Origin of the sequence: Trujillonella humicola (genome assembly GCF_046233715.1) — a bacterium.
Classification (GTDB): Bacteria; Actinomycetota; Actinomycetes; order Mycobacteriales; family Geodermatophilaceae; genus Trujillonella; species Trujillonella humicola.
The window spans coordinates 27,125-73,846 of record NZ_JBJNRJ010000020.1 but is presented as its reverse complement, the minus strand read 5'-3'; the positions used below and the strand labels follow the sequence as shown (position 1 = coordinate 73,846).

General features: G+C 75.9%; 48 protein-coding genes, 1 pseudogene and 1 riboswitch. Of the genes and pseudogenes, 27 read left to right on the top strand and 22 right to left on the bottom strand.

The genetic code is table 11. The annotated features are described in order from the left end of the window. The first annotated feature begins 103 nt into the window (after positions 1–103). From ACK586_RS12570 to ACK586_RS12555, 5 genes are read left to right on the top strand one after another with little or no spacing between them, the layout of a single operon-like run. Positions 104–406, top strand: a complete 303-nt coding sequence (locus ACK586_RS12570) for a hypothetical protein (RefSeq protein ID WP_409330823.1) — start codon at positions 104–106, stop codon at positions 404–406. Continuing rightward, a complete protein-coding gene (locus tag ACK586_RS12565; RefSeq protein ID WP_409330826.1) occupies positions 373–906 on the top strand; it encodes an HNH endonuclease in 534 nt (177 codons plus the stop codon). Before ACK586_RS12570 ends, ACK586_RS12565 begins: the two co-directional genes overlap by 34 nt. Continuing rightward, positions 903–1,412 (top strand): DUF7669 domain-containing protein, encoded by a 510-nt coding sequence (locus tag ACK586_RS25605; RefSeq protein ID WP_425330378.1) that lies wholly within the window; start codon positions 903–905, stop codon positions 1,410–1,412. Before ACK586_RS12565 ends, ACK586_RS25605 begins: the two co-directional genes overlap by 4 nt. Positions 1,413–1,454: 42 nt before the next feature. After that, the gene (locus tag ACK586_RS12560; protein ID WP_409330822.1) at positions 1,455–1,727 is read left to right on the top strand and encodes a type II toxin-antitoxin system Phd/YefM family antitoxin; all 273 of its coding nucleotides are present in this window, start codon (positions 1,455–1,457) and stop codon (positions 1,725–1,727) included. Then, on the top strand, positions 1,724–2,008 hold the full coding sequence (locus tag ACK586_RS12555; RefSeq protein ID WP_409330821.1) for a type II toxin-antitoxin system RelE family toxin: 285 nt from the start codon (positions 1,724–1,726) through the stop codon (positions 2,006–2,008). Before ACK586_RS12560 ends, ACK586_RS12555 begins: the two co-directional genes overlap by 4 nt. 279 nt (positions 2,009–2,287) lie before the next feature. Here ACK586_RS12555 and ACK586_RS12550 read toward each other — a convergent pair whose 3' ends face one another. Beyond that, the gene (locus ACK586_RS12550; protein ID WP_409330820.1) at positions 2,288–3,052 is read right to left on the bottom strand and encodes an alpha/beta fold hydrolase; all 765 of its coding nucleotides are present in this window, start codon (positions 3,050–3,052) and stop codon (positions 2,288–2,290) included. Positions 3,053–3,211: 159 nt separating this feature from the next. Here ACK586_RS12550 and ACK586_RS12545 point away from each other — a divergent pair, with 159 nt between their 5' ends. Together ACK586_RS12545 and ACK586_RS12540 are read left to right on the top strand one after the other, a co-directional pair. Next, positions 3,212–4,996: a CocE/NonD family hydrolase gene (locus ACK586_RS12545; protein ID WP_409330819.1), complete on the top strand. Its 1,785-nt coding sequence runs from the start codon at positions 3,212–3,214 to the stop codon at positions 4,994–4,996. After that, positions 4,981–5,154 carry a hypothetical protein gene (locus ACK586_RS12540; RefSeq protein ID WP_409330818.1) on the top strand — a complete coding sequence of 58 codons (174 nt, stop codon included), beginning with the start codon at positions 4,981–4,983 and terminating at the stop codon, positions 5,152–5,154. The genes ACK586_RS12545 and ACK586_RS12540 overlap by 16 nt, the downstream gene beginning before the upstream one ends. A 33-nt stretch (positions 5,155–5,187) precedes the next feature. On the opposite strand, the gene ACK586_RS12535 is transcribed toward ACK586_RS12540, so the two are convergent. Together ACK586_RS12535 and ACK586_RS12530 are read right to left on the bottom strand one after the other, a co-directional pair. After that, positions 5,188–6,447, bottom strand: coding sequence for a wax ester/triacylglycerol synthase domain-containing protein (locus ACK586_RS12535; RefSeq protein ID WP_409330817.1), 1,260 nt, complete (start codon positions 6,445–6,447; stop codon positions 5,188–5,190). 58 nt (positions 6,448–6,505) lie between these two features. Continuing rightward, positions 6,506–7,900, bottom strand: coding sequence for an ADP-ribosylglycohydrolase family protein (locus tag ACK586_RS12530; RefSeq protein ID WP_409330816.1), 1,395 nt, complete (start codon positions 7,898–7,900; stop codon positions 6,506–6,508). Between the two features lie 142 nt (positions 7,901–8,042). Between ACK586_RS12530 and ACK586_RS12525 the strand changes: the two genes are divergently transcribed. After that, complete coding sequence (locus ACK586_RS12525; protein WP_409330815.1) at positions 8,043–8,207, top strand: hypothetical protein; 165 nt, start codon at positions 8,043–8,045, stop codon at positions 8,205–8,207. Positions 8,208–8,220: 13 nt separating this feature from the next. Here the strand turns inward: ACK586_RS12525 and ACK586_RS12520 are convergent, their stop codons facing one another. After that, complete coding sequence (locus ACK586_RS12520) at positions 8,221–9,123, bottom strand: carbohydrate kinase family protein (protein WP_409330814.1); 903 nt, start codon at positions 9,121–9,123, stop codon at positions 8,221–8,223. 170 nt (positions 9,124–9,293) lie between these two features. Between ACK586_RS12520 and ACK586_RS12515 the strand changes: the two genes are divergently transcribed. Both ACK586_RS12515 and ACK586_RS12510 read left to right on the top strand, forming a co-directional pair. Continuing rightward, the gene (locus ACK586_RS12515; protein ID WP_409330813.1) at positions 9,294–9,800 is read left to right on the top strand and encodes a hypothetical protein; all 507 of its coding nucleotides are present in this window, start codon (positions 9,294–9,296) and stop codon (positions 9,798–9,800) included. 201 nt (positions 9,801–10,001) lie between these two features. Beyond that, positions 10,002–10,157 (top strand): hypothetical protein, encoded by a 156-nt coding sequence (locus tag ACK586_RS12510; RefSeq protein WP_409330812.1) that lies wholly within the window; start codon positions 10,002–10,004, stop codon positions 10,155–10,157. A 28-nt stretch (positions 10,158–10,185) separates the two neighbouring features. Here ACK586_RS12510 and ACK586_RS12505 read toward each other — a convergent pair whose 3' ends face one another. The 4 genes from ACK586_RS12505 to ACK586_RS12490 form a co-directional block, all read right to left on the bottom strand. After that, positions 10,186–11,091: a diacylglycerol/lipid kinase family protein gene (locus ACK586_RS12505; RefSeq protein WP_409330811.1), complete on the bottom strand. Its 906-nt coding sequence runs from the start codon at positions 11,089–11,091 to the stop codon at positions 10,186–10,188. 23 nt (positions 11,092–11,114) lie between these two features. Beyond that, positions 11,115–11,519, bottom strand: coding sequence for a hypothetical protein (locus ACK586_RS12500; RefSeq protein WP_409330810.1), 405 nt, complete (start codon positions 11,517–11,519; stop codon positions 11,115–11,117). A 136-nt stretch (positions 11,520–11,655) separates the two neighbouring features. Next, entirely contained in the window at positions 11,656–13,200 is a 1,545-nt protein-coding gene (locus ACK586_RS12495) for an MFS transporter (protein WP_409330809.1), read from the bottom strand. A 136-nt stretch (positions 13,201–13,336) separates the two neighbouring features. Beyond that, positions 13,337–13,963 carry a TetR family transcriptional regulator gene (locus ACK586_RS12490; RefSeq protein ID WP_409330808.1) on the bottom strand — a complete coding sequence of 209 codons (627 nt, stop codon included), beginning with the start codon at positions 13,961–13,963 and terminating at the stop codon, positions 13,337–13,339. 287 nt (positions 13,964–14,250) lie between these two features. On the opposite strand from ACK586_RS12490, the gene ACK586_RS12485 reads away from it, so the two are divergent. Both ACK586_RS12485 and ACK586_RS12480 read left to right on the top strand, forming a co-directional pair. Continuing rightward, positions 14,251–14,949, top strand: coding sequence for a ComEA family DNA-binding protein (locus ACK586_RS12485; protein WP_409330807.1), 699 nt, complete (start codon positions 14,251–14,253; stop codon positions 14,947–14,949). Between the two features lie 170 nt (positions 14,950–15,119). Beyond that, entirely contained in the window at positions 15,120–15,485 is a 366-nt protein-coding gene (locus tag ACK586_RS12480; RefSeq protein ID WP_409330806.1) for a hypothetical protein, read from the top strand. 58 nt (positions 15,486–15,543) lie between these two features. Here the strand turns inward: ACK586_RS12480 and ACK586_RS12475 are convergent, their stop codons facing one another. Then, positions 15,544–16,092 (bottom strand): NlpC/P60 family protein, encoded by a 549-nt coding sequence (locus ACK586_RS12475; protein ID WP_409330805.1) that lies wholly within the window; start codon positions 16,090–16,092, stop codon positions 15,544–15,546. Positions 16,093–16,109: 17 nt separating this feature from the next. Further along, positions 16,110–16,253: riboswitch (cyclic di-AMP (ydaO/yuaA leader) on the bottom strand. Between the two features lie 384 nt (positions 16,254–16,637). On the opposite strand from ACK586_RS12475, the gene ACK586_RS12470 reads away from it, so the two are divergent. After that, complete coding sequence (locus ACK586_RS12470) at positions 16,638–16,808, top strand: hypothetical protein (protein ID WP_409330804.1); 171 nt, start codon at positions 16,638–16,640, stop codon at positions 16,806–16,808. 228 nt (positions 16,809–17,036) lie between these two features. Next, positions 17,037–17,651, top strand: coding sequence for a DUF4352 domain-containing protein (locus tag ACK586_RS12465; protein ID WP_409330803.1), 615 nt, complete (start codon positions 17,037–17,039; stop codon positions 17,649–17,651). Positions 17,652–17,703: 52 nt separating this feature from the next. On the opposite strand, the gene ACK586_RS12460 is transcribed toward ACK586_RS12465, so the two are convergent. From ACK586_RS12460 to ACK586_RS12450, 3 genes are all read right to left on the bottom strand, one after another. Next, positions 17,704–19,281, bottom strand: a complete 1,578-nt coding sequence (locus ACK586_RS12460; RefSeq protein ID WP_409330802.1) for a PHA/PHB synthase family protein — start codon at positions 19,279–19,281, stop codon at positions 17,704–17,706. Positions 19,282–19,490: 209 nt separating this feature from the next. Further along, entirely contained in the window at positions 19,491–20,387 is an 897-nt protein-coding gene (locus tag ACK586_RS12455) for an SMP-30/gluconolactonase/LRE family protein (RefSeq protein WP_409330801.1), read from the bottom strand. 10 nt (positions 20,388–20,397) lie between these two features. Then, entirely contained in the window at positions 20,398–20,862 is a 465-nt protein-coding gene (locus ACK586_RS12450) for a hypothetical protein (RefSeq protein ID WP_409330800.1), read from the bottom strand. 649 nt (positions 20,863–21,511) lie between these two features. Between ACK586_RS12450 and ACK586_RS12445 the strand changes: the two are divergent. Together ACK586_RS12445 and ACK586_RS12440 are read left to right on the top strand one after the other, a co-directional pair. Then, positions 21,512–22,516: pseudogene (locus tag ACK586_RS12445) on the top strand (alpha-amylase family glycosyl hydrolase); the annotation flags it as partial. Between the two features lie 32 nt (positions 22,517–22,548). Next, positions 22,549–23,145, top strand: coding sequence for an alpha-amylase family glycosyl hydrolase (locus ACK586_RS12440; RefSeq protein WP_409330799.1), 597 nt, complete (start codon positions 22,549–22,551; stop codon positions 23,143–23,145). A 53-nt stretch (positions 23,146–23,198) separates the two neighbouring features. On the opposite strand, the gene ACK586_RS12435 is transcribed toward ACK586_RS12440, so the two are convergent. Genes ACK586_RS12435 through ACK586_RS12420 form a run of 4 tightly spaced genes read right to left on the bottom strand, consistent with a single transcriptional unit; the run spans position 23,199 to position 25,753 of the window. Next, positions 23,199–23,528, bottom strand: a complete 330-nt coding sequence (locus tag ACK586_RS12435; protein ID WP_409330798.1) for an NAD-binding protein — start codon at positions 23,526–23,528, stop codon at positions 23,199–23,201. Beyond that, positions 23,492–23,986, bottom strand: coding sequence for an NAD(P)-binding domain-containing protein (locus ACK586_RS12430; RefSeq protein WP_409330797.1), 495 nt, complete (start codon positions 23,984–23,986; stop codon positions 23,492–23,494). The genes ACK586_RS12435 and ACK586_RS12430 overlap by 37 nt, the downstream gene beginning before the upstream one ends. Beyond that, complete coding sequence (locus ACK586_RS12425) at positions 23,986–24,843, bottom strand: MaoC family dehydratase (RefSeq protein WP_409330796.1); 858 nt, start codon at positions 24,841–24,843, stop codon at positions 23,986–23,988. Before ACK586_RS12425 ends, ACK586_RS12430 begins: the two co-directional genes overlap by 1 nt. 1 nt (position 24,844) lies before the next feature. Beyond that, entirely contained in the window at positions 24,845–25,753 is a 909-nt protein-coding gene (locus ACK586_RS12420) for an SDR family NAD(P)-dependent oxidoreductase (protein WP_409330795.1), read from the bottom strand. 393 nt (positions 25,754–26,146) lie between these two features. Between ACK586_RS12420 and ACK586_RS12415 the strand changes: the two genes are divergently transcribed. Next, entirely contained in the window at positions 26,147–26,329 is a 183-nt protein-coding gene (locus tag ACK586_RS12415; RefSeq protein WP_409330825.1) for an acyl-CoA dehydrogenase family protein, read from the top strand. Between the two features lie 107 nt (positions 26,330–26,436). Then, complete coding sequence (locus tag ACK586_RS12410) at positions 26,437–26,643, top strand: hypothetical protein (RefSeq protein WP_409330794.1); 207 nt, start codon at positions 26,437–26,439, stop codon at positions 26,641–26,643. 15 nt (positions 26,644–26,658) lie between these two features. On the opposite strand, the gene ACK586_RS12405 is transcribed toward ACK586_RS12410, so the two are convergent. Then, a complete protein-coding gene (locus ACK586_RS12405; protein ID WP_409330793.1) occupies positions 26,659–27,087 on the bottom strand; it encodes an ATP-binding protein in 429 nt (142 codons plus the stop codon). Between the two features lie 147 nt (positions 27,088–27,234). On the opposite strand from ACK586_RS12405, the gene ACK586_RS12400 reads away from it, so the two are divergent. The 5 genes from ACK586_RS12400 to ACK586_RS12380 all read left to right on the top strand — a co-directional run bounded on the left by ACK586_RS12400 (position 27,235) and on the right by ACK586_RS12380 (position 32,763). Further along, a complete protein-coding gene (locus ACK586_RS12400; RefSeq protein WP_409330792.1) occupies positions 27,235–27,717 on the top strand; it encodes a dimethylamine monooxygenase subunit DmmA family protein in 483 nt (160 codons plus the stop codon). Further along, positions 27,714–28,685 carry a PDR/VanB family oxidoreductase gene (locus tag ACK586_RS12395; RefSeq protein ID WP_409330791.1) on the top strand — a complete coding sequence of 324 codons (972 nt, stop codon included), beginning with the start codon at positions 27,714–27,716 and terminating at the stop codon, positions 28,683–28,685. Before ACK586_RS12400 ends, ACK586_RS12395 begins: the two co-directional genes overlap by 4 nt. Continuing rightward, entirely contained in the window at positions 28,682–29,707 is a 1,026-nt protein-coding gene (locus ACK586_RS12390; RefSeq protein WP_409330790.1) for a heme-dependent oxidative N-demethylase family protein, read from the top strand. Before ACK586_RS12395 ends, ACK586_RS12390 begins: the two co-directional genes overlap by 4 nt. Positions 29,708–29,886: 179 nt before the next feature. Continuing rightward, positions 29,887–31,287 (top strand): cytochrome P450, encoded by a 1,401-nt coding sequence (locus tag ACK586_RS12385; RefSeq protein ID WP_409330789.1) that lies wholly within the window; start codon positions 29,887–29,889, stop codon positions 31,285–31,287. 75 nt (positions 31,288–31,362) lie between these two features. Next, positions 31,363–32,763, top strand: a complete 1,401-nt coding sequence (locus tag ACK586_RS12380) for a cytochrome P450 (RefSeq protein WP_409330788.1) — start codon at positions 31,363–31,365, stop codon at positions 32,761–32,763. Here ACK586_RS12380 and ACK586_RS12375 read toward each other — a convergent pair. Beyond that, entirely contained in the window at positions 32,753–32,926 is a 174-nt protein-coding gene (locus ACK586_RS12375) for a hypothetical protein (RefSeq protein WP_409330787.1), read from the bottom strand. The two genes, ACK586_RS12380 and ACK586_RS12375, sit on opposite strands and share 11 nt — an antisense overlap. After that, positions 32,923–33,264, bottom strand: a complete 342-nt coding sequence (locus tag ACK586_RS12370) for a hypothetical protein (protein WP_409330786.1) — start codon at positions 33,262–33,264, stop codon at positions 32,923–32,925. Before ACK586_RS12370 ends, ACK586_RS12375 begins: the two co-directional genes overlap by 4 nt. Positions 33,265–33,531: 267 nt before the next feature. Between ACK586_RS12370 and ACK586_RS12365 the strand changes: the two genes are divergently transcribed. Continuing rightward, positions 33,532–33,882, top strand: a complete 351-nt coding sequence (locus ACK586_RS12365; protein WP_409330785.1) for an STAS domain-containing protein — start codon at positions 33,532–33,534, stop codon at positions 33,880–33,882. Positions 33,883–33,891: 9 nt separating this feature from the next. Further along, entirely contained in the window at positions 33,892–36,120 is a 2,229-nt protein-coding gene (locus ACK586_RS12360; protein WP_409330784.1) for a SpoIIE family protein phosphatase, read from the top strand. 42 nt (positions 36,121–36,162) lie between these two features. On the opposite strand, the gene ilvA is transcribed toward ACK586_RS12360, so the two are convergent. The 3 genes from ilvA to ACK586_RS12345 form a co-directional block, all read right to left on the bottom strand. Then, on the bottom strand, positions 36,163–37,407 hold the full coding sequence (ilvA, locus tag ACK586_RS12355; RefSeq protein WP_409330783.1) for a threonine ammonia-lyase IlvA: 1,245 nt from the start codon (positions 37,405–37,407) through the stop codon (positions 36,163–36,165). Positions 37,408–37,451: 44 nt separating this feature from the next. Then, on the bottom strand, positions 37,452–38,207 hold the full coding sequence (locus ACK586_RS12350) for a hypothetical protein (RefSeq protein ID WP_409330782.1): 756 nt from the start codon (positions 38,205–38,207) through the stop codon (positions 37,452–37,454). Positions 38,208–38,277: 70 nt separating this feature from the next. After that, a complete protein-coding gene (locus ACK586_RS12345) occupies positions 38,278–44,487 on the bottom strand; it encodes a DUF3320 domain-containing protein (RefSeq protein ID WP_409330781.1) in 6,210 nt (2,069 codons plus the stop codon). A gap of 982 nt (positions 44,488–45,469) precedes the next feature. Here ACK586_RS12345 and ACK586_RS12340 point away from each other — a divergent pair. Then, complete coding sequence (locus tag ACK586_RS12340) at positions 45,470–45,943, top strand: NUDIX hydrolase (RefSeq protein WP_409330780.1); 474 nt, start codon at positions 45,470–45,472, stop codon at positions 45,941–45,943. Between the two features lie 170 nt (positions 45,944–46,113). Further along, on the top strand, positions 46,114–46,623 hold the full coding sequence (locus ACK586_RS12335; protein ID WP_409330779.1) for a DUF4234 domain-containing protein: 510 nt from the start codon (positions 46,114–46,116) through the stop codon (positions 46,621–46,623). The last annotated feature ends 99 nt before the right edge of the window (positions 46,624–46,722 follow it).

Below are 46,722 nucleotides of genomic sequence, written 5' to 3'. Positions count from 1 at the left end.
CCGGATGGGCAGTGTGAGAACTTCCATCCTCGGGAGGCCTCGACGTCTATCCCGGGACCGACGCGCCAGCCCGATCTACACCCTCAACTGCGAAGAGCCTCTAATGGCAACGATCCTCCTCACATGGAACCCCGCCGGCTGGATCACCGACGCCTACGACGAATGGGTGGAGCGAACGCAGGCCGGCGAGCTCGTCGACGAGCCGTGGAGCGTCGCGCAGCGCCGTCACGGCATTGACCGAGGGGATCGTGCCTTCCTGCTCAGACAAGGAGACGCAGGCCGTGGCCTGGTAGGTATCGGCGCCATCCAGTGCCCGCCCTACGAGGGCGAGCACTGGTCTGGAGACGACAGGACCGCTGGTACGTGGACATCATGTGGTCTGAATTCCTGCCGCTTGACCGGATGATCACGGTTGCTGAACTCGAGGCGGCAGCGCCGCAGTTCGGCTGGCGGACTGTGTATTCGTCAGGTCGAACAGTCCCCGCTGAAGTCGCCGCTCGGCTTGAGGCGTTGTGGCATGAACGGACACTGGCGGGTGAGGTTCCTGCTCCTGAAGCGGTCCTCGAGAACGTCGTGCTGTTCGAAGGATCTCGCCAGGATGTCAAGACCACGCGCTATGAGCGCAATCCCGTGGCCCGTCGCCGGTGCCTTGACCACTACGGCTACACCTGCGGGGTGTGCGGTTTTGACTTCGAGCAGGTATATGGCGACATCGGCCATGAGTACGCGCACGTGCATCACATCGAGCCGCTCCATGTCCGCGGCGCCGAATACCAGGTTGACCCAATCCGGGACTTGCGGCCGGTCTGCGCCAATTGTCACGTCATGCTGCACCGCAGTGCGGACCCGATCCTGACGCCAGATGAGCTGCGTGACCAGCTCGCAGCCCGATCCAGCCGCGTATGACCGACACGATCGGGGACCTCGTCCGGCAGGCGTCCGAGGCGCTGCCCGAGCCCTTCAGCCGTGCCGCGTTGCTGAACTGGGTCCGGCGGGCCCGGCCCGACGTCGAGGAGTCGTCGGTCGGCACCCATATCCAGTACGCCACCGCCAATGCCGACAACGCGAGCAACCCGTTCCGTGGGGGGGCACGTTGCTGGAGCGAATCGGGCGCGGGGAGTACCGCCGCTACGGCGGCTCGGAGTGGATGTCGGCCGTTCCGTCGACGCCGCCGGCAAGGCTGTCGGCCCTTTCGCCGGCGCAGCCCTCTCCTGCTCGTCAGGGTCGGTGGCGGACGTCGTCCTCGTCGGCTGCTTGAGCTCCAAGGCGTCGACGGCAAGTACCGCCGCAAAGCCGTTCACCGGCGCCGCCTTGACCAAGGCCCGCGAGCTCGCCCGGCAGGGGACCGCCCCTTGTCTCTCTGGCCGATCAGCCACGGGAATACCGGACAGCGTGGGCGCACGCCGGGGTGACGATGCCGTCCTTCCGGCTAGAAGTTGGGCTAGACTGCAGCCATGACGACGGTGCCGCTCAGCGAGGCGAAGGACAAGCTCTCCGCCCTCGTCGAGGCGGCGGAGACCACGCACGAGATCGTGACCATCACCAGGCACGGCCGTGAGGCTGCGGTGCTCATGGCCAAGGCGGACCTCGATTCGCTGCACGAGACGATCTTCTGGCTCTCGCAGCCCGGCGCTCGGGACGACATCGCGCGGGCGCGGCAGGAGATGTCGGAGGGGCAGGCCGCATCTGCGGCCCAGTTGCGCGCGGAGCACGGCCTGCCCGAGTGACTGCCTCCTACGAGGTCCGCATCGCGTCGGTCGCGCGCAGGCAGCTGAGCCGGCTGCCCCCGCGAGCGGCCGTCGCCGTGGTCGAGTTCATCACGGCGGTTCTACCGGAGAACCCCCAGCGGATGAGCAAGCCGCTGGTGGGTGAGTTCGCGGGGCTGCGCAGCGCTCGCCGCGGTGACTACCGGGTGCTCGTCGAGATTGACGAGCACGCGCGCACAGTGCTCGTCGTCCGCATCGCCCACCGTGCCGAGGCCTATCGCCCTCCGCCGCCCGGCACCTGAACGCAACGCCACTCGATCCGGTGAACCGACCGGACACCGGTCCGGGTTCCTATCGGTGGTCGTTACCGCGCTACGCCTCCACCGTCAAGGGACGGCGGGGACACGGGGAGTGGCATGAGCGGTGCGGTGGGGTGGTGCCGCACCTGCCGGCGCCCCCACGGCCCGGAGATGTTCGACGACGTCGGCGCGGGTCGCTGTGCCGAGTGCGCGAGGCTGTACGCGGACCGCGACGGGTGAGCGGGGACGCCGCGGCCGAACAGCGGAAGGGCAGGCCCACGCTCAGCCGCGGCGCGGGAAGAACGGCCGCAGCGTCAGCGGCGGGCGGAACGGCGCCCAGGCGTCCTCCGGCCGGCCCAGCCGGTCGGCGAGCAGGTAGAGCACCGCCGGGTTGCAGGCCAGGCCCAGGTGGCTGCCGCGGACCTCGACGTTCTGCCGCCGGTCCCGCAGCTCGTACTGGCAGGCCGACCAGTGCACGATGCCGTCGGCCCGGGTGTAGACCGAGGTCACCGGCACCCGCAGCGACCCCTTCTCCGCCCACGGCCGGGGCGCCGGTGCGGTCCAGCGCGAGCCGCCCGGCCCCGCGTCGAGGAGTCCGGAGGCCGAACGGACCCACCGGGGCCAGCGCACCACCGGGGTGCCGAGGGTGATCAGCTGCCGGACGCTGCCCGGCGCCGACCTGGCCAGCTCCTGCGCGTACAGGCCGCCGAGGCTCCAGCCGACCAGGCTGACCCGCTGCCCGGACTCCCGGCGCAGCCGGTGGAGCTGCTCGCGCAGCCGCTCCACGACCCGCCCCGTGGGGCCGCGGTTGATCCCCAGCGCCCAGCCGGACACGTTGTGGTCCAGGGTCCGCAGCGCCGTCCGCAGCAGCAGCGTCGCGGGATCGCCGGTCATCAGCCCGGGCAGCACCATCGCCGGGTGGCCGTCCCCGCGCAGCGCGGTGGCCAGCACGGGAGACGCGGCCACCAGGGCCGCCAGGTCCAGGCCCGCCCGGGCCGGCTCGGTGACGAGCAGGGCGCGCGAGGGGACCTGCGGGGCGGACGGCACCCGGCCAGCATCCCCGCTCGCCCGCCGGCGCGACACCGGCGCCCGCGCCGACGACCCCGGCGGAGCCGCGGGCCGTGAGCGGGGACGCGCTCGACGCGGAACGTCAGGACCGCGGCCTAAGGTCGCCGGCATCGCCGTCCCGACCGCGAAGGAGGGTCCGTGCCCCCGCCCGACGTCCCCGCCCTCCCGCCCGGCCGGCCGCCCTCGCGCGCCGCCCGGCTCGCCGGCGCCGCGCTGACCCGCCGCTGGCGGCTCCCGGCGCCGACCGGGCCCGTGCGGGTGCTGCGCGACGTCGAGGTGCCGATGCGCGACGGCGCCGTCCTCAGGGCCGACGTCTACCTGCCGGCCGCCGACGGCCCGCACCCCGCCCTGCTGCTGCGCAGCCCCTACGGCCGCGGGCCGGCCTCCGGGGTCGGGATGGCGCTGCCGCACGCCGCCCGCGGCTACGCGGTGGTGCTGCAGAGCGTGCGCGGCACCTACGGCTCCGGCGGCGAGTTCACCCCGGTGGTCAACGAGGAGCACGACGGGCAGGACACCGTCGCCTGGCTGCGCGACCAGCCCTGGTTCGACGGCCGGCTGGGGATGCTCGGCCAGAGCTACCTGGCCTACACGCAGTGGGCGCTGGCGCTGGACCCGCCACCGGAGCTCAAGGCGATGGTGCTGATCGTCGGCCCGCACGACCTGGCTGCCGGCGGCCTGGTCGACGGCGCGTTCCAGCTGCTCAACCTCGCCACCTGGACCGAGCTGATCGCCCACCAGGAGCGCTTCGGCACCGTCCGCGGCGCCGTCCGGCTGATGACGGCGGAGCGGCGGCTGGCCCCGCACCTGCACCGGCTGCCGCTGCAGGGCCTGGCCGAGCGCTTCGGCGGCACCCCGGCCCCGTGGTTCGACGAGTGGCTGGCCCACCCCGACCTCGCCGACCCCTACTGGGACCGCTACCGCGCCACCCCGGCCGTGCACACCTCGACCGTGCCCGCGCTGCTCATCGGCGGCTGGCAGGACTGGTTCCTGGAGCAGACGCTGTACCAGTACGCCGCGCTGCGCGACCGCGGCGTCGACGTCGCGCTGACCGTCGGCCCCTGGGCCCACCTCGGCCTCGACCTCGCCGCCACCACGACCGAGGGCCTGGCCTGGCTGGCCGGCCACCTCCCGGTCCGGGGCGCGCCGCCGGCACCGGAGCGGCCCGACCGGGTGCGCGTCTACGTCACCGGCGGCGGCGGGTGGCGCGGCATGCCCGACTGGCCGCCGGCCGGCCGGGTCGACCGCAGCTGGTACCTCGCGCCGGCCGGGCGGCTGACCGACGCCGTCCCCGTCCAGCGCAGCGTGCCCACCACCTTCCGGTACGACCCGATGGACCCCACCCCGTCGGTCGGCGGCCGGGTGCTCGCCCGCATCGCCGGGCGCCGCGACAACCGCCGGCTGGAGAGCCGAGCCGACGTCCGCACCTTCACCACCGCACCGCTGCCCGCGCCGGTCGAGCTGCTCGGCGGCGCCACCGTCCGGCTGCACCTGACCTCGGACAACCCGTACTGCGACGTGTTCCTGCGGCTGTGCGACGTCGACCCGCGCGGCCGGTCGGTCAACGTCACCGACCGGCTGGTGCGGCTCGACCCGGCGCCCGGTGAAGAGCCGGTGGCGGGGGAGCGGGTGGTCGAGGCGACCCTGCCCGACACCGCGCACCGCTTCGCCGCCGGTTCCCGGCTGCGGCTGCAGGTCTCCGGCGGCGCCCATCCGCGCTACGCCCGCAACCTCGGCACCGGCGAGCTCCCGGGCGAGGCCACCCACGGGGTCGCCGTCACCCACCGCATCGCCCACGACAGCGCGGCGCCGTCCTGCATCACCCTGCCCATCGGCTCCGGCCGACCGGCTCCGGCCCGGGCGCCCGACGATCCGTACGCTGGAGCCACCGACCAGGGGGAGGACCCATCGTGGCGAGGCACCTGAACGACGAGACGGCCGAGTTCAAGATGCCCCGGCCGGGGCGGCACGCGGCCGAGGACGACGACGAGACGCAGGAGCCCGAGGCCACCCAGCGCTTCGACCCGGGCTTCCGCGAGCGGCCCAAGCCCGCCCCGCCGGCCCCGCAGGACCGCACCGAGTAACCGGTCGGCGCGGCGGCCGCTCCCCGGCCGGGATCACGCGAGCCCCGCGGCGACGAGGTCACCCGCCTCGGCCTCGACCGACGCGGCGAGCAGGTCCAGGTCGCCGACCGCGGCCGGGTCGGCGACGAAGCCGAAGCACAGCCGGTCGGCGAGGGAGACCACGGCCACCCGCAGCGCGTGGTGCGGCGCCACCTCGACCAGGGGGTGGATCGCCGCCACCTGCGCGCCGAGCACGCTGACCTCGGCGGCCGGCCCGCGGACGTTGGAGACGTTCAGCGCGAAGGTGCGCCCGCTGCGCTGCAGCCGCGCCGACCAGGCCGCCAGCCGCGGCGAGGTCCGGGCCAGCCGGTTCTTCAGCCCGGCCAGGTCCTCGGCGTCGTGGTGCTGCTTGCGCTGCGCCGTCTGCGTGCGGACGGCCGCCAGCCGGGCGACCGGGTCCGGCTCGCCGAGCGGCAGCCCCACGCGGAAGAACGAGTCGTGGTTGCCCGCGGCATCCCCGTCGGTGTGCAGGCTCACCGGCACCTTGACACGCAGGTCGTGGACGGGGCCGTGCCGGGCGAGCAGCCAGCGCCGCAGCCCGCCGGCCACCACGGCGAGGACGGCGTCGTTCACGGTCGCCCCCGCCAGCGCCCGCGCGGCCTCGCGCACCCCGGCCAGCGGAACCACCGCCCACGCCGCCGTCCGCGCGTCGCCGATCCGCCGGTCGAACGGCGAGCGGCGCAGCCCGGGCGCGAGCTCGTCGCGCACCAGCCGGGCCAGCTGCCGCCGGAGGGCGTCGTCCGCCCGTTCGGCGGGCCGCCCCGGCGGGTGGTGGGGCGGGTCGACGCCGTCGCCGGCCGGGCGCGGGTCCCACAGCACCTGCTGGGCCAGGCGCAGCGCCGTCGTCCCGTCGGCGAGCGCGTGGTGGATCCGCCAGACCAGCGCCGCGCCGCCGTCGGCCAGCGGCCCGACGAGGTCCATCCGCCACAGCGGCCGGCGGCGGTCGAGGGGCTGGACGAACAGGCGCTCGACCGCAGCGCGCAGCTCCTCGCCGGTGAGCGGCGCCCGGGCCGGCGCGCCGACGACGTGCGCGTCCAGGTCGACCGCCGCCGGTTCCCACGCCGGGGCGTCGGCCGGGCCGGCCAGCCGCCAGGTCAGCCGCGGGGCCTCGGGCAGCCGAAGGCCGACGGCGGCACGCCGCTCCGCCGGCGTGGGCGCGGAGCCGGCGAGGCGGACGACCTTGCAGGTGTGCCCGACCAGCCCGGGCCGCTCCAGCGCCAGGATGGCCCGGTCCTCCGCCGTCAGCGGTTCCACGGTGCCCAGCGTCGCGGCGGGCGGCTTCTCGCGGCAAGGCCCGGGCGCGTCGCGCCCGTCAGCGCGCGGCCAGGCGCTCCAGCGCGGCGGTGAAGCTGGCGTTCCACAGGCCGAGGTGCGGCCAGCGCTCGGCGACGTGCGCGGTGGCCTGCTGCACCGACATGCCCTGTTCGCGGACGAGGTAGCCGCGCAGCACGAGCCCGGTGCGGGAGGCGCCGCCGTGGCAGTGCACGAGGATGCGGTGGCCCTCGTCGAGCAGGGCCTGCATGTCGTCGAGGACGTCGGCGAGCATGACGTCGAGGTCGGCGTTGTGCTCGTTGTCGGCGATGTAGGCCAGCCGGTGGACCGGGTGCGGGAAGGGTTCGCCGAGCCGGCACAGGGAGATGACGGCGAAGTCGGGATCGCTGTGGCGGGCGCCGTCGAGGTTGCCGGCCCAGATGCCGGGCAGGACCTCGGTGGGGCCGATGCGGGGGATGACGCCGGGGTCGTAGTTCTGCTGCACGCCGGAGTCGAGTGCGGCGGCGAGCTGCTGCAGGTCGGCCAGCCGCCACACCGTGTCGCCGGAGCCGGGGATGCGGCCGTGCACGGCCGATGCCCAGCGGCTGGGGATGGCGCCCATCCCGTGCACGGCGCCGGCCAGCCCGCCGGCGACGCAGGCGACGGTGTCGGTGTCGCCACCGAGGTCGATGACCAGGCGCAGCACCTGGGCGAAGTCGCGGCCGGTGCGCAGCGCCCACACGGCCTGGCCGAGGGTGGGCCAGACCGCGCCGTTGCGTTCGGTGGCCTGGTCCGGTGTCCAGTCCGGCGCGAGCACGGTGGCCCAGCGGTCGCGGTGCTCGGGCGAGACCAGGTCGAGGGCGGCGGGGACGGCGGCCAGCGGGTCGCCGCCGTCGAGTGCCACGCGGATCAGTTCGTGGAAGACGGCGCAGCCCTCACCGGCCGACGGGTCGCCGTGGGTGAGTGCGGAGATGCGGCGGGCGGCGTCCACGGTCGCGGCCGTGCCCGCGCGCGCGAACCGGATGGCCGCGGGCGTCGTGCGCATCAGCGAGCCGTTGCCGGCCGCATGCCCGGAGCGGGCGAAGTGCTCGGCGGCGGCGGCGTCCCACGGTCGGCCGGAGCCGAGGACGGCGCGGGTCTGGTTGCCGACGTCCGGCGGGTCGGCTGCGGCCCAGCCGCGGAAGCGGGCGAAGACGTCGGCCTCGTCCAGGCCCTCGCGCTCGACCAGCGACTGGGCGACGAGCAGCGCCATCTGGGTGTCGTCGGTGAACTCGCCCGGCGCCCAGCCCAGCGACCCGCCGCCGCACATCTCCGTCTTCGCACCCCGGGCCGGCTGCGGGAAGCGGGCGCTGAACGCCCCGGCCGGGCCGAACTCGAACGGCGCGCCCAGCGCGTCGCCGACGGCCGAGCCGACGAGCGCCCCGGCGACCCGGTGCGAGCGGTGGATGGAAGCCATGGAGCAGTCATACAGCCCTCGGGTGACCGACCTGGCGCACGTCGACCTCGGCGTGTGACGTGCTGCACTGACCGAGGGGTCGCTCCGGGCGCTCGGCGTTACGTACCCTGCGTATGCGACCGACTACGGAAGGACGGCGTTCGTGGCCAAGCACCTGCTCGACGAGACGGCGGAGTTCGCGCTGCCCCGCGCCGGGCGGCATGCCCACCCCGACGACGCGAACCTCGAGCCCACCCAGCGCTTCGACGCCGGGTTCCGCCCCTCGCAGCCCAAGCCGGACCCGCGCCCGGACGCCCGCACCCGCTGAGGCCCGGGCCGGTTCACGCCGGCGGCTGGGCGCCGACCACGCCGGCGACCAGCGCGGCCGCCGCGTGTCCGTCCTCCACCGCCTCCAGTACCGGCACCCCGGCCCGCCAGCCGGCGAGTACCCCGGCGGCGACGGCGTCCCCGCAGCCGGTGGTGTCCCGGAGCGCGGGCACCGGCGGCACCGGCACCTCCCACCGGCCCGTCCGGGTGACCACCCGCGTCGGTCGGGCGCCCGCGTGCACCAGCACGAGTTCCGGCGCCCACGCCGGTAGCGAGTCGTCCAGCTCCAGCACCCGGGCCTCGTCCGCGTTGCAGAACAGCAGGTCCGCCTGCAGCGCGGCCAGCAGCTCGACGTACTCCTCGACGCCGTGCTTGGCGATCCGGGTCGCCGCGGCGACGTCGGCGCTGACCGGGACCCCGGCCTCCCGCGCCAGCGCGGCCGCCGTCGCCAGCGCCCGCGGCGAGCGCAGCAGGTCGTAGCCGTCCAGGTGGAGGACGGCGGCGTCGGCCACCCACGCCCGGGCCACGTCGCCCACCTCCAGCCCGCCCTCGCCGCGGTCGGTGAGCATCGTCCGCTCGGCGTCGGGGTGCACCAGGACCGTCGTCAGCGGCGCCCGGCCCCGTCGCACCACCGCCGGCTCGACACCCCGCGCCGCCAGCTCGGCCAGCAGGCCGTCGGCCACCGGGTCCGCCCCGGCCCAGCCCGCCAGTCGCGCCGGCACCCCCACCCGCGCCAGCCCCGCCGCCACGTTGGCCGCCGCCCCGCCGGCCGACGTCGTCCGCACCACCCGCTGCTGCCCGCCCACCACCAGCGGCCCGGACAACTCCAGCACCTGGTCGGCGACCAGCTTGCCCAGCGCCACCACCGGGCCCGCGCCGGCCGGGCGCGGCCATTCGGGACCGCCGGAGTGCGTCACCGGCTCAGCCTGCCGGGTGAGAACCCGAGGTGACCAGCGCCCGGTCTCCGACTCCGTTCGGGTGAGGGGGTTTCCCAGCGAGATGACGGAGGGTAACGATGGTCGGGTCGGTCGAGGCGCGGAGCGGCACGGGGGCGCTCGTGCGGCGGAGACCGCGGGTCGGGGGAGAGATGTTCCGGAGACGGTGGGGTCGCGACGGGCGCACGGCTGACGCCGGGCGTTCGGAGCGCCCCACCGGGCCGGCCCAACCGCCGGTCGACACCTGCCGGCACGGCGTCCGCGCCGGCGAGGACGGCCCGGTCGGCCGGGCGCCGGTGCTGCGCGCGTTGTCGGTCAGCCACGACCTCGTGCGCCCGGGCTCGAGCGTCGTCGTCGGCTGGTGCTTCGAGGACGCCGACGAGGTCGTCGTGGACGGACGGCGCGGCCACCCCGCCTGCGGCGAGGCGCTGGTGCGCATCGACCGCCGCCGGCCGGTCGAGGTGATCGGCCGCAACGGGCACGCTTGCACGCCGGTGGCGACGTCCACCGTGGTGACCACGGCGGCGGTGCCGCTCGACCTGCCGCCGGTTCCCGACCCGCTCCGGGGATCGCCGGACGTGGACCTCGCCGCGACCGTCGGCGTCCCGACCGCGGCGCGGCTGCACACGCGGTCGGCCGCCCGGCGCCGGCTCCGGTAGGCGCTTCCCCACCATCTCGACGGAGTAGGGCCGTCGTCGCCCGCCCGCGTCGCACCACCGCCGGTTCGACGCCTCGCCGCGAGGCCGGCCAGGAGTCCATCGGCCACGGCCCCATCCGCGCGAGTCCTGACGCCGGTGAACGGTCGGCCTGGGAGCAGTAATCGCTTGCCGGTCCGGCGAGACCCCGCAACCCTGGGACCCATGCCGGACGACGTGCGGAACGAGCCGAACGGCGGGGTGCCGGAGGCGGCGGACGCCACCGACTTCTGGGCGCGGGTGCAGCGCCGTGTCGAGGCCAGCGGTGTCGACCTGCCGCCGGAGGAGATCATCCGGCTGCGGGACCTCGACCGCCGCTGACCAGGCGGCAGTCGGCGTCCGGCAGCACTCAGTCCCGGACGGTCACCGACCACGCGTGCCCGTGCACCGTCCACGTCCGCGCGGGTACGTCCTCGGTGATCTCCCCGTCGGCGTCGACGTCCACCGGCGGGCCGGAGTAGGAGACCGTGCGGCCGCGGGTCACCGTCACGTCGGCGCGCGCGAGGTGGTCGCCGCGCAGCAGCGCCAGCCCGAACGCCGTCCGCGCGACCGGCCCGGTCGCGGTCACCACGACGACGTCGGCCAGCCCGTCGTCCGGCGCGGCATCGGGCGCCAGCGGCCGGCCGCCGGCGATCGTCGGCCCGTTGCAGACGGCGACCATCAGCACGCCCGTCGTCCCGTCGGCGGCCCACTCGCCGGAGGTCACCACCCGCCCGTCCACCTCCACCCGCAGCCCGGCACCCGGCGTCGACACCCCGGCGGCCACCGCGCCCAGCGGGAAGGACGCCGTTCCCAGCGCGGGCTTGACGTGCATCGCCAGCGTCCCGGCCCGCGCACCCACCCCGGCGTGCACGGCGTTGACCACGATGCCGCCGGCGTCGTCGCGCACCAGGTCCAGCGGGCGCACCCGGCCGCGGCACACCACCCGCGCGCCCTCCACCGGGTCGCGCGGCAGGCCCAGCGAGCCGGCCAGGTCGTTGCCGGTCCCGCGGGCGATGATCCCCAGCGGCAGCGCGGGGTCCAGGGCTCCGGCCCGGTCGAGCGCCCGCACCGCAGCGTGCACCGAGCCGTCGCCGCCGATCGCCACCAGCCGCCGCCCGGGGTGCGCCCGGATGCCGGTCACCAGCTCGTCGGCGTCGGAGGTCTCGACGACCTCGACGTCGGCCCCGGCCCGCAGCTCGGCCAGCGCAGCGGCCACCGCGTCGTCGTCCGCCGTCCCGGCGGAGGCGTTCACGGTCACCAGCAGCCCGGTCACCAGCGGACCGTAGCCCGGACGCCTCAGGTCGAGGTGTCTCCGAACTCGGCGTACATCCGATCAGGGACCGGCACCGTCCAGTAGCGCCGCTCCCGGGCGTGCTCGAGCAGCTCCTGCAGCCGCTGCCCGCCGATCCGGATCACCCGGAACGCCGCGGGGTCGCCCTGGGCGACGTTCTCGACCAGGTACAGCCACGAGAGCTCGGGGTCGTCCCGGGCGGCCACGAACTGGCTGCACTCCAGCAGCAGCTCGGCGCCGCACGAGGTGCCCCCGCACGCCTTGACCGCGATCACCCGGTCGCCGCTCACCACCCCATCGGCGCCCTCCACCACGGCGGCCCGCCGGCCCTCCGCGCGTTCCAGCTCGACCACGTGCTCGATGGCCGCGTCCTCGATCTTCCTCGGCCCGCGGATCTCGGTCGTCGTCATCGACGACCCCCCCCTCCGGTCGACGTCCCCGGTGAGACCAGCGTGCACCCGCGCGCCGCGATCCGGAAGCGCCGGATGCCGAACGGCGCCGGTGGTCGCGAGACCACCGGCGCCGCTAGGCCGGGGAGGGGACCGGTCAGGCCGCGATCGCGCCCTCGGCCGGCAGGTCCTCCTTCTTGGCGTTGATCAGCGCGAACGCCACGACGAGGGCGACGGCCAGGATGCCGGCGGCCGCCAGGAACGCCGTGTGGTAACCGCTGACCATCGCCTCGGCCTCGGCCGTGGCGGCGAAGGCCGGATCGGTGGCCAGCCGGGCCCCCTTGTCCGCGAACCACCCGGTCACCGACGAGGAGAAGATCGTCGTCAGGATCGCCAGGCCCAGCGACCCGCCGACCTGCTGGGCGGTGTTGAGCACGGCCGAGGCGATGCCGGAGTCGCGCGGCTCGACGCCGACCAGCGCGGTGCTGGCCGTCGGGACGAACACCGCCGCCAGGCCCAGGCTCAGCAGCAGCATCGCCGGCAGCACCTGGGTGGCGTAGGAGCTGTCGGCGCCCGCCTCGATCCGCGTCAGCGAGAACATGCCGACGACGGCCATGACCAGACCGACGAGCATCAGCGGCCGCGGCCCGACCCTGGGCAGCAGCTGCGACACGACGCCCGCGCCCAGGATGATGCCGCCGCTGAAGGGCAGGAACGCCCAGCCGGCCTCGAGCGGGGTGTAGCCCAGCGTCTCCTGGAAGTACAGCGTCAGGAACAGGAACATCGCGAACAGTCCGGCGCCGACCAGCAGGAACAGCAGGTAGGAGCCACCGCGGACCCGGTCCAGGATCACCCGCGTGGGCAGCAGCGGGTGGCTGGTGCGGGTCTCCCAGACGGCGAAGGCGGTCAGCAGGACGGCGGCGACGACGAGCAGCGTGATCGTCAGCGGGTCGCCCCAGCCGACGCCCTCCTCGGCGGCCTTGGTGAACCCGTACACGAGGCTGACCAGACCGACCGCCGACAGCAGCACGCCGGGGATGTCGAAGTGCCGGTCGCCCTCGGCGCGGCTCTCCTTGACCAGCGGGACGGCGGCCACGGCCGCGGCCAGCGCGATCGGCACGTTCACGCCCAGCGTCCAGCGCCAGGAGGCGTACTCGGTGAGGACGCCGCCCAGGATGAGGCCGATGGCCGCGCCACCGCCGGAGATCGCGCCGAAGACGCCGAACGCCTTCGCCCGCTCCTTCGGGTCGGTGAACGTGATGGTCAGCAGCGACAGCGCCGCCGGCGCCATCAGCGCGGCGAAGGCGCCCTGGCCGGCCCGCGCGACGTAGAGCAGCGCCTCGTTGGGCGCGATCCCGCCCAGCCCGGAGGCGACGGCGAAGCCGATCAGGGCGATGATGAACGCCCGCTTGCGGCCCATAAAGTCGGCGATCCGGCCGCCGAGGAGCAGCAGCCCGCCAAAGGCCAGCGTGTAGGCGGTGACCACCCACTGCAGGTTCGCCTGGGAGATGCCGAGGTCCGCGGCGGCGTCGGGCAGCGCGATGTTCACGATCGACGCGTCGAGGATGATCATGAGCTGGGCGACCGCGATGACCGCGAGCGCGAGCCAGCGCTTGGGGTCCGGGCCCTGGGCGGGAGGAGCCGGGGGCCGTTCGTCGGGCTCGACGCCCACGGGCGGGACGATGAGGCCTTCTTGGGACATGGGTGGAGCCGTCCTTCCTGCGCAGGGCGCAGTGCTACCGGGAGTGGTGCGGTGGGCGGGACGGCCGGGGATGCGTCGTCCCGTGCGGTGGTGCGCCCGGCGGGTCAGTGCCGGGCCGTGAAGCCGTGCGGTGGTGCTAGCTCCGGGCGAGTCCTGCGCCGGCCCAGCGCAGGCAGTCCTCCAGGAGCTCGAGGAAGCGGTCGTAGGGCTGATCGGGCTGCCACGCGTCGGCCGCCGTGGTGAACGCGGCCATCGCGGTGTTCAGGACCAGTGCGGTCCGCACGTCGTCGGCCTCCGGACGGCGCCGGGCGAGCCACTCGCGCAGCTCGGGCTCGAAGCCGTCACAGGTACCGCGCGCCGACCGGCACAACCCCGGCGACTGCTCGAGCAGCCGCTTCTGCAGGGGCAGCCGCTCGGCCAGGAGTCGCGCCAGGCCCAGCGCGATGTCGGTCAGCGCGTCCCAGAGTGGCGTGTCGGTACGACAGTTCTCCAGCAGATTCCGCCACTGGCGTACCTCGTCGGGGTCGAGGTCGAAGACGACGGCTTCCTTGCTGGGGAAGTAGCTGAAGAACGTCGTCCGGGACACCCCGGCCTCGGCGGCGATGTCCTCGACGCTCACCGCGTCGTAGCCGCGCTCGTCGATCAGTCGCAGCGCGGTCGCGCGGATGGTGCGCCAGGCCGCGAGCTTCTTGCGCTCCCGCAGGCCCATGACGGCGGAGATGGGGCAGTGCTGCGCGTCCGCCGCACCCGTCGATCTCCGCATGGGCGGCAAGGTAGACCTGAACCTGAACTGGGTACAAGTTCTTACTGCGTCCGGCTTTCTGCGTTTCACGTCACGTTCACGAAGCGCCGGCACCGCAGTCGGCACCGCGGCCGGCATCGCAGCCGCGAGCCTGCCCTCGGCGGGCCGCCGGCGTGCGCATACTGGCGCCGCCGGGTCCGCGACGTCCGCCACGGCCGGCGTCCGCCCCGGCCGGCGCGGAACCGGCGAGCGCGCACCCGGTCGTCGCGCTCCGCGCATCCCGTCCGACCGACCAGGGAGTGGCTTCCGTGACCCAGTCAGGCGGTCCCGCGCCGTCGACGTCCGAGCGCTTCCTGCGCGGGGGCTGGTACTACGTGGTCGCGGTGGGCACGGTGGGTCTGTTCGCCGCGGCGCCGTTCTGGCACGCCTGGCACCGGCTGCGCCGCCCGCCGGTCCTCCGCTCCGCCGTCCTCTACACCGCCCTGGGGGCCGCGCTCGTCGCCCTGACGTCGCTGATCCCGCGGGACGCGAGCGGGGAGCCGGTCGGCAGCGGCGCCGCGGCGGTGAACGGCGTCCTCGCCGTCTCGGCCGTGGCCGTCGTCGTCGCGGCCTGCCTGCAGCTGCGCCCGCTGCGCCGGGAGGTGTACGGCCGCCCCGGCGAGCTGCCCTCGCACTCCGACCGCGTGCTGGCGGGGGCGCTGGCGGCGCGCGCCCGGCGGGAGGAGGCGCGCGAGCTCGCCGGCCGCGATCCGGCGCTGGCCCGGGACCTGGGCATCGGCCGGCCCGATCTCGGCCGCGGGTACGACGACGGCGGGCTGGTCGACGTCAACACCGCTCCGGCCGCGGTCATCGAGCAGGTGTGCACGATCGACCGCTCGCACGCCGCGGCGATCGTCGCCGCCCGAGAGCGGCGCGGGTCGTTCTACAACGTCGGGGAGCTCCTGGTGGACGTCGACCTGCCGCCGCACGTCGCCGCGCACCTGCAGGAACGCGGCATCGCGCTCTGAGGCGGCATCGCACCGGTGTCGCGTCGCTCAGCGTGAGCTCCGGCCCGCACGGCCACCCGGCCGGGGGAGGGCGGTCACCCGTCGTCGTGGTGCCCGGGGTCCCCGGTGCGTGGTCCGGTCGATGGAGGGGAGGAGAGGGCCGCAACGCCGCGCCGCCCGGGGGAGGAACCGTGACCAGCGTCGACCCGCAACCCAGCCCCGCTCCGACGGTCGGGACGACCTGCACGCGCAGGACCGCCGGCCACACGCCGCACCGCGCCACGATCCTGCTGTGCCACACCGGGGCGCTGTCGGAGTGGCGGTCGGTGTTCGTGCTCGGCGTCCACGACGGGGTGGTCACCCTCGCCGACGGCGACGAGGTCGTCGGCTTCGCCAACCACGCTCCCGGGGAGCTGGCCCGCGCGGTGGCCGAGGCCGGCCCTGAGGCCCACCTGAACACCCGCTTCGGCTACCTGTTCCTCGCCTCGTGGCCGCGGGATCCGGAGGCCGTGTTCTCCCTGGCTCCCACGGACCGGCCGCATTCCCCCTGCGGCTGAGCGGCTGAGCGCCTCGGAGCCCCGGTCGCAGCGCGGCGACCGGGGTGCCGAGGGATCCTCACCAGGCGGGGCGGGCCGATCCGACGTAACCGGGCACCGAGCCGGCCCACACCACGGAGACGGGCTTCCCGTACGTGGAGGAGTGGACCATCATCCCGTTGCCGACGTACATGCCGACGTGGCCGACGGGGCTGTAGAAGAACAGCAGGTCACCGGGCTGCATGTCCCACAGGCTGATCGGCAGGCCGATCTGGGACTGCATCCGCGACGAGTGCGGCAGGTTGATGCCCGCGGCCGCGTACGAGTACTTGACCAGGCCCGAGCAGTCGAAGCTCGACGGCCCGCCACCACCCCACCGGTAGGGCTTGCCGACCTGGGCCAGCGCCGTGTCGACGGCGACCTGGGCCGCCGGGGTCGGGGCGAAGGACGGGACGGCCGTCGGAACGGCCGCCGGCACCGCGGCAGGCACTGCGGCGGGGACGGAGGCGGGCACCGAGGCGGCGGCCGCAGTGGGGGTGAGGGCGAAGCCCGCACCGGCGACCAGGGCGATCGCGGCCCCCTTGACGGAACGGGGCAGACGGCGCGAGGACGTGCGAGTAGTCGTCATGGACGACGGGTTCTCCTTGGGTCTCCGTGTTCCGCCTACCGGGTTAGCTGACGGGTTCGGACGCAGGAATCGCCCGGCCTGTCCCGGGACGTCGTCGTCCCGGCACAGCGCTTCACCCCACTGGTTCGGTGGGTCCCCGGTCCGGGCGGCGCTTCGTCGCGGCGCCCGGTTCGGCGGGTCCGCCGAGTGTCGCCAGCTGATCAGCGACGGGTAGGGGCCTCGACGGACGGCATGACGCTAGGGCGGCCCTCGACCCCCGGCAGCGCGGCCCGCAGCCGGACACGCCACGGCCGTCCCACCCCGAGCTCGGGCGTGTCGGAACCGCCCGTGCGGGCGTTGAGCAGCGCGGACGCCGTCCCGCCGCCGCTCCGGGTCGCGACCCATGTCGCATCGTCCGGTGTAATCGAATCGCCGCGGCATGGCACCACGCAGCGTCGCCGGGCGTTGGCGGGGCGTCGACGGAAATGCCCGGGGTTGACCCACCGGTCGAGCGGGCAACGACGGGGCAACGACGACGTGAACCGACCCGACTGGAGGAGGAAGACATGGCCGGGATGATCCGGAAGCTGATCGCCTCAGGCGTTGCCGCCAAGCTGGTGCAGGAGGCCCGCAAGCCGCACAACCAGGAGAAGATCAAGCAGATGGTGGCCAAGTTCGGCGACCAGAACAAGAAGCGCGGCGGAGGGGCCGGAGGGGGACGCGGCGCCGTCCGCTGACCCCAGCCCGAACGCACGACGACCCCTGCCCGGCAGCCGCCGGGCGGGGGTCGCTGGCTGTCTGCTCCCCGGGGAGGTCCATGAGGCCGTTGAGCCCGCTGGGGCTAGTTGGTTCCGGTACCCCGTGGATGGGGTCCCGTTCCGGCTCGGTGCGCCGATGAGAGCTCAGACGCGCAAGGACGCCTTGTCGTCTCTGCAGGACTCATCGACGCAGCGAGGAAGACCGCCATGACTCAGCAGTTGCAGGCTCCCCAGCCGCCCTATGCGGCGCCGGCGCCGGCCAAGAAGCCCTTCTACAAGAAGGCCTGGTTCCTCGTGGTGGCGGCGATCGCCGTCATCGCGGTCATCGCCAGCCAGAGCGCCGGAGGCTCGGGGGACTCCGGTGGCACGTCGGCGAACGGTGGCGCGGCCGGTGGCGCGGGCGACTCGGCGCCTGCCGTGAACGCGGACGCGACGATCGGTCAGCCGGCGCGCGACGGGAAGTTCGAGTTCGTCGTCCAGGGCATCGACTGCAGCCGCACCGAGATCGGCAGCCAGTACATGAGCACGACCGCGCAGGGCACGTTCTGCGTCGTCGACCTGACCGTGTCCAACATCGGGAACGAGCCGCAGAGCTTCTTCGGGGAGAACACGTCTCTCTTCAACGCCCAGGGCCAGGAGTTCAGCGCCGACACCGAGGCGGCCATCTACCTGGACGACTCGTCGTCGCTGTACGAGGAGATCAACCCGGGCAACATGGTCGTCAGCAAGGTCGTGTTCGACGTCCCGGCCGGCACCGTGCCCACGTCGATCGAGCTCCACGACTCGTCCTTCTCGGGTGGTGTCACCGTCAGCCTGCAGTAGCGGCGTGTCCGACCCCCGCCCGGCACGCCGCCGGGCGGGGGTCGTCCGCGTGTCAGGCCGGCGCGAGGTCCAGCACGTACAGGCCGGGGGCCGCGCAGAGCACCGGGTGCCGCTCGCTGCCGAGTGCGGCCGGCGCCGGCACCCGCGGCCCCGAGCGCACCGCCGTCCACTCCGCCCAGGTCTCCCACCAGCTGCCGGCGCGCTCCTCCGCGCCGGCCCGCCACTCCTCGGGGTCGGCCACCGCCTCGCCGCCCACCCAGTGCCTGGCCTTCGGGTTGCCCGGCGGGTTGATCAGGCTCTGGATGTGCCCGCCGTTGCTCAGCACGAAGGTGCTCGGGCCCGACAGCAGCCGCGTCGTCCGGTAGCAGCCGCGCCACGGCGTCAGGTGATCGGTCACCGCGCCGGTCACGAACGTCGGCACGGTGATCTCCCCGAGGTCCACGCGTGTGCCGAGCACGGTGAGTCCGCCGGGCTGCACCAGCGCGTTCTCCCGGAAGATCTCGAGGAACTGCCCGTGCACCTTGGCCGGGAGGTTCGTCGGGTCGGAGTTCCAGGCCAGGACGTCGAACGCCGGCACCGGCTCACCCTGCAGCCACTGCGACCGCAGGCCGCCGAAGACCAGGTCCTCGGGCTTCATGAGGCTGAACACCGAGCCCAGCGACGTCCCGCCGAGCACGCCGCGCGCCCGCGACAGCCGCGCCGACAGGCCGGTCACCCACCGCCCGGCGAAGGCGCCGAGCGGGGCGCGCTCGGCGAAGTCCAGCAGCGTCACGCCGTAGGCGGCGCTGTGCACGGACGTGTCGTCCATCGCGGCCAGGTGGTTGAGCAGCAGGGTCTGCAGGATCCCGCCGGCGCAGAACCCGACGGTGTTGACGTCGGGCGAGCCGGTCACCTGGCGCAGGACCGCGACGGCCCGCCGCAGGCGCTCGGTGTAGGTGTCGAGGTCCCAGTGCGCCTGTGCCTTGCCGGGGTTGCGCCAGCTGACGACGAACGTCTGGAAGCCCTGCGCGACGGCGTGCTCGACGAAGCTGCGGCCGGCCCGGAGGTCGAGGAAGTAGTAGCGGTTGATGATCGGGGGGATGACGAGGAGCGGCCGCGCGTGCACCTCGGGCGTCGCCGGCGCGTACTGGATGACCTCCATGACGTCGTCCCGGTAGACGACGGCGCCGGGGGTGGTCGCCAGGTTCCGCCCGACGGCGAACGCGGCCGGGTCGCTCAGCGCGGGCAGCCCGCCGTTGGACCGTAGGTCCGACAGCATCCGGCCCAGCCCGCGGACGACGCTGGCGCCGCCGGTCTCCACCGCCCGCTTGAGCGCCGCCGGGTTGCCGGCCAGCGTGTTGGTCGGAGCGGCGGCGGCGGCCAGGGCGCGCACCGCGAACCGGGCCCGCTCGACCTCCCGCCAGCCGGCGCCGGAGGCCTCGTACCGGTCGACCAGCCGGTCCAGGGACGCCGACCACGCCAGGTAGCCCTGGCCGAGCCGGCGGTACCCGGGGTGGTCGCGCCAGGCCGGGTCGGCGAAGCGCGGGTCGGCCGGGCCGCCGGTGAGCTCCCGCTCCAGGCCGAGCGCGATCGCGGCGAGCTCCCGGCTCAGCCGCACGGACTCGTCGGCCACCGCGCGGGTGCCGGCCACGGCTGCGCCGGTGCCGCGGGGGCGGGCCGGGGGGACGTCGTCCGGCTCGGGGGGAGTGGGGGTGGGCGTCTGCGTCGGGGGGTGCTGGACAGCGGTCAACGGGCGCCTCCGTCTCGTCGGTGGCGCAGACGCTAGGGACGCCTCGCCCTCCCCGACCGGGTCCAAGGGCCCGGCCGGGGAGGGGATGCGTCACACGTGTGGTGCGCGCCTCACGGCCGGCCCGCGTGCGCCACGCCGACCTCGGTCGCCAGCAGCACGGCCTCCCGCACCGGCGCCCGGTTGTGCTCGTAGAAGTCCGGCGCGCAGCACATCAGCAGCGTCCGCCCGTCCTCCCCGCCGAGCATGCAGGCGTACACGCCGAGCCCGTCGGGCGCGGCCACCGACTCGACGATCGACCCGCCCGGCTCGATCCGCGCGACCCGCCCGCCGATCGCGTCGGCCGACCAGACGTGTCCCTCGGCGTCGAGCGCGCAGCCATCCGGGGCGACGGTCAGCTGCCCGAGCACCTCCTCGGTGGACCCCAGCGCGACCTCGGGGCCCAGCGCCGCCCACACCCGCCGGTTGGTCAGCTCGCCGTCCGCGCCGAGGTCGAAGGCGGTGTAGCGGTTGGCCAGGGTCTCGCCGACCACCAGCGTGCCGTCCGGGGTGATGACCGAGCCGTTGGGGAACAGCAGCCCGTCGGCGACCACGTGCACCGAGCCGTCGGGGTCGACCCGCTTGAGCGTGGTGGTGCGCGCGTCGCCGCCGGCCATCAGGTCGAACCCGAAGTCGCCGACGTACACCCGCCCCTGCGCGTCGACGACCAGGTCGTTGAGGTGCCCGCCGCAGTGCTCGGTGAGGTCGGCGTGGACGGTCAGCGCGCCGTCGGCCCAGCGCAGCAGCCGGTGGTCCTTCATGGAGACGACGACGAGCGACCCGTCGGGCAGCCAGCCCATCCCGGACGGCTGGTGCTCCACCTCGAACAGGACGGTCTCCTCGCCGTCGGGAGTCACCCGGCTGACCGTGTGCCGGTAGAAGTCCGACACCCACCAGGTGCCGTCGTGCCAGCGCGGGCCCTCGAAGAAGCCGCCACCCGTCAGGACCGTCCGCAGCTCGTGTTCCGCCATGCCGCGGACCCTAGGACGACGTCGCCCCCGCGGCCCTCCGGACGCCGGCCAGCAGCCGGCGCACCGCGACGACGTGCCCCCCGGTGCCGACCACGGCCAGCCGGTACAGCGTCCCGTGCGGACCGGGGAACGCCGCCCGGCTCTCCAGCCGCACCCGCGTGCCGCTGCCGGCCGGGTCGAGCCGGACGACGATCCCGTACCGGGAGAACCGGTGCCGGCCGGCGAGCACCAGCAGCCGCGGCTCCTCGGCGGTGATGACGCGGAAGCCCGGGACGGCGGCTCCGGGGCGCGGGAGGTCGGGGCCGGTCGTCGTGGCCGGGGCGCAGCCCAGCACCCGGGCCACCGACCGGGCGGCGGGCCCGGTGAAGGTGTCGTGCAGCGCGGCGAGCACCGCCGCCCAGGTGACCTCCGTCGGCGTGGCGACGTCGACGGCGTGCTCGTCGATGTGCGGCAGGTCGTGCAGCGGCTCCGGCACGCGCCCACGGTAGGAGGCCCGCCGGATCCTCCGGGCTCGGCTACTCCTCGACGCGGACGCCAGGCGACCTCGCTGAACCCGCCTTCCGCAGACGGACCCGACGTATGGTCACGGACTTCTCGCTCCGACCGAGCCGGCCGGCGGCCTCTCGGATCGAGCCGATGAACACGTCAGCGTCCTCGGCTGCCGTCCACCGGCGCGCACCGAAGGCCGGGCGCGCCCGCATGCCCGCGGGCCTCGTCCACGCGGCCACGCGTGCGGCCGCCTCCTGCTTCCGCTCCAGCGCGAGGCACCCGTCCGGATACAGCCAGGCCGCGAAGGGGGCAGCGGGATCACCCGCCACCATCGGGTTGAAGACGCCGTCGCGCGTGTTCCGTCCGATCGTCCGGTGGACCCCGGCCACCGCCAGCGCCTGGGCGCAGAAGAACTCGGCCAGAGGCCGGCTGGCGGTGACGAAGCTGACGAACGGGAGGCCGGTGCGCGTGAATCCCACGCTGCCGTCACCGTCGAGGAGACCCCGCGCGTAGTCCGGGAGGCTGACCGGGCACGCCGGTGGCGCCACCGTCCCCGCCTTGCGCCCGCTCGGCAGGCCCAGATCGACCAGCTCGCGTCGGAAGGCGAGGTCGGACACCGACCACACGGCCGAGCGATGTGGCCCGAAGTTGGTCCTGCGCTCGCGGTACGACACCCGCGAGTACACGTCGAACAGCGCGGCGAACGAATGGAGCACGCTCTCGTCCCGCACGGACAGCTCGATCGAGAAGCGCCCCTTCTGACCTCGGCCCGCGTAGAGGCAGCCATCGGTCTGGGCGAAGCCGAAGAAGTAGGCGTGTGCGGGACGCCGGAGGTCGAGGTGCGGCACCGGGTCACCATCTCGCGGCCCTCCGACATGAACGGCGCGACCGCATCGCCCGGAGGCACGGCCTGCCACCCGGATGCCAGGCTGGGTGGTGTGGGCACGGAACCGGACTGGGTCGAGCACGTCATCTGGTGGCACGTCTATCCGCTGGGGTTCGTCGGCGCCGAGCGGGAGCGCGACCCCGCCGCGCCCGTCGTCCACCGGCTCGGGCAGCTGACCGCCTGGCTGGAGCACGTCACGCAGCTGGGGGCCAACGGCCTCGCGCTCGGCCCGGTCTTCGAGTCGCAGACGCACGGCTACGACACCACCGACCACCGGCGGGTCGACCCTCGCCTGGGCGACGACGCCGACCTCGACGCGCTCCTCGCCGCGGCCGCCGACCGCGGCGTCCGGGTGCTGCTGGACGGCGTCTTCAACCACGTCGGCCGCGGTCACCCGGCCTTCCGGGCGGTGCTCGAGCAGGGCCCGTCGGCGCCCACCGCCTCGTGGTTCCGGCTGCGCTGGCCCGGCGGGCCCGAGGCGTGGCGGCCGGGAGTGGAACCGGAGTACGACGACTTCGAGGGTCACTCCTCCCTCGTGGCCCTCGACCACGGCAGCCCCGCTGTCGTCGACCTCGTGACCGAGGTGATGTGCCACTGGCTCGACCGCGGCGCCGCCGGCTGGCGGCTGGACGCCGCGTACGCCGTCCCCACGTCGTTCTGGGCGCAGGTGGCGCGGCGGGTGCGCGAACGGCACCCCGGCGCCTACCTCATGGGCGAGGTCATCCACGGCGACTACCCGCGGGTCGTCGCCGAGAGCGGACTGGACTCGGTCACCCAGTACGAGCTGTGGAAGGCCGTCTGGAGCTCGCTCAACGACGCCAACCTGCAGAGCTCGCGCACGCGCTGCGCCGGCACGACGGGTTCGTGCAGCGGTTCGTCCCCTACACCTTCCTCGGCAACCACGACGTCACCCGCATCGCCAGCCGCCTCACGAACCCGGCGCGCCTCGACCACGCCCTCGTGGTGCTCGCCACCGTCGCCGGCACCCCGGCCGTCTACGCCGGCGACGAGCACGCCTTCCGCGGGGTCAAGGAGGACCGCGCCGGCGGGGACGACGCCGTCCGCCCGCCGTTCCCGGCCGACCCGGCCGGGCTCTCCCCGCTGGGGCTGCCCACCTTCGCCCGGCACCAGGAGCTGCTCGGCCTGCGCCGCCGCCACCCCTGGCTGCACGCCGCCCGCACCGAGGTGCTCGACGTCGCCAACGAGGCGCTGGTCTACGCGTCGTCGGGCGGGGGCGGCCGGCTGCTCGTCGTCCTCTCCACCGCGGCGCGGCCGGTGACGCTGCGCGCGCCCGGGGCGCGCAGCGTGCTGGCCGGGGATGCCGGGCTGGACGGCGACCGGGTGTCCCTGCCGGCCGGCGGCTGGGCGGTGTTGACCTCCTGACCTGCGCGGAGGAGATCCGTCGGCGTGACCCCCACGGATCTCCTCCGCGCAGGTCAGGGGTCGAGCAGGGGGCGGGTGGCCGCGCCGATGGTCCCGAGCGGGACGCCCAGGTCGGCGGCCACCCGGTCGGCCACGCGGACGTCCTTGCGCACGTACGGCCCGGCGCCCTCCAGCAGCGCCTGCGCCGAGCCCGTCGCGGCGACCAGGTCCAGGGCGTAGCTCTGCCCGCTGCCGGTGTGCAGCGTGCGCGCCAGCAGTCCGGCGTCCAGGCCGAACGACCCGGCGATCCGCGCGGCCTCGATCGCCAGCTGGACGTGCGCGCCGAACAGCAGGTTGTTGATCAGCTTCACCCGCTGCCCGGAGCCCAGCGGGCCGAAGTGCACCGCGTGCGCCGCGTAGGACCCCAGGACCGGGCGGAACCGCTCGACGTGCTCGGGGTCCCCGCCGAGGAAAACGTCAGCGTGCCGGCGGCGACCTGCGCCGGCCCGCCGCTGGCCGCGGCGTCGACCACGGCGGGGTGCCGCTGCGCGATGGCCTCGACCGTGCGCGGGCTGCCGGTGGTGTGGACGACGACCAGCGCCTCGGGGGCCAGCGCGTCGAGCAGCCCGCTGTCCAGCGTCACCTCGCGCGCCTGCTCGTCGCTGTAGACGTAGACGAGGACGACGTCCCGGTCCCGCCCGAGCTCCGGCAGGCCGGCGACGACCTCGACCCCGGCGGCGCGGAGCTCCTCGGCCGCCTCGGGCCGGCGGACGTGGGCGGCCACCGCGTGGCCGGCGGCCAGCAGCCGGTCGACGACCGGGCGGCCCATCGCCCCGGTCCCGACGATCCCGACGCGCGCCATCAGGAGCGCACCGTCAGCCGGCCGCGGTCGAGGACGACGGTGTCGCCCACCCGTGTCTGGAACAGGCAGCCGCCGTCGGTCTCCCACACGTGCACCGCCAGCTCCTGGCCGGGGAACACCGGCGCGGAGAAGCGGACCGACATGCCGCCGAACCGGGCGGGGTCGGAGCCGCAGACGGTGTGCAGCAGCGCCCGGCCGGTGAACCCGTAGGTGCACAGCCCGTGCAGGATCGGCCGGTCGAAGCCTGCCTGGCGGGCCAGCCACGGGTCGGAGTGCAGCGGGTTGCGGTCGCCGGAGAGCCGGTAGAGCAGCGCCTGGTCGGTGCGGGTCGGGTAGGTGACCACGGTGTCGGCGGGCCGGTCGGGCACCGCCCACGGCGTGCTCGGGCCGCGGTCGCCGCCGAAGCCGCCCTCGCCGCGCACGAAGATCGTCGCCGACGTCTCGTACAGCGGGGCGCCGGTGGCGGCGTCCCGCGCGCGGCTGCGGGTCACGATGAGCGCGTCGCGGCCCTTGTCGTACATCCCGGCGACGCTCGAGGTCAGGCGGACGCCGCCCTCGGCCGGGAGCTCGCCGTGCAGCGTGATCGACTGCTCGGCGTGCAGGATCGCCTGGATCGGGAAGTCGCCGAGGGAGGGGCCGGCCTGCCCGGTCCCGGTCCAGCCGCCGGCCACGACGGCGAAGGTCGGCAGCACCCGCTGCGCCACGCCGTGCGAGTTCTCGGTGGTGAACTCCAGCTCCGCGAGGGGGTCGGGCGCGCCGGCGCCGACCCCGAGCGCGTACAGCAGGGCGTCCTTCGACGTCCAGGTGCTGGTGCCCGCGTCCCACTCCTGGCCGACGGCATCGAGGTTCAGCGGCATCTCAGTTCGCTCCCGGCTGCACGTAGCCGCTGAGGTCGGGGTTGGGCGCGGCCTTGCCGACCAACCCGGCCACCACGTCGTCCAGCTCCGCGGCGTCCCAGGGCTCGTCGCGCAGCACCTCGGCGCCGATCCGCCACGACTCGACCAGCGCCAGCCGGTTGCCGCGGAGGTCGAACACCCGGCCGGTCACCGAGGCACCGCCCGGCCCGGCCAGCCAGGACACGAGCGGGGAGACGAAGGCGGGGTCGAACTGCGCGGCCACGTCGTCGGACATGAGGCCCGCGGTCAGCCGGGTGGCGGCCGTGGGCGCGATGGTGTTGACCGTGACGCCGTAGCGGGCCAGCTCCTGCGCGGCGCCGAGGGTGAACGAGGCGATCCCGCCCTTGGCGGCGATGTAGTTGGTCTGCCCGAAGTTGCCGTACAGCCCCACCGGCGACGTGGTGCAGATCAGCCGGCCGTCGACGCCGGCTCCGGTGGCCTTCGCCCGGTCCCGCCAGTGCGCGGCGGCCGCCCGGGACGGCGCGAAGGTGCCGCGCAGGTGCACCCGGACGACGGTGTCCCAGTCCTCGTCGCTCATCCCGGCCAGGGTGCGGTCGCGCAGGACGCCGGCGTTGCACACCAGGACGTCGAGGCGGCCGAACGCGTCGAGGGCCAGCTGCACCAGATCGCGGGCCCCGTCGGAGTCCGCGACGTCGTGCCCGCCGGCCACGGCCTCGCCGCCGGCGGCCCGGATCTCGGCGGCGACCGCCTCGGCCACGGCCGGGTCGGCGCCGGTGCCGTCCGGGCCGCCGCCCAGGTCGTCGACGACCACCCGGGCGCCGCGCCGGGCCAGCTCCAGCGCGTGCGACCGGCCGAGGCCGCGACCCGCTCCGGTCACGACGGCCACCCGGCCCTCGCAGAATCGCTCCACTCGACGTCCTCCTCGTGGACGGGCGTGCCGGCGGCCGCGCTGCCGCCGGTCGTGACGCGGCGCACACCCTAGAGCCACGGGGCCCCTTTCCCGGCCCGCCTCCGCCGTGCTGGCTCACCGGCCGGGTACCGGTCGGCACCGCGCCCCGCGGGGCGGGCCGGCCTCCTCCTTGCGGGCCCTTCCCGGGCATTGCGGGTGGTGCAGCACCCGCAACGCCGGCAGAACGCCGGCAACGTGCCGGGCGGAGGCCGAGCGTGACCGGGCCGGCCGACCCGTCGACCAGCGGCCGCAGCGCGAGCGCCGGCACGACCGAGCCCGCGTCGACCGCGCCGAGCAGCTCCCGCCCCGGCGCCGACCCGGCCAGCAGGTGGGCCGTCGCCCAGGGCCGACGCGCTGGCCGACCTGCTGGGGGAGCGGGCACTGCCGCGCGGCGACGCCGGCCCGCTGCACGGGGCGGTCGAGTGGGCGTTCCGCAAGGCGCCGGTCAGCACCACCCACGGCGGCACCAGCGAGGTGCAGCGGGAGATCGTCGCCGAGCGGCGACTCGGCCTGCCCCGCGTCCGGCCGGCCGGCTGACCGCCGAGGCCGCGATGGCGACCGGGCTGGACCTTTCGAAAGGTCCTGATCTATCGTACGACCCGCCGAGGGGCAGGATCCGCCCCCGGTGGCCCGAGGAGGACGGCGTGCAGAGAACGGACGGGACGGCGTCGGCCGTCGAGGGCACCGAGCGCCGCCGCCGGTCGTGGCGGCTCGTCACCGCCCACCAGCTGACCCTGCTGTGCCGGCGCGCCGACGGCTCCGACCCGGCCGCCCGGGACGCCGCTGCCCGCGCCGCCCGGCTGGCCGCGCTGCTCGAGGCCGACGCGCGGGGTTCGCTGGTCCTCCGCTGACCCGCGAGCGCGATTTCAGTCGAGCAGGCGCAGGGAGGGGCGGCTGGACAGCTGCTTCTCCAGCGTCACCCGGTGCCGGCCGTCGCGGTCGTGCCGGAAGTCCAGCCGGTCGACCAGCGCCTGCATGAGCAGCAGTCCGGTCCCGCCGTCGGCGCGGTCGCGCCCGTTCTGCGTCGCCGGCGCCGCGGAAGGGTCCAGGCCCTCGCCGTCGTCCCACACCGTGATGCGGCAGCGCCGGTCGTCGATCGAGACGCCCACCTCGTAGCGGGCGTGGCCGCCGCTGTGCTGGACGACGTTCGCGCACGCTTCGGTCAGCGCGAGGGTGATCTCGTCGATGACCGACCGCGCGATGCCCAGGTGCTCGAGCGCCTGGCGGCACATCCCCCGGACGAACGGCACGCTGTCGGTGTCGACCGGCAGGGTCACCGTGAACGCGATGTCCACACCGCCCCCTCTCCGTCGGCCGTGGGCACAGCCTGCCACCACCCGCTGCACGCCCGCGCCGTGGGACCGTGACGGGCGGGTGACCCGCACGGGTGTCCGCCGTCCCGGGCGTGCGGCACCACCTGCGGTGGACGACGGGAGGACCGGATGGTGCGGGAGGTCCCGGACCTCGACCGCGCGGCGCGATGGCTGGCGCTGCTCGGCTTCGGGGACCGCGGCGCGTCGGTCGTGACGGCGTGGCGGTCGGCCGCGTCGGCGGGGACCCCCGTGTGGGTGCACACGGCCGACCGGGCCGACGACGCCACCCTCGACCTCCTCGCGGCCGAGGTGGCCGGCGCCCGGGTGGGCTGGCGCCTGGCGCTGGCCGGGCCCGAGGCCGACGTCCTCGCCGCCCGGGCCGTGGCCACCCGGCTCGGTGCGGTGGACGCGGAGATCCGCGCCGCCGCCACCTCGACCCGGCGCCGGCGGGTGTGGTGCGCCCACTGCGGCAGCACGACCGAGACCGGGCAGCCAGGGCCGAGCGAGACCCGCTGCCGGGGCTGCGGCACGCGGCTGCACGTCTCCGCGCACCTCTCCCGGCACCGCGCGGCCTACCTCGGCTCCGTGGCCGACGCGCCGGGGACCGCGTGACGGCCCCGCTCCCCGCGTCCGCGCGGCCGGAGCGGGGCGACCTCCTGCTGGAGGTGGTCGCGACCGCGGACGCCGCGCCGGGGATCCGCACGCTGACCCTCCGCCGAGCGGACGGCGGCCCGATGCCCGGCTACGCGCCCGGCAGCCACCTGGTGCTCGACTGCGGCGGGCGGCGCAACGCCTACTCGCTCACCGGCGACGGCTCGCCCGCGCCGCAGTGCCGGATCTCGGTGCTGCTGCGCCCCGGTGGGGCAGGCGGATCGGCGTCCGTGCACCGCCTCCGGCCCGGCGACCGGCTCGCCGCCACCGGCCCGCGCAGCGCCTTCCCGCCGGTGTCCACGGCCCGTCACTCCGTGCTGGTGGCCGGCGGGATCGGCGTCACGCCGATGCTGTCGCACGCGCGTGCGGCGGTGCGGTGGGGCAGGTCCTTCGAGCTGCTCTACGGTCACCGCCCCGGCGCCGGTGCCCACCGCGACGAGCTGCGGGCGCTGTGCGGCGACCGCCTGCAGGTGCACGAGAGCACGCCCGGCCTGCTGGGCCGGGTCGCGGCCGTGCTGGCCGACCGGCCGCTCGGCACGCACGTGTTCGTCTGCGGGCCCGCGCCGCTCATCGCCTTCGTCGAGGAGACCGCGGCGGAGCTGGGCTGGCCCGACGTGCGGGTGCACGCCGAGCGCTTCTCGGCCGCCGACCTCGACCCGGGGGCTCCCTTCACCGCCCGCCTCGCCCGCCGCGGCACGCGGGTGCCGGTACCGGCCGGTACCAGCCTGCTCACGGCTCTGGAGGACGCCGGCGTCGCCGTCCCCAGCCTGTGCCGGCAGGGCGTCTGCGGGCGGTGCCGCGTCCGGGTCGCCGCCGGCCGGCCGCTGCACCGCGACCTCTACCTGACCGAGCCCGAGCGGGCGGCCGGCGACGTGCTCATGGCCTGCGTCTCCCGGTGCGCCGACGACGAGCTGGAGCTGGACCTGTGACCGCCGTCCACCCGCCGGAGCGGACCGCCCGCTTCCCCTTCCCGTTCGCCACCGACAGCTACCGGTACTCCACGGACGTCGAGCCGGCCCGCCGGCCCGTGCGGACGGCAGCGGGCACCTGGGGCGCCGGGCTCCTCGACGTCGACGCCGGGTACGCGGCCGAGCTCGCGCTGCGCCGGGAGATCCTGGCCGCCGACCCCGCCCGCTGCCAGCAGCTACCGCACATGCGGGTGGCCGCCTGGGACGCGCTGACCACCCTGCTGCCGGAGCTGGCGGCCACCCTGCCCGGCGCCACCGCGCTGCGGGTCGACGGCGATCGGTGGAGCTGGCGCAACGAGCTGACCGGCACGTCGACGTCCTTCACCGTCGGTGACGAGGACTCCCTGCCCGGCGGCCCGCTGGCCCTGCTCGGCAGCCAGGTCCAGGAGGACGTCGTCCTGCTCGACCAGCGCGAGGGGTCGCTGTGGGCCGACGCCGGCCTGGTCACCTTCGCCGCGGACTGGTCGGTGGGCTTCGACGTCGGCATGCGGTTCCTCGAGGTGCACGGGCCGGTGCCGCGGGTGCACGAGACCGGGGTCGTCCAGCGGGCGGAGCAGTTCCTCCTGCGCCTGCACCCCGGCCAGGAGTACCGGCGCACCAACTGGTCGGTGACCGTCGACCGCCGGCTGGACACCGCCACCGAGAGCCGTCCGGCGTGGGGCCCGGCCCGGGCGGCGGTCGTCGGTGATCCCGCGCTGCCCGACCGGCTGCACCTGCGCGTCGAGGTCCAGCACCTGATCCGGCTCGGCGTCTCGAACGCGATCTGCTTCCTCGTCCGCACGTACCTGCTGTCGCTGCGGGAGCTGGCCGCGGTGCCGGAGTGGCGGCGTCGGCTCGCGGCGGTGCTGGCCGAGCTGCCCGACGACATGGCCGACTACAAGGGGCTGACCCGCCTCCGCGGGCCGGCCGTCGCGTGGCTGCGGGACGGCACCGTGCCCGGAGCGGTCCCCGGCCACGCCGGTCCGCCGCGACGAGCTCGCTGACGGGGCCTCCTCCCGGGCCCGGCCGCGGGCGGCTGCGCCGACCCGCCGGTGGGAACACGGACCAAGGCTTTGCTCGCAACGATTCGATCGATACTCTTTCTTCGAACTGTGAACGCCGTCACGGGACGGTGACGGGTCCGTGCTCCTCGGCGCCGGGTCCGCAGGGGAGAGGGGCAGCCGTGAGTGTCGACGAGGCGAGCGCAGCACCGGTCGAGGAGCGGGCACCCGGGGTCGTCCGGCTGGAGCGGCACGGCGACGCCTACCGCACCGACTTCGAGCGGCTGGCCGACGAGCTGCACGCCACCGCGCCCATCGCGTGGAACGACACCGACGGCGGCTACTGGTTCGTCTCGGGCAACCAGGAGCTGTTCGACACCGCCCGCCGGGCCGACCTGCTGTCCAACGACAACGACCCGCACGGCGAGCGCAGGGGCTACCGGGGGATCAGCATCCCGTCGATGAACCCCGAGTCGGCCAAGGCGATGGCCGGTCCGCCCGGCTCGCTCGGCGGCAACTTCCTGCTGCTGGACCCCCCGGTGCAGCGGCACTACCGCAACGCGCTGAACCCCTACCTGTCCCCGGCGGCGGTGGCGCGGTGGCAGCCGGTGCTCGACGAGATCACCCGCGCCGCACTCGACGAGGTGATCGAGACCGGCCGGATCGACGTCGTCGACGACCTGGCCAACATCGTCCCCGCCGTCCTCACCATGGCGATGCTCGGCTTCCCGATGGCCGACTACGAGATCTACGTCGAGCCCACCCACGCCGCCGTCTACACCAAGCCGAACACCCCGGAGATGGACCGGGTGATCGAGCAGAGCATCCAGATGGCGGTGCGTACCTACGGGTACATCGCCGACATCCGCGCCACCCCCCGGCCCGGGCTGGTCGACGGCCTGATCAACGCCGAGATCACCGGGCGACGGACCGAGGACAGCGACGTCTTCGGCGCCGTGTCGCTGCTCATCGGCGGCGGGTTCGACACGACGACGGCGCTGACGGCGCACGCGCTGGAGTGGCTGGGCGAGCACCCCGACCAGCGGCAGCGGCTGATCACCGAGTGGGAGGAGTTGCGCGACAGCGCCACCGAGGAGTTCCTGCGCTTCTACACCCCGGCTCCTGGCGACGGGCGCACCGTCACCCAGGACGCGGAGATCCACGGGGCGCGGTTCCGCGAGGGGGAGCGGCTGTGGCTGTCGTGGGCGATGGCCAACCGGGACGCCACGGTGTTCGAGGACCCGCACGAGATCAAGCTGGACCGCAAGGGCAACCGGCACGCCAGCTTCGGTCTCGGCATCCACCGGTGCATCGGCTCCAACGTGGCCCGCGCGACGTTCAAGACGATGCTGAAGGCCGTCCTGGACCGGATGCCGGACTTCGTCTGCGACCCGGCCGGCGCGGTGCACTACGACACCGTCGGCGTGATCAACGGCATGAAGCACCTGCCGGCCACCTTCACGCCGGGCGAGCGCCTCGGCCCCGGCCTGGCCGAGACCATCGCCCGGCTGCAGGCGGTGGTCGACGAGCAGCGGCTCGCCGAGCCGGTCACCGTCCGACGCGAGGTCGCCCGCCTGTCCTGAGCTCCGCCGGCCGCCGTCCCGGAGCGACCGCGGCCACCCCACCGCCCACCAGCCCGACCACCTGGGAGAAGCCGCATGACCGTCGACGACACCGTCCGCACCGGAGACCAGCGCAGCGCGCTGCGCATCGAGCTCGACCGGCACGGCGACCAGTACCGGACCGAGTTCGAACGGCTCTCCGACGAGCTGCACGCGAGCAAGCCGATCGCCTGGAACGACACCCACGGCGGCTACTGGTTCGTGACCGGCAACCAGGAGCTGTTCGACACCGCGCGCCGCGCCGACGTGCTGTCCAACGACGACGACCCGCACGGCGAGCGCAACGGGTACACCGGGATCTCCATCCCGCCCCCGCCGCTGGAGAGCCGCCAGATGTCCTACGGCCCGCCCGGCCGGCTCGGCGGGATGTTCCTCGGCATGGACCCGCCGGCGCAGCGGCACTACCGCAACGCGCTCAACCCCTACCTGTCGCCGGCGGCCGTGGCCCGCTGGCAGCCGGTGATCGACGAGCTCACCCGCGCCTCGCTGGACGAGGTGATCGAGACCGGCCGGATCGACTTCGTCGACGACCTGGCCAACATCGTCCCGGCCGTGCTGACGATGGCGATGCTCGGCTTCCCGATGAACGACTACATGACCTACGTCGAGCCGATCCACGCGCAGGTCTACACCAAGCCGAACACCCCCGAGCACGAGGTCGTCCTGCAGCAGATGCAGGTCATGGGGATGCGGTCGTTCGGCTACATCGCCGACATCCGCGCCAACCCGCGGCCGGGGCTGGTCAACGCTCTGATCAACGCCGACATCGGTGGCCAGAGCCCCGACGACATGGCGGTGCTCGGCGCGGTCGGGCTGCTCATCGGCGGCGGGTTCGACACCACCACGGCGCTCACGGCGCACTCGCTGGAGTGGCTGTCCGAGCACCCCGACCAGCGCCAGCGGCTCATCGACGAGTGGGAGGAGCTGCGCGACAGCGCCACCGAGGAGTTCCTGCGCTTCTACACCCCGGCTCCCGGCGACGGCCGCACCGTGGCCAAGGACGAGGAGATCCACGGGGTCCGGCTCAGGGAGGGCGACCGGCTCTGGCTGTCGTGGGCGATGGCCAACCGGGACGCCACGGTCTTCGAGGACCCGCACGAGATCAAGCTGGACCGCAAGGGCAACCGGCACGCCAGCTTCGGTCTCGGCGTGCACCGGTGCATCGGCTCCAACGTGGCCCGCGCGACGTTCAAGACGATGCTGAAGGCCGTGCTCGACCGGATGCCGGACTTCGTCTGCGAGCCCGGCGGGGCGGTGCACTACGACACCGTCGGCGTGATCAACGGCCTCAAGCACCTGCCCGCGACGTTCACCCCCGGCCGGCGCCTGGGCCCCGGCCTGGAGGAGACCGTCGACCGGTTGCAGGCGGTCGTGGACGAGCAGCGGCTGGCCGAGCCGGTGACCGTGAAGAAGGAGGCCGCCAGGCTCAGCGGCTGAGGCCCAGCGGCGGCCGGGCGGCGTCCGCCCGGCCGCCCGGGGCGCGGTGCGGCGAGGGGTGCCGGTCGTCCGCGGCCCCCGCGACGACGCGGGCCAGCTGCCTGAGCCCCTCGTCGACGACCGCGCGCACGAGGTCGACGCCGTTGGCGACGAGGTTCCTCACGCCGCACCCGCCACGGCGCGGTGCGGTTCGGCGCCGGTCGCCGCGGAGGGCACGTCGCTGCCGGTCGCCACGGAGTGCAGCTCCGCGCCGGTGGCGGCGCGGTGCAGCCCGGCGCCGGCCACGGCGCGGTGCACCTCGAAGCCGGGTGCGGCCGGGATCCCCTCGTCGACGACGAGGGGGAGGGCGGCCGGGGTGCCGATCCGGCTGCCGCTGCAGCCGTCGCCGGCCTGCCGCACCAGCCGGGCGTGGACCTCGGGGCGCACGTGCACCGCCACGGGCGGGGCGGTGCCCGGCCGCCACGCCTCCTCGAGGATGTCGCGCGTCACGTCGGGGGTCACCGACACCGCCTCCTCCGCCGGCTGCAGGCCGCTCCCGCGCTCCCCGGCGATCCCACCCTGCCCGGCGCCGGGCCGGCCCATCCCGGATGTCGCACCACCGACCGGAGGTCGTCACGGATCCGTAGCACCCGGGGGCGGCGGCGGACGGTGCGGTACCGGTCGGGTGACCTGCCGCGACAGCGCACGGGGGGCTTGCCTACGGTGTACCGGGAACCGATGAGCCGTTGACCGGATGCGGCCGGGCGTCGGGCGAGAGGCTGGTTGTCGGTGCAGTTCGAGGTCCAGCGCACGCTCGTGAAGGGGCGGCCCGCGCTCCGGGTCCGCGGTGAGCTCGACATCGCGACGGCCCCGCAGCTGGGCAGCGCCGTCGCCGACGTGCTCGCGTCGGGTGCGACGTCCCTGGTCGTCGACCTCGGCGACACCACCTTCCTGGACTCCTCCGGGGCCCGGCAGCTGATCCGCACCGCCAAGCACTGCGGGGACGTCGGCGTCGGGCTGCAGGTGGTCTGCCCGGCCGGCAACCGCCCGGTCCGCCTGGTGATCGACCTGCTGGAGCTGCACCGGGCGGTGCCGATCGTCGAGCAGGCCGGCCTCGCCGGCGGGGAAGTCGGTTCGTAGGGTCGGTCGGTGATCCCGGCCGACGGCGCTCCCCATGGCGCCGCCCTCTCCGACGCCGCCCTCTCCGACGCCGCCCTCGCCGACGCCCTGCTGCGCTGCGCGGACGAGCCCATCGCCGTCCCCGGCGCGATCCAGCCGCACGGCGCGCTGCTGGCGGTGACCGAGCCCGACCTGGCCGTCGTCGTCGCCTCGGCGAACGCCGCGGCCGTGCTCGGCACCGACGTCGCCGGCCGCACCCTCGCCGACCTGCTCGGCCCCGAGGACACCCGGCGGTTGCGCGCCGGGCTGGCCGGCGACCTGACCGAGCTCAACCCGCTCCGGCTCGACCTGGCCACCGGCCCGGCCGACCTCGTGGTGCACCGCGCCGACGGGCTCCTGGTCACCGAGTGGGAGCCGCTGGCCGGGGCCGCGGAGGCGGGGCCGGCGTGGCACCGGCGGCTGCCCTCGGTGCTGCAGCGGCTGTCGGGCACCGCCTCGCTCGAGGAGCTCACCGCGGTGCTGGCCCGCGACGTCCGCGCGCTCACCGGCTTCGACCGGGTGATGGTCTACCGCTTCGACCGCGAGTGGAACGGCGAGGTGGTGGCCGAGGACCGCCGGGCGGACCTCGAGCCCTTCCTCGGGCTGCACTACCCGGCCGCGGACATCCCCGCGCAGGCCCGCGCCCTCTACGCGACCAACTGGCTGCGGTCGATCCCCGACGCCGGCTACACCCCGGTGTCCCTGGAGCCGGCGGTCGTGCCGGGCACCGGGCGGCCGCTGGACCTGTCCGGCGCCGGGCTGCGCAGCGTGTCGCCGGTGCACCTGGAGTACCTGGCCAACATGGGCGTCGTCGCCTCCATGTCGGTCTCGCTGCTGGACCGCGGCCGGCTGTGGGGGCTCATCGCCTGCCACCACTACGCCGGTCCCCGGAGGCCCTCCTACGCCGACCGCGTCGCCGCGGAGTTCCTCGGCCGCACCGCCTCGTTGCTGCTGCACACCAAGGTCGCCGCCGGCGCGCAGGGCGACGTCGTCGGCGTCGCGCAGCGCTCGGCCGACCTCGCCGCCGCGGTCGGCCGGGCCGGGCGCACCCCGCTGCCCGCCCTCACCGAGGGGGAGGGGACCGTGCTGGACCTGCTGCCGGCCGGCGGCGCCGCCGTGCGGGTGGACGGGCGGCTGCGGCTGCTGGGGGACACCCCGCCGGCCGAGCAGGTCGGGCCGCTGGTGAGCGCGCTGCTCGAGGCCGGCATCCCGGTCACCGACGCGCTGCCGCGGGTGCTGCCCGCCGCGGACGGCCTGGCCGGCACCGCCAGCGGGGTGCTCGCGGTCGGGCTGGACGGCGGGGACTTCCTCGCCTGGTTCCGGCCGGAGACCCCGCGCGAGGTCACGTGGGGCGGCAACCCGCACGAGACCGAGGTGACCGCGAGCGGCCGGCTGTCGCCCCGGCGGTCGTTCGAGGCCTGGACCGAGACGGTGCGGGGCACCGCCCGCCCGTGGGCGGAGCACGAGGTGGCCGCCGCCCGGGCGCTGGCCGGCCAGGTCGCCGTCGCCGCGCGGGTCCGCGCCGAGCAGGAGAACCGGATGGCCGCGGCCCTGCAGCGGACCCTGCTGCTCGACGAGCTGCCCGAGGTCCCCGGCGTCGACCTGGCCGCCCGCTACCTGCCCAGCGCCGACGACGTCGTGGGCGGCGACTGGTACGACCTCGTGCCGCTGCCCAGCGGGCGGGTGTCGCTGGTGCTCGGCGACGTCGCCGGGCACGGGCTGTCCGCGGCAGCGGTCACCGCGCAGCTGCGGCACGCGCTGCGGGCGGCGCTGCTGCGCGACGGGGGGCCGGGCGCGGCCCTGGCGGAGCTCAACCGGCTGCTCACGGCGCTGCTGCCCGGGGAGATGGCGACCGCCGTGGTCGCCGAGCTCGACCCGGCCACCGGAGAGGTCGCCGTCTCCAGCGCCGGGCACCTGCCGGTGCTGTCCACGGCGACCGGCTTCCTGCGGGCGGGGCGCGGGCCGGCGCTGGGCGTCCTCGACGACGCGGAGTACGCCGAGAGCCGGCTGCGGCTCACCGGCGACGAGCGGCTGCTGCTGTTCAGCGACGGGCTGGTGGAGCGGCGCGGCGAGCCGGTCGACGGCGGGCTGGCCGCGCTGGAGGCCGCCGCGGCCGCCGGCGGGCCGGACCTGTCGGACCTGCTCGACGCCGTCCTCGCGACGCTGGCCCCGCCGGACACCGACGACGTCACCCTCCTCGGCCTCGGCCGGGTGGGGTAGCGGATTCCCGCAGCGCAGGAAACCGGCGCTGCGACACTCCGTTCAGACGAGGAAGCGGTAGGCGGTCGTGCCCGGCGCGAGGTGCTGGATCCGCAGCGGGCTGGCCTCGATGCGGGCCAGCAGCCCGGCGAGATCGGCCGCGGCGCCGAGCTCGATGCCGGTCAGCGCGGCACCGGTCTCGCGGTTGTCCCGCTTGACGTACTCGAACAGCACGATGTCGTCGTCCGGGCCGAGGACGTCGTCGAGGAAGCGGCGCAGCGCCCCGGGCTCCTGCGGGAACTCGACGAGGAAGTAGTGCTTGAGCCCGCGGTGCACCAGCGAGCGCTCGACGACCTCGGCGTAGCGGCTCACGTCGTTGTTGCCGCCCGAGAGCAGGCAGACGACCGTCTGCCCCGGCTCGACCCGCACCTGACCCCCGGCGAGCGCCGCGGTCGCCATCGCCCCGGCGGGCTCGGCGATGACGCCGTCGACCTGGTAGAGGTCGAGCATCTCGGTGCAGATCTGCCCCTCCGGCACGGTCACCAGCTCGGCGCCGCAGTCGCGGACCAGCGGGAAGGTCAGGTCGCCGGCGCGGAGGACCGCGGCGCCGTCGACGAACGTGTCGATCTCGGGGAGCTCGACGGGGTGCCCGGCGGCGAGCGCGGCGGCCATGTTCGCGGCGCCGGCGGGCTCGACGCCGACCAGCCGGGTGCCCGGGCTGTGCTCGGCCAGCCAGGTCCCGGCACCGGCCAGCAGCCCGCCGCCGCCGACGGGGAGGACGACGACGTCCGGCCGTTCCGCCAGCTGCTCGAGCACCTCGACGGCGACGGTGGCCTGCCCGGCGATGGTGCCCGGCGCGTCGAAGGCCGGCACCAGGGTGGCCGCGGTGGCGGCGGCGTGCCCGGCCGCGGCGGCCGCCGCGGCGTCGTAGGTGTCGCCGGAGACGACGAGCTCCACCATGCCCTCGCCGAGCGCGGTGATCCGCTGCCGCTTCTGCCGCGGCGTCGTCCCGGGGACGAACACGTAGCCCCGCACGCCGAGGGCGGCGCAGGCGTGCGCCACGCCCTGACCGTGGTTGCCGGCGCTGGCGCACACGACGCCGGCGGCGCGGGCGGCCTCGTCGAGCCGGCTGATCGTCGTGTACGCGCCGCGCACCTTGTAGGAGCGGCCGACCTGCAGGTCCTCGCGCTTGAGCCAGACGTCGGCGCCGGTCGCGGCGGACAGCCGGGCGTTGCGCTGCAGCGGCGTCCGGCGGGCGACACCGGCCAGGCGCGCCGCGGCGTCCTCGACGTCGGCGGAGAAGTCCACCGGCTCATCCTCGCCGACGGCCGCGGCGGCGCGTCGGGCCAGGGTCAGGGGGTGAGTTCCTGCGCGGCCTTGTCGACCGCCTGGGCGGTCAGCTCGGCGAACTGCTGCCGCACGTCGCCGAGCGCCGGATCGTCGGCTGCGACGTCGGGCCCCTCGGTGAGCACCAGCGCGTCGCCGATCCGGACCACGACCACGTCGCGGAGGACGATCGTCCCCTCGGGGAGCCGGATCTCGTGGACCAGGGCGACGGCCTCGTCGCCGAGCGCCGGTGCGTCCGCCGCGAGGTGGCGGACGGTGGCCGTCCCGCCGTCGGGCACCTCCCGCTCGACGGGCGGGCAGTCCGTCGGCAGCGTCGCGAACTCGGCCATCCGGTCCCGGGCCACGTCGGCCGACTGCCAGAGCGAGACCGATTCGCCGAACGTCGGCACGTCCCGGTCGTCCTGCGCGTACAGGCTCTGCGCCTCTCCGCGCCGCATCGGGTCCTCGCCGGCGGTGATGACCTGGCTGGCCGGGCACTCGTCCAGGCCGCGCTCGTCGAGGGGCAGGGCGCCCAGATCGGTCCAGCCCCGGCCGAGGTCGTCCGTGGTCAGCAGCGCCTCCGCCACCTCCGGCGGGGTGCCGGGGAGCGCGTCGGGAACGGCGGACCCGGCCGGCATCCCGCCGGCCGGTGTCCCGGGGGAGGCGGGGGCGGCGGACGAGGGCTCCTCCCCGCCGCAGGCCGTGCCCAGGACCCCCAGCCCCACCGCGGCCAGGAGCGTCGCGCACCGCCGGCGCCGGCTGACGTCCGCGGTCATCGGCATGCCCCCGTCCTCGAGGAGGAGGCAGAGTGTCGCGCTCACCGTGGCCACGGGCCAGGGGTCCGCCCGCGGCTCAGCCGGTGAGCGTGCCGTCCTCGGCGCGGACGAGGCGTCCGGACTCCAGGACGGCGGTCAGCGCCCGCTCCAGGAGCGGGACCAGCGACGGCGTGCGGCGCCGGTAGCCGAAGACCTCCGCGACGCGGGGGAAGAGCTCCTCGGCGGTGGCGCCGGCGGCCGGGCACAGCGCCACCATCGCGTTGCCGATCTCCTCCGGCGCCACGTGCTCGAGCGGCCGGTCGGCGCTGGCGGCCTGGCGCCGGTAGCCGGTCCAGCCGGCGCGGTCGGCGTCCCCCGGCCAGACGAAGTCGCCGGCGAGCTGCTCGGCCGGCAGCAGCGCGAGCAGCGCGTCCCGGCGGGTCTCGGTGACCCGGGTGAGGCCGTAGGCGCCGGCGGCCAGGCGGACGAGCCGGTCGCGGTGCACCGGGCCCTCGGCCCGCACGCCGGCCGCCAGCAGCCGGCGGACGGCGCGGGCGGCCTTCGGGTCGGCCAGCTGGTCGAGGGTCTTGCGGTCACCGGCCGGCCGGGGCGACCAGGGGCTGAACGGCTGCTCGCCGTGGGCCAGGACGGCGGCCGGGCGGCGGGTGGCACTGGCGCGCCGGGCGGGCACCGGCGGCTCGACGACCGGCTCGACTGCCGGCTCGACCGCCGGCTCGACGGCCGGCTCGACGGCCGGCTCGACGGGGGCCGCGACCACGGTCAGCTCGGCGCGCGGTGCGGTCACCGGCGCGGGGGACGGCGCCGGAGCCATCGCGGCGGCCGGGGCCGACCGGAGCGCGGCCAGCGGGGGAGCGGGCGGCAGCGGAGCGGCGGCGGCCGGCGGCGTGCCGGGACCGTCGTCCACCACGGCGAGGACGGGCCGGACCGGCGGCACCGTCGCCGCCACCGGGATCTCCGCCGAAGTGGCCACTTCGGCGGAGGGAGGACCCGCCGAAGTGGCCACTTCGGTGGGGGGAGGGGTCGCCGGAGTGGCCACTTCGGTGGGAGGGGCCGCGGAGAGGGGGGCGGGGGCGGCGGCGGTCGCGGTGGCGACGAGCCGGTCGAGGACGGCGTCGCGGTCGCGCAGCCACGCGGGCAGCCACACCCGCTCGACGGCCGGCCAGCCCAGCATCCCGGAGAGCACCTCGACGGGCAGGCCGTCGCGGTCCCCGACGGTCCGCCGGCGCGCCCAGGCCGGGCCGTCGAGCAGCACGGCCATGACCGGGGTGCCGGGCGCCGAGGGCGCGGCGACGGAGAGGTCGACCCGGAACTCGGAGAGGCCGACGTCGGTGCGCACGGTGAGCCCGCGCCCGCGCAGCGCCTCGGCGACCTCCTCCCGGTGCCGGTCCAGGGTGCTCGCCGGCCGGGCCTCGCGCGGCAGCGCCGAGGTGCCGTGCGCGGCGAGGTCCAGGTAGGCCCGCAGGTGCTTCACGCCGACCGAGGCGGTCTGCTCGGCGCGCAGCTGCGCCGGGTCGAACGAGGTGAAGACGACGACCTGCCGCCGGGCGCGGGTGACCGCCACGTTGAGCCGGCGCTCGCCGCCCACCCGGTTGAGCGGGCCGAAGTTCAGCGGCAGCACCCCGCGGTCGTCGGGGCTGAAGCCGGTGGAGAAGAGGACGACGTCGCGCTCGTCGCCCTGCACGTTCTCCAGGTTCTTGACGAACAACCCCTCGCCGTCGGTGCGGTCCAGCGCCTCGACCAGCCGGTCGTCGTCGGCGTCGCGCAGCAGCGCCTCGATGTAGGACCGCTGCTGGGCGTTGAACGTCACGACGCCGATCGAGGGCAGCCGGTGCGGGGAGGCGTCGAAGCGCCGGCGGATCTCGGCGACGACGGCCTTGGCCTCCATCGGGTTGGTGCGCAGCAGCCGCCCGGCCCCGGACCGGTGGAAGGTGCCGTCGACCCGGACCAGCCCGATGCCGCGGCCGCCGGGCTCGGCCGAGGCCCGCCCGTGCGTGGGAGCGGGGAACGACGACAGCCGGTTGTCGTAGTAGTTGGCGTTGCTGAAGGCGATGAGCGACTCGTCCTGGCTGCGGTAGTGCCACGACAGCCACTGCCGCGGCACCCGCGCCTGCACGCACTCGGAGAGGATCGACTCCTCGTCCTCCACCGTGGTGCCGAGCAGGTCGGCGACGTCGTCCTCCCCGCCGGCGGCCGGCTCGGCGAAGGACGTCGGCGGCATCTGCCGGCTGTCCCCGACGACCACCGCGGCGCGGGCGCGCCCCAGCGCCCCCACGGCGTCGGCGACCCGGATCTGGGAGGCCTCGTCGAACACCACCAGGTCGAACAGCCCGGCGCGCGCGGGGAAGAAGCGGGCCACCGAGTCCGGGCTGACCAGCACGCACGGGGTGACGGCGGTGACCAGGTCGGCGTACTGCTCGAGCAGCGCGCGCACCCCCAGGCCCCGGCGGGAGCGGCCCAGCTCGCGCTGCAGCGCCCCGACCCGGCCGTCGCCGGTCCGGGCGTCGAACGGCCGCGCCGCCAGCACCGAGGCCGGCAGGGCGGCGGCCAGGTGGCGGCGGACGGCCCGGGAGGCGGCGGCGAAGCGCCCGATCGCCTTCTCGTGCGCCTCGGCGTCGAAGGCGTCCAGGTCCGAGGCGTCCCGGCGCTCGGCCACCGAGGCCAGCGCGACCCCGTGCTCGAAGGCACGCAGCGCGTCGTCGGCCGGCAGCTCGCCGCGGACCAGCGCCGTCCGGCCGTCGGCCAGGCCCGCCGCCCGCAGCGGCTCCAGGGTGTCCAGGAAGGAGATCCACCGGCGCAGCGACATCAGCCCGGTGTGCTCGACGCCGCGCTCGGGGCGGGTCATGGTCCAGCGGAAGACCAGCCCGTCGTCCCCGCACCAGGCGGCCAGCCGCCGCGCGTCGCTGGCGCACGCGGTGAGCAGCGCGCCCAGCGCGTCGCGCAGCCGCCCGACGGCCGCCGCGGCGGCCGGATCGGGGCCCGGGCCACCCACCACGTAGCGCCGCAGCTGGACGGCGAACTCGCTCGCGCTGTCGGCCAGCGCGCCGCTGCGCCGCAGCCACGCGACCTGGCCCTCGAGCAGGTCGGGCTCCAGGAGCGGGTTCCAGCCGGCCGGCACGGCCAGCCCGGGGATGACCGACGCCCGGGCGGCCAGCGCGGCCGCCGCCTGCTGCAGCCGCCACAGCGCCGCGGTCAGGTCCGGGACGTCGCGCAGCCGCAGCTTGACGTCGGGGCGCAGCACCGGCGCCAGCCGCTCGCGCACGGCGGTGAGGCCGCGGCGGCGGGCCAGCCAGGTGCCGGCCTGCGCGGTCTGCGCCTCCACGTACAGCTCGGCCAGCGGCAGGGCCAGCGCCTCGGGGCCGGCGACGTCGAGGCCGGGGTGGACGCCGGAGGCGAAGGCCGCGACCTCACCGAGGACCTGCGTCGTGGCGGTGGTCCAGCGCTCGGTGGGGACCTCGTCGAGGACGTCGAGGGTGGTGGCCGGCCCGGCGAGCAGGTGGGCCAGACCGTCGAGGTCGGCGGGGGTGCGCACCTCGCGCAGCGCCCGGGCCAGGTGCTCCTCGGCCGGCAGCGCCCGGATCGCGGCGTCGACGGCCGCGGCGGTCTGCTGGGCGGCGAGCAGGTCGACCCGCGGGGAGTCCACGAACGCCCACGCGTGCCGCGGCGAGGGCCGGGCGAGGTCGGCGACGTCGGGCAGCAGGGCCAGGGCACGGCGGACGGCGGTCAGGTCCTCGGCGGAGGCCGCGGCCACGACGGGAGGCGGCACCGGCAGCACCGGGGCGTCCGGGCCCGCCGCCAGCAGTGCCGTGCGGGCCGAGTAGCAGGACAGGCCGGCGGCGTTGGGCGCGTGCAGCCGGGCCGTGTAGCGGGCCAGCGTGCGCCGCGCGGCGCGCAGGTCCTCGGCGTCGGTCCGGCTCTGCCGGTGGGCGGGGTCCTGCTCCTCGGCGGCGACCGCGTGCTCCAGCGCCGCCTTGACCTGCGCCCGGACGGCGGCGGCCTTGCTGCCCTTGTCGTGCAGGTCCAGCGCGAACGGTCCCATGCCGACGGCGTCCAGCCGGCGCGCGACGACGTCGAGGGCGGCGCGCTTCTCGGCGACGAAGAGCACCCGCTTGCCGTCGGCGACCGCACGGGTCAGCAGGTTGGTGATCGTCTGCGACTTGCCGGTGCCGGGCGGCCCCTCCAGCACGAAGGTGCGCCCGGCCGACGCCTCCGCGATCGCCCGCAGCTGCGAGGCGTCGGCGGGCACGGGGCACAGCGCGGCCAGCTCGTCGAGGTCGACCGAGCCGGCCGTGTCGGGCGCGGGGTCGGCGAAGGCCTCGGTCGGCTCGTGCAGCAGGTGCGCGACGAGCGGGTTCTGCGCCAGGTCGGCCCAGTGCTCGTCGAGGTCCCTCCACAGCCGGTACTTGGCGAACTGCAGGACGGCGAGGTCGGCGGTCGGCTCGACCCGGTGCGGGAGCCCGGCGTCGGCCAGCGCCTCGCGCACGGCCCGCAGCGCCCGGTCCAGCGCGATGCCGGCGCCGTCCTCGGGATCGACCAGGCCGGGGACCACCAGCCCGTGCACCTGCCGCAGCTTCTCCAGCAGGCAGTAGTTGGGGGTGGCGCCGCCGGTGTCGTCGAGGGACAGCCGGTAGCCGCCGGTGCGGGAGGCGGCGGTGAGGACGACGGGCACCAGGACCAGCGGTGAGCGCAGCGGGCGGCCGTCGAGCTCCCACACCAGGCTGCCCAGCGCCAGGTACAGGTTGTTGGCGCCGGTCTCCTCGCGCACGGTCTTGGCCTTGTAGGCCAGCCCGCGCAGCCGGGGCAGGTAGCCGCCCTCGGTGACGTCGGCGTGCACCGACCGGCGCTCGGCCAGCGTCTCGGCGAGCACCTCCTCCGGCAGCTCGGCGGCGCCGCCGACGCCGCGCTCGCGGTGCACGGCGGCCAGCCGGTCCGACGGCAGCAGCGTCACCGCGGTCCCACCGGACAGCAGGTCCTCCAGCGCGGCCAGGGAGCCGGCGGGCACGGTCAGCGGCAGCCCGGACCGCTCGGTGTAGTTGATCAGCCGGTTGCGCAGCGACAGGTCCAGCAGGCTGTTCTTCCACTGCTGCACCCGCGCGGGGGCCTCCGGGCGGCCGTGCCGGCTGACCGGCGCCACGGCCCGCTCGGCCGGTCGGGCGGCGGCGTGCACGGCCGGCCGGTACTCGACCAGCTGCACGGTGCCGTCGGAGCCGCGGGTGCGCGCCGGCAGCGGCACGATGCCGTCCCGGCGGGCCCGGTGGACGTCGGTCACGCCGAGCACCCGGTCCAGCGCCCGGTCGCCCGGACCGCCGGCCAGCCAGGCGGTGTACGCCGCGCGGTGCAGCTCCTCGGGGTCGGGGGCCGGGGCGTCGGCGGCGCGCGAGGCCAGCAGCGTCGTCTCGACCAGCCGGACGTAGCCGAGGTCGACCAGGTTCACCAGCGGCGCGACGTCGGTGGTGGCGGCGCTCTCCGCGCCGCGCTCCTCGCGCCAGTAACCGAGGAACGAGTGCCCCTCGGCGACCCACAGCAGCGGCCGGATGCCGGCGTGCTCGAGCGCGGCGGCCAGCACGACCACGGTGTCCAGGCACGTGCCGACCCGCCCGTCGAGGACGTCGCCGGGGGTGCGGACCTTCTGCCCGAGGTCGGCCCAGCTCGCCGGCGGCTCGCTGTAGCGGATGCCGCGGGCGGCCATGGCGGTGGTGAGCGCGGCGACGATCGCGTCGACCCGCTCCGGGCCGGCCTGGTAGCCCTGGACCGACGGGTCGCCGGTGCGCTCGGCGAGCAGGGCGCTCGCCTCGTCGAGCAGCGCGCCGACGGCCGGGTGGTGCGGCAGGACGTGCGCGGCGAGCATCTCCAGGGCCAGCGGCACGGGGGTGGCCAGCCACTGGCCGGCGGCGAGCACCTGCACCGGGGCGGCGGTTCCCGCGACGTCCTCGCCGTCGACCAGGACGTCGACCTCGATCGAGCCCGGTCGCTGCTCGTCGATCTGCAGCATCGCCGCGGGGTCCATCACCAGGCCCAGGTCGGCGAGCACCGTCGTCTGCCCGGCCTCCAGGTCGACCAGCCGCTCCACCGCGCCGCCGATGGGGCCCTCGGAGTCCTGGACGGACAGCCGGACCGTGGCGCCGGAGACGGCGGCCCCGTGGTTGGTCAGCGCCAGGCGGGACACCACCGGCACGCGGTTGTGCGCGAGGGCGTAGGAGAGCACCGGCGTGGTCGTCGCCGCGATCGCCACGGCGGGTCGCGCGCTGCCCGGGGTGGCGGGCGACGGACGGGCCGGCGTGGTGCTCATGGGCCCTGTCTACCGGTCCGGACGGACCGGTCCGGTCAGGCTCGACGCGTGCCTGGGGCGGGTGTGACAGGCGGGGAGGATCGTTGCCCGGACGGCGTCGCGGCGCGCGCGTCGGTGCCGCGACGGCGGAACGCGGTCGTACGTTCGCGCCCGATGCCGAGCAGCCCGCACGACCGCGGCCCGGTCCCCCCGGCGGACGCCGACACCGACCGGATGCCCCTCTCCTCGCGGCACCGGGCCGACCGCGGGCCCCGGTGGCGCAGGTGGCCGGTCGCCGCGGTCGCCGTCCTGCTGGCCGCGGTCGCCGGGTCGGCGGTGGTCCTCGCACCGGCGCCGGAGGAGCGACCCGCCGCCGCGTCGCTGCCGGCGGAGCTGTCGGACGAGCCGCGGCCTGCCCCGCCGCCGCCTGCGTGGCGGACGACGACGCCGTCCGCCCCGCCGGTCGCTCCGTCGCCCGTCGGCCCGCCGCCCGCGCCACCCCCGCCCCCGCAGCCGCCGGCGGACCAGGCTGCGGACGAGGCGGCGGTCGGCGAAGCGGACGAGGCCGCTCCTGCGGCCGACCCGCCGGACGACCCCTGCGGCCCCGGTGGGCGGCCGGCCGACCGCGGGGCCGACCGCGGGATCGACCGCGGGGCCGACCGCGGGCCCGTCGCCCCGGGGAACGGGGCCGGCGGTCGGGGCTCCGGAGGTGGCCGCTGCCCCTGAGCCGACCGGCGGGGCAACGGGCCGTGTCCGGCAGGTGACGTCCTGTCCCACCGGCGCGTCGGTGCAGGCCCGCGGGTCCGCGGCTCTGCCACGGTCCGGCGCACCGACTCCGAGGGAGGCCCTGATGTCCTGCCCGACCTGCACCCCCACCGGCCGCTGCGCACCCTGCGCCCGTGCCCGCGCCACCACGATCGTGCGCGTGCGCTCCAGCTGGACCCGCGCCGTGCGGGAGGCCCGCCCGCGCTGACTCCGGCGCCTCGCGTGCGAGGGTGGGGGCGTGGCGAGGCGGAGCGCGGGGGTGCTGCTGCACCGGCGCGGGGCGGCCGGGCTCGAGGTGCTGCTCGGTCACATGGGCGGCCCGTTCTGGGCCCGCAAGGACGCCGGCGCCTGGTCGATCCCGAAGGGCGAGCACGACGAGGACGAGGACGCCGAGGCCGCTGCCCGCCGGGAGTTCGCCGAGGAGCTCGGCAGCCCGGTGCCGGCCGACGCGTTGCTGCCGCTGGGCGAGGTGCGGGCCTCGGGCAAGGTGCTGTCGGTGTGGACCGCCGAGGGCGACCTCGACGCCGCGACCTGCCGCAGCAACACCTTCCCGCTCGAGTGGCCGCCCCGGTCCGGGCGGGTGCAGGAGTTCCCGGAGATCGACCGGGCCGGCTGGTTCGGCCTCGCCGAGGCGCGGGAGAAGCTGGTGAAGGGGCAGCTGCCCTTCCTCGACCGGCTCGCCGCCACGGTCCTCGGCCGAGGTCCCGGCTGAGGTCCCGACCGAGGCGATGCCTCGCGGCGAGCGGGACGGGAGGGAGCGCCGTGACGGCCGGGGCCACCGCCGCCCCGGTCACGCCGGGAAGCCTGTGCTCGTGGCCCCCGGCGGTCTAGCTTGCTGCCGCCGACGGAGGGCCCGCCGGCCGATGCAGGAAACGGGGCGCCATGTCGACCTCCCAGTACCCCAGCGGACCGTCCTACCCGGCGCCGCAGACCCCTCCGCCCCCGCCGCCCGGCTATGGCGCCGCGCAGGGCGGCTTCGCCGGGCAGCCGATGCCCGCGGCCCCGACCTCCGGGCAGTACTTCGCGCCGTCGGGGCCGATCGGCCAGGTGCGCGGCACCGGTGTCGCGATCCTGCTGTGCATCGTGACCCTGGGGATCTACAGCCTCGTCTGGTACTTCAAGGTCCACGAGGAGATGAAGCGGCACACGGGCAACGGTCTCGGCGGCGGGCTCGCCCTGGTCCTCGCGATCTTCATCGGGGTCGCCTCGCCCTTCCTGGCCAGCAGCGAGGTGGGCACCATGTACGAGCGGGCCGGCCGGCCCAAGCCGGTGAGCGGCGCGACCGGCCTGTGGTACCTGCCCGGGATCCTGATCATCGTCGGGCCGATCGTGTGGTTCGTGAAGACGAACAACGCCCTCAACGAGTACTGGCGGTCGCTCGGGGCCCGCTGAGCCCGCCGTCCACCCCCGCTGGCCGCGCCCCCCCCCCGGCCCGCGCCGGCGGGCGCGTCCGGGGGGGTCCCTGACGGTTTGGTTTAGTATCGTACCAAA

Excerpts from the sequence above, each read along its gene's own strand:
- ACK586_RS12570 (WP_409330823.1), top strand. The coding sequence starts at position 104 with ATGGCAACGATCCTCCTCACATGGAACCCCGCCGGCTGGATCACCGAC.
- ACK586_RS12565 (WP_409330826.1), top strand. The coding sequence starts at position 373 with ATGTGGTCTGAATTCCTGCCGCTTGACCGGATGATCACGGTTGCTGAA.
- ACK586_RS25605 (WP_425330378.1), top strand. The coding sequence starts at position 903 with ATGACCGACACGATCGGGGACCTCGTCCGGCAGGCGTCCGAGGCGCTG.
- ACK586_RS12560 (WP_409330822.1), top strand. The coding sequence starts at position 1,455 with ATGACGACGGTGCCGCTCAGCGAGGCGAAGGACAAGCTCTCCGCCCTC.
- ACK586_RS12530 (WP_409330816.1), bottom strand. The coding sequence starts at position 7,900 with ATGGCTTCCATCCACCGCTCGCACCGGGTCGCCGGGGCGCTCGTCGGC.
- ACK586_RS12515 (WP_409330813.1), top strand. The coding sequence starts at position 9,294 with ATGTTCCGGAGACGGTGGGGTCGCGACGGGCGCACGGCTGACGCCGGG.
- ACK586_RS12510 (WP_409330812.1), top strand. The coding sequence starts at position 10,002 with ATGCCGGACGACGTGCGGAACGAGCCGAACGGCGGGGTGCCGGAGGCG.
- ACK586_RS12500 (WP_409330810.1), bottom strand. The coding sequence starts at position 11,519 with ATGACGACGACCGAGATCCGCGGGCCGAGGAAGATCGAGGACGCGGCC.
- ACK586_RS12495 (WP_409330809.1), bottom strand. The coding sequence starts at position 13,200 with ATGTCCCAAGAAGGCCTCATCGTCCCGCCCGTGGGCGTCGAGCCCGAC.
- ACK586_RS12490 (WP_409330808.1), bottom strand. The coding sequence starts at position 13,963 with ATGCGGAGATCGACGGGTGCGGCGGACGCGCAGCACTGCCCCATCTCC.
- ACK586_RS12475 (WP_409330805.1), bottom strand. The coding sequence starts at position 16,092 with ATGACGACTACTCGCACGTCCTCGCGCCGTCTGCCCCGTTCCGTCAAG.
- ACK586_RS12470 (WP_409330804.1), top strand. The coding sequence starts at position 16,638 with ATGGCCGGGATGATCCGGAAGCTGATCGCCTCAGGCGTTGCCGCCAAG.
- ACK586_RS12465 (WP_409330803.1), top strand. The coding sequence starts at position 17,037 with ATGACTCAGCAGTTGCAGGCTCCCCAGCCGCCCTATGCGGCGCCGGCG.
- ACK586_RS12455 (WP_409330801.1), bottom strand. The coding sequence starts at position 20,387 with ATGGCGGAACACGAGCTGCGGACGGTCCTGACGGGTGGCGGCTTCTTC.
- ACK586_RS12430 (WP_409330797.1), bottom strand. The coding sequence starts at position 23,986 with ATGGCGCGCGTCGGGATCGTCGGGACCGGGGCGATGGGCCGCCCGGTC.
- ACK586_RS12425 (WP_409330796.1), bottom strand. The coding sequence starts at position 24,843 with ATGCCGCTGAACCTCGATGCCGTCGGCCAGGAGTGGGACGCGGGCACC.
- ACK586_RS12400 (WP_409330792.1), top strand. The coding sequence starts at position 27,235 with ATGGTGCGGGAGGTCCCGGACCTCGACCGCGCGGCGCGATGGCTGGCG.
- ACK586_RS12380 (WP_409330788.1), top strand. The coding sequence starts at position 31,363 with ATGACCGTCGACGACACCGTCCGCACCGGAGACCAGCGCAGCGCGCTG.
- ACK586_RS12350 (WP_409330782.1), bottom strand. The coding sequence starts at position 38,207 with ATGCCGATGACCGCGGACGTCAGCCGGCGCCGGCGGTGCGCGACGCTC.
- ACK586_RS12345 (WP_409330781.1), bottom strand. The coding sequence starts at position 44,487 with ATGAGCACCACGCCGGCCCGTCCGTCGCCCGCCACCCCGGGCAGCGCG.
- ACK586_RS12335 (WP_409330779.1), top strand. The coding sequence starts at position 46,114 with ATGTCGACCTCCCAGTACCCCAGCGGACCGTCCTACCCGGCGCCGCAG.